Below are 55,697 nucleotides of genomic sequence, written 5' to 3' on the forward strand. Positions count from 1 at the left end.
CGCGCCGCGCACGGAGGTGATCGTGGTCATCGGCAGGTCGAGGCCGAAATTCACCTCGCAGAATTCCTTGACCTCGGCGTCGCTGGAAAGCTCCTGGCGGAAATCGTCGGAAGGCACGGCCAGCACCACGAGCCCCTGCTCGCGGTAGCGGTCATAGAGCGCCTGCAGCGCATCGTATTGGTCGGTGAAGGCGCAGCGCGAGGCGGTGTTCACCACCAGGACGGGCCGGCCTTCCCAATCGGCCATCTCGAGCGTGCCGCCGTCGATGGAGGGAAAGCTGAAATCGAGCGCGGCGGCGGGCAGGGCCCAGAACAGGAACGCTGCGAGCGCTGTGAACGTGCGGATCATGGAAATGCCTCCTCGTGTCGCCTATGTTCTAGGGCGTCGGCGCCGCGGTCAAATCACAGCTGCGGGCGCGGGCGTTCCGCAACCTCAGGGAGGTCCGGGCATGGCAGGCGGTTGGAGCCGCGATGGCGCTGTGAACGAACAGATCGAAGCCTCGATCAACGACGAGCTGGCGCGGCTGAAGGCGCGGCGCGGCCCCTCGGGCGAGAGCCGGACCCATTGCGCGGAATGCGACGAGCCGATCCCCGAGGCGCGGCGCGCGGCGATCCCGGGCGTCAAGCTCTGCATCGACTGCCAGAGCGAACGAGACGGCCGTGCGGCGCCGCGCGGCGGCATCAATCGGCGCGGATCGAAGGACAGCCAGCTGAAATAGCGCGGCCCCCGGACCGAATCCTTATTGCAACAATGGCCCGGAGAAGCGCCCGTATCGCCCCGGCACGGGACCGCCATGGTTGCGCGCAGGCCCGCGACCGTCGCAAGCTGAAAAGAAAACGGGCAGGCAGCGACATGAACACGGGCAAGGCAACGTTCCTGTTGTCGACGGGACGCGTCTCGACGCAGAACATCTACAACACCATCCTCAAATCCGGGTTCAAGGGATTGGTGGAGCATGAGCCGCTGCGCGCCCGCTACAACCCGCGCCAGACCTTCCGCAAGCCGAAGATGTGCGCCGAGATCAGGCAGCGCGATCCGGCCATCGCCGCCAAGCTCGACGAGATCGAGGCCTTGCTGGACAGCGGCGGGCGCTATTGCTCCATCGGGTGGACGACCTTCACATGGGCCACGTTCCTCAAATGGCGTTTCGGCGACCGGGTGTCCTTCGTGGGCCTCGTGCGCAATCCCTACAAGGTCGCGGCGAGTTTCCTGACCCATGATCTCTTCACCGGCGCGCGCCAGGACGCGATGCAGCGCTGCGGTTTCATCCGGGGCAGCGATCCACGCGTGATCCATCGCGACCTCGGGCAGGACTGGACGGATTTTTCGCCGTTTGAGAAGCTGCTGTTTCACTGGCTCGAGGCGAACACGCTGATCCACGAGAGCTGCCAGGCCCATGACGCGCCGCTCTACCGGTTCGAGGACCTCTACGGCGAGAAATCGACCGCGCTGCCGATGATGTATCACGACCTCGCGGGCATCCACATTCCCGAACCGGACGAGGAGCGCGACGCCTACAATTTCGCGCTCGACGGGGATTACGACTTCACCGTGCGGCCGGAGCTGCGCGCGGCCTGCGCGGCGCTGTGCCTGAAGCTCGGTTACTCGAAGGCGTTCGTCAAAAGCGCGGAAGCGGGGCTGGAACGGCTGCCCGAGGCCTATTCGAAGGTCCGCGTCGCCTGACATGCTCGCGCCGCCCCTGCGGATCGCGGGGCGGCTGCGGGTTTATGCGTTTATCCGGAAAGGTGAAGGGGCGGGACGGCGCCGCACTCCGTCCGGCGGGCTCTTGGGCTCTTCCCGGAGCCGAGGGCGGCAAAACGGCGCGCGAGAAGCCGCGCGCGCCGGTCTGGCGAAACCCTCAGTCCTCCATCGCCTCGAGCTCGTCGATCAGCCCCGAGATCATCGACAGGCCCTTGTCCCAGAAGGCGGGGTCGGTCGCATCGAGGCCGAAGGGCGCAAGAAGGTCGGTGTGGTGCTTCGACCCGCCCGCCTTGAGCATGTCGAAATACTTCTGCTGGAAACCCTCTGGGGCCTCTTCGTAATTGGCGTAAAGCGCGTTCACCAGCCCGTCGCCGAAGGCATAGGCATAGACGTAGAAGGGCGAATGCACGAAATGCGGGATATAGGCCCAGAAGGTCTCGTATCCTTCCATGAATTCGAAGGCGGGCCCGAGGCTTTCGGCCTGCACCGACATCCAGAGCGCGTTGATGTCGTCGGGAGTGAGTTCGCCGCCGCGCCGCGCCTCGTGCAGCTTGCACTCGAAATCGTAGAAGGTGATCTGGCGGACGACGGTGTTGATCATGTCCTCCACCTTGCCCGCGAGCAGGACCTTCTTCTCGGCGTCGTCCTTGGCGTTCCGCAGCATGCGCCGGAAGGTCAGCATCTCGCCGAAGACCGACGCGGTCTCGGCAAGCGTCAGCGGCGTTGAGGCCAGCATCTCGCCCTGACCCGCGGCCAGGACCTGGTGCACGCCGTGCCCGAGCTCATGGGCGAGCGTCATCACGTCGCGCGGTTTGCCCAGGTAGTTCAGCATCACGTAGGGGTGCACGTCGGTGACGGTCGGGTGCGCGAAAGCGCCGGGCGCCTTGCCGGGCTTCACCGCGGCGTCGATCCAGCCATCGGTGAAGAAGGGCTGGGCGATCTCGGCCATCTTCGGGTCGAACTCGGAATAGGCGTTCATCACCGTCTCGCGCGCCTCGTCCCAGCCGACCACGCGCGTCGTCTCCATCGGCAGGGGCGCGTTGCGGTCCCAGACCTGCATGACGTCGAGGCCAAGCCATTTGCGCTTGAGCTCGTAATAGCGGTGCGAGAGCTTGGGATAGGCCGCGACGACCGCGTTGCGCAGCGCCTCGACCACCTCGGGCTCGACGTCGTTCGACAGGTGCCGCCCGGTCTGGGGCGTGGGCATGCCGCGCCAGCGGTCGAGGATTTCCTTCTCCTTGGACTGGGTGTTGTGCACGCGGGAGAAGGTGCGGATATTGGCGCCGAAGACGCGGGCGAGCTCGCGCGCGGCGGCCTCGCGCTTGTCGCGGTCCTGTTCGGTGAGGTTGTTGAGGGTGGCCTCGATGCCCATCACCTCGCCGTCGATCTCGAATTCGAGCCCGGCGATCGTCTCGTCGAAGAGCCGCTCCCAGGCATCGCCCACGACACCCATGTCGTGCAGGAACTTCTCCATCTCGTCGGACAGCTGGTAGGGCTTCAGCGCGCGGATGCGATCAAAGGCGGGCTTGTAGCGCGCGAGCTGCGCATCGGCGAAGAGCGCCGCATAAACATCGTCCTCGACGCGGTTGAGTTCCAACGAGAAAAACACCAGCGGCGTGGTATAGACCGTCACCTTTTCCTGGCAGTCCGAAAGGAACTTCGCGCGGCCGGAATCGGTGGTGTTCTGGTAATAGCGCAGGCCCGCGAAGGACATGATGCGGCCCGCGATGTTCTCGATCTTCTCGTGGCGCTGGACCATCTCGAGGAAGGCGGTCGCATCGAGCCCGGCGATCTTGCCCTCGTAATCGGCGGCGAAGCTCTGGCACGCCTGTTCCAGCCAGTCGAGATCGCGCTTCAGCTCGGGCGCGTCGGGCGCGGCATAGAGATCGGACAGGTCCCATTCCGGCAGATCGCCCAGGTCGCGGCCCCCGGCAGAGGCGTTGGCGTCGAATAGCGGGCGTGCGGTCATGGGGTGCTCCTGTTCATCTGGCTTGTCGATAGGTGGCCCGAAGTCCCGCCGGGTTCAAGGGTCGCGCCGCCGATGGGGGGCCGGGCGCCCGTGTTTTGCCGCCCTCGGCTCCCGCCCTGACCGTCGGCGCGGCGCCTCCGCCCCGGGCGCACCGCCTCTTGCCCTTCACCTTTCCGAAAAAACGCGCACACAGCGGCGCCGCCCGGCGCGGCGTCAGCCATAGGCGGCGAGGATCGCCTTCAGATCGTCGAGCGTATTGGCCTCGGACAAGGGTTTGTCCTGCCGCCAGCGCGCCATCCGCGGAAAGCGCAGCGCCACGCCGGATTTGTGCCGCGGGCTTTCGTGGATGCCCTCGAAGGCGATCTCGAAGACGTGGTGCGGCGTGACCTGCCGCACCGGGCCGAAGCGCTGTTCGGTGTTCTTGCGCACCCATTGGGTGATCTTGCGGAACTCCGCGTCGGTCAGCCCCGAATAGGCCTTGGTGAAGGGCACGAGCGCGTCGCCGTCCCAGACCGCGAAGGTGAAATCGGTGAAGAGGTTGGCGCGCCGGCCATGGCCCTGCTGGGCATAGATCATCACCGCGTCGATGGTCAGAGGATCGAGCTTCCATTTCCACCAATCGCCCTTCTTGCGGCCCGAGAGATAGGGGCTGTCGCGCCGCTTCAGCATCACCCCCTCGGCGCGCATCTCGCGCGCCGTCGCGCGGGTCTCGGCGAGCGCGTTCCATGTGGGAAAATCGATGAGGCGAGAGGGGCGGACCGGCGCCTCGGCGGGCAATTGGCCGAGCATCCGGTCGAGCCGGGCGCGCCGGTCGGCCATGGGGTCGGCGCGCAGATCTCGCCCTTCGGCCTCGAGGAGGTCATAGGCCAGAAGGATGACGGGCGCGTCCTTCAGAAGCTTCTTCGGCACGGTCTTGCGTCCGATCCGCGCCTGCAACGTGTTGAAGGGCAACGGCATTTCAGTCTCCGCATCCCAGGCGACGATCTCGCCGTCAAGGACGGTGCCGTCCGGCAGGAAATCCCGCGCACGAGCCAGCTCGGGAAAGCGGTCGGTCATCAGCTCCTCGCCGCGGGACCAGACGTGGTGCTCGGTCCCGCGGATGAGCAATTGCCCGCGGATGCCGTCCCATTTCCATTCGGCCTGCCAGTCTTCGGGCGGGCCGATCTCCGTGGGGCCATCGTCGAGCTGGTAGGCGAGGTAGAAAGGATAGGGGCGCGAGGCGTCGGCGGCGGGATCCTCGGCCTCGATCAGCGCATGAAAGCTCGTGGTTTCGGGTGTCCATTTGCCCATGAGCTTGTGCGCCAGCACCGCTTCCTCCTGGCCGGTGGCCAGGGCCAGCGCACGGGTCATCAGCTTCTGGCTGACCCCGATCCGGAAACCGCCGGTGATGAGCTTGTTGAAGAGAAAGCGCTCCGTCGTCTCGAGCCTGTCCCAGGCGGCGAGAATGCGCGCGCGCCGCTCCGGCACCTCGAGGGCGGCGAGCGATTTCAGCTCGGTGATCCAGTGGGTTAGGGGCCTGTCTTCATGTTCGTCTGCGGGTGGCAGGATGAGCGCGATGGTCTCGGCGAGATCTCCGACGATAGGGTAGCTTTCCTCCAGCAGCCAAAGCGGGATGCCCGCGCGCTCGGCGGCCCATTCGCGCAGCTGGGTGGTGTTGACAGCGCGCTTCGGGCGGCGGCCGGAGAAGAGCGCGATGGTCCAGAGTTTGTCGTCATCGGAAGCGGTGGTGAAGTATTCCGCGAGCGCCTTGGTCTTGAGCGTGGTCTTGGTGGTCTGGTCCACGGCGGTGAAAAGATCGGCGAAGGCTTTCACGACGGCACCTGCTCGGCCTCTTGCGACACCTCGTCGGCGTCTTCGCTGCCGAACTCGGTTTCGAGCACATGCGCGTCATAGCCTTCTTTCTTCAACCATCGCGTGAAGATGTCGGTGTAACCATGTGTGCAGAATACCTTTTCCGCGCCGGTCTCGGCGATCGCCCAGAGCAGTCCGTCCCAATCGGCGTGATCGGAAATGACGAAGCCGCGATCCATCGCGCGGCGCCGGCGCACGCCCCGGAGCGCCATCCAGCCCGAGGCAAAGGACTGGCTCGCGGGACCGAAGCGGCGCATCCACGGCGTGCCGAGCGCCGAAGGTGGCGCGATGATTAGGGGATTCTTCACGTTTTTGGCGTCTAAGTCCTGTGTGACCTGCGTGGTCGCGGGCAGGGGCAGGCCCTGATCGCGCAGGATCGCGTTGGTGGCCTCGACCGCGCCGTGGGTCAGGATCGGGCCGATCCCGGGATCGACCAGCGACAGGACGCGCTGGGCCTTGCCGAGGGAATAGGCCCCGAGCACCGAGGCACGGCCCTCGGCGGCGTTCGTGGCCCACCAGGCGTTGATCTCGGCGGCGATATCGGCCTCGGGACGCCATTTGAAGACCGGAAGCCCGAAGGTGCATTCGGTGATGAAGGCGTGGCAGCGCACGGGCTCGAAGGGTTCGGACAGGCGGTCGGCCTCGGTCTTGTAATCGCCCGAGACGACCCAGACCTCGCCCGCGACCTCGACGCGGATCTGGGCCGAGCCGGGGATGTGACCGGCGGGATGAAAGGAGACCTTCGCGCCGCCGATCGTTCGGGACGCGCCCATCGGGATCGTGTCGAGGGACACGTCGCCCAGCCGGTAGCGCATCACCGGTGCCGCGGATTCGGTCGCAAGGTAGTGGCGGTGGCCCCAGCGGGCATGGTCGGCATGGCCATGCGTGATAAGCGCGCGGTCCACGGGCCGCCACGGATCGATGAAGAAATCTCCGGCGGGACAATAGATGCCGCGGTCGGTGAAGGTCAGGACGGGCTCGGACATGCGCGAAAGGATAGGGCGAAGGGGCGGAGCGCCAATATGGAAGGGTGTGGAGCGCGAATCTGGGAGCCGTCCCGCGATGGCAGAAGCAGGGGGCTGCCGGGAGAAATGCGGCGTGCTTCTCTCTGACCAACTCGCTGAAGGGCGCTCGTCGGAGCGTCGCTCCGCCTGTGACGGGCCGCGCGCGCGGCGCCCGTCTCAGGCGAGGTCAGGCGAGGTCAGGCGGGATCAGGCCCGTTCGGCCCGGCTCGCCACACCGCCCGCGGCATCGAAATGGGCGAGGATCTCGCGCAGGATGCGGCCGCGCACCTCGGGGCCTTCCATCAGCACCTCGTGCTCGCCGCCGGGGATGCGTTCCAGCCGTGCGCCGGGCCAGCCGGCGATGCGCGCCTCGATCCGGGCGACGTCGACGATGCGTTCATTGGTGCCGACGAAGGCGAGGCAGGGATAATCGGGTGCGGGCATGCGCGAGAGCGCGCGGCATTCCTTCAGCGCCTCGTTGAGCCAGCGCAGCGAGGGGCCGCCCAGCTGCAGCTTCGGCTCCTCCAGCACCTGCGCGCGCATGTAGTCGAACATGTCGCGGTCGCGGGTCAGCATGTTGCCGTCGAAGCCCTCCGAGGCGATGTAGCTTTCGGGCTTGGTGCCGGGCGCGATCTGGTGGCCCATGCCGACCTGGCTCGAGCCCCAGCTGATCGCCCAGGCGGCGGGCCGCATGACGGGCGATATGCGGATGCCCCACATCGGCCCGGTAAAGGCCGCCGAGGCCACGTCGAGATTGTTCATCAGCGCGCGCAGGCCGATGCAGCCGCCCATGGAATGGCCGATGAGGTGCCAGGGGCGGGGCAGGTCGGCCGCCTCGGCCCAGGCCACGAGCGCTTCGGCGTCGCGCTGGTAATCGTCGAAGACATGGACGTGCCCGGTGCGCGCGTCGTCCAGAAGCCGGTCCGACAGGCCCTGGCCGCGCCAGTCGATGGTCACGGTATGATAGCCGCCCGCCGCCAGATCGGCGGCGGTCCGGCCGTATTTCTCGATATATTCGGTCCGCCCGGGAAAGAGCAGGACGGTACCGTGCACCGCCCCGCCATTGGCCGCCGGGTAATGCCCGATCCGCAGCCGCTTGCCGTCGACCGTCGCGATCCAGAGCGCACGGGCCCCTTCGGGCCCATGCGCCGCTTCGGTCAGGAAGGGCGCGGCTTCCGGCATCAGGCCAGCACGCCCGCGAGCTTCATCGCCATGCCCATATCGCCGTCGATCGACAGCTTGCCGGACATGAAGGCGGCGGTGGGGTTCATCTCGCCTTCGAGGATCTGACGGAAGGTGTCGGCATCGGCGGTCATGGTCACGTCGGCGGGCTCATCGGCGGCGCGGGCGCCCGAATCGTCCATCATGACGGCGCCTTCGCCCTCGATCTCGAACTTGGCAGTGCCGCCGATTTCCTGGCCTGCCAGCTTGTCGTTCAGGGCCGAAACGGCCTCGTTGATGATATCGCTCATGCGCGGTGTCCTCCATGTGATCCGGTCCGGCTAGCAATTCCCGGACAGGGCGCTAATCTTGTCGGCACCATGAGTAGGAAGCCTTCCGAATTCAATTCTACCGTTGCGGCATTTGCCGCGCTGGTCGCGTTTTCCCTGCCCGCGCCGGTCTTCGCCGAAGCGGGCGGCGCGCGGGCCGACACGCTGACGCGCGAGCTGGCCGAGGCCGTCGATCCCGCCGAGGCACAGCGGCTGGAGCGCGAATTGCGGCTGGAATGGTCGAAATCGGGCTCTGCCGCGATGGACCTCCTGCTCAAGCGCGGGCGCGACGCACTCGAGATCAACGAGACCGAGCGCGCGGTGGATCATCTGCTGGCGCTCACCGATCACGCGCCGGATTTCGCCGAGGGCTGGTACACGCTGGGCCAGGCCTATTACGCGCAGGAGCGCCTCGGCCTTGCCGCCGACGCGCTGGAGCGCACGCTGACGCTCAATCCGAATCATTTCGGGGCGCTGCAGGGCATGGGGGCGCTGCTGGAACAGCTCGGCCGCCGCGCGCTGGCCTATCGCGCCTATGCCGAGGCGGAAGCATTGCGTCCCTTCGACGAGAATGTGACAGAGGCGCTGAAGCGGTTGGACATCGCGGCAAACGGCACCCGGCTCTGACCGCCGCGACGGCAAAAGGCGCAACTCCATGGAAATGAGATCCCGCGTGGCCGCGGTGCTCGGTCCCACGAATACGGGCAAGACGCATTACGCGATCGACCGGATGCTGGGCTACCGGACCGGCATCATCGGCCTGCCGCTGCGGCTGCTGGCGCGCGAGGTCTACGACAAGATCGTCGCGGCGCGCGGCCCGGGCGTGGTGGCGCTGGTCACCGGCGAGGAGCGTATCGTGCCGCCCCGCGCGGCCTATTGGGTCTGCACCGTGGAGGCCATGCCCGAGGGCATGGGCACCGATTTCGCCGCCATCGACGAGATCCAGCTTTGCGCCGATCCCGAGCGCGGCCATGTCTTCACCGACCGGCTGCTGCGCATGCGCGGCACGCATGAGACCCTGTTCATGGGCTCGGACACGATGCGCGGGCCCATCGCGGCGCTGGTGCCCGGATGCGAATTCATGGCCCGCGAACGGATGAGCCAGCTGTCCTATCTCGGCTCCAAGAAGATCAGCCGGCTGCGCCCGCGCTCTGCCATCGTCGGGTTCTCGGTCGAAAACGTCTATGCCATCGCCGAGCTTCTTCGCCGCCAGAAGGGCGGTGCGGCGGTGGTGATGGGCGCGCTCAGCCCGCGCACGCGCAACGCGCAGGTGGAGCTTTATCAGAACGGCGAGGTCGATTACCTCGTGGCGACCGATGCGATCGGGATGGGGCTCAACCTCGATATCGATCACGTGGCGTTCTCGTCGCTGACGAAGTTCGACGGGCGGCGCATGCGGCCCTTGGCGCCGAACGAGCTGGCGCAGATCGCGGGCCGGGCGGGGCGCGGCATGAGCCATGGCACCTTCGGTGTGACGGGCGAGGCGCCGCCCTTGCAGGAGGACGTGGCGGAGGCCATCTGCAACCACCGCTTCACCCCGATCAAGAAGCTGAACTGGCGCAACGCCAAGCTGCGTTTCGGCTCCATAGACGCGCTGATCGCCTCGCTCGAGGAGGGCACCGACGATCCGATCCTCGTCAAGGCGCGCGAGGCCGACGACCTGCAGGCGCTGAAGGAGCTGGCGACGCGGGCCGAGGTGCAGGCGCGGGCCTCGGATGCGCGGTCGGTGCAGCTTTTGTGGGATGTCTGCCGCATCCCCGATTTCCGCGGCATCAGCCATGCGGAACATGCGGGCCTGCTCGACGTTATCTTCGGTTACCTGCACGAAAAGGGTGGCGTGCCCGATGACTTCCTGGCCCGGCAGGTCCACCGGATCGACCGGACCGACGGCGACATCGACACATTGTCGAAACGATTGGCGTATATCCGCACATGGACGTACGTGGCGCAGCGGAAAGGCTGGGTCGGGGATGAAGAGCATTGGCGCGACCGCACCCGGGCGGTAGAAGACAGGGTATCGGATGCGCTGCATGAGCGCCTGACGCAAAGATTCGTTGACCGGCGGACGAGTGTCCTCCTTCGCCGGTTGAAGCAAAAGGAGGCCCTTTTGGCCGAAGTGAACGACAAAGGTGAAGTGACTGTCGAAGGCGAATTCGTCGGCAGGCTCGAAGGGTTCCGGTTCCGGCAGGACAAGGACGCGCAGGGTCAGGAGGCCAAGACGCTGAAGACCGCGTCGATGCAGGCGCTCGCGCCGCATTTCCATCTGCGCGCCGACCGGTTCTACAACGCACACGACACGGAGATCGATTTCACCGAGCAGGGCGGCCTCATGTGGGGCGACCAGGCGGTGGGCAAGCTCGAGAAGGGCGACGATGCCCTGAAGCCGCGCGTGGTGGCCTTCGTCGACGAGGAAGCGGGCCCCGACGTGCGCCAGAAGGTGGAACGCCGCCTACAGCACTTCATCGACCGCAAGATCGCCGCGCTCTTCGAGCCGCTGATCAACATCCAGCGCGACGAGACGCTCACCGGCCTCGCCAAGGGCTTCGCCTTCCGAATGGTCGAGGCGATGGGCGTGCTGCCGCGCGGCCTTGTGGCCAACGACGTGAAAGAGCTCGACCAGGACGCGCGCGGCGCGCTGCGCAAGCACGGCCTGCGCTTCGGGCAGTTCACCGTCTTCATGCCGCTTCTGCTGAAGCCCGCGCCGACGCGTCTGCGCCTCGTGCTGTGGAGCCTCGCGCAGGGCCACGACACCTTCCCCGAAGCGCCGCCGCCGGGCCTCGTGACGGTTCCGGCCGAGGCGGGCACGTCGAACGACGCCTTCACCGTGATGGGCTATCGCCGCGCGGGCAGCCGGGCCATCCGCATCGACATGCTGGAACGGCTGGCCGACATGGTGCGGGTCGAGGACAGCCGCGGCGGCTTCGAGGCCAAGGCCGACATGCTGTCGATCACCGGGCTCACGCTCGAGCAATTCGCGGATCTCATGCAGGGTCTCGGCTACCGCGCCGAAAAGGGCGAGCGTGCCAAGGAAAAGCCGGTCGACCAGGTCGTGCCGACCGATGAGGGCGTGGCACATGAAGGGCAGGTGCCCGCGGGCGAGGCCCCGGAAGGCGCCCCCGCGCCCGACGCGCCGGTCTTCGATGCGGGCCAGCCCGACGCGGTCGAGGCCGGGGCGCTGACCGGCGAGGACAGCGAAAGCCCGGCCAGCGACGCGGCCGAGGCGATCACCGATCACGGCGAGGCGCCCATCGCGGCCGAGCCGGCGCAGCCGCAGGACGAGGCCCCGGTCGACAAGGTCTCGGGCGAGGAGACGCCGCTTGGCACCGCGCCCGACGCCGAGATCGCGGGCCCCGAGATGGAGACCTTCTACACCTTCACCTGGGTCGGCACCCGCACCCGGGGCGGCGGCAAGCCGCAGGGGCAGGGCCATGGCCAGGGTCGCGGCCGGGGCGGCCCGCCCAAGGGCAAGGGCAAGCCAAAGGGCAAGGGCCCGCGCGAGGGCGGTCCGAAGAAGGCCCAGAGCTTCGAGGCGCGTCCGCAGAAGAAGGACAAGATCGACCCCGACAACCCCTTCGCCGCGGCGCTTCAGGGGTTCAAGGGCAAGTCGTGACGCCGCGCCACCGCGTTTTTCGCAAAAACGCCGCCTGTTTCTTCGAAGAAACAGGACCCGGGCGCCGTGGCTGACCGCATCCGCATCGACAAGTGGCTCTGGCATGCGCGGTTCTTCAAGACGCGCAGCCTGGCCACCAAGCTGGTGGCGTCGGGACGGGTGCGGCTCAACAGCCAGCCGGTGGCGAAACCCGCCGTGCAGGTGGCGCCGGGCGACGTGCTGACCTTTCCCAAGGACGATCACGTTCGTGTCATCCGTGTCCTTGCTCCCGGCACGCGGCGCGGCCCCGCACCCGAGGCGCAGACGCTCTACGAGGACCTCGATCCGCCGCAGCCGCGCCCGCGCGAGGTTCAGCCGCATGTGCCGCGCTACGACGAGGGCGGACGGCCCTCGAAACGCGACCGCAGGCTGCTCGATCAAACCCGCCGTGAGGCGCTTGAATGATGGCCGGGCATGGTCTAGCTCTGCCGCAGACACGGACACGGACGCTTTGATATGACCTACATCGTCAACGACGCCTGCATCGGCTGCAAATACACCGATTGCGTGGAAGTCTGCCCGGTGGATTGCTTCTACGAGGGCGAGAACATGCTCGTCATCCATCCCGACGAGTGCATCGATTGCGGCGTCTGCGAACCCGAATGTCCCGCCGATGCGATCCGCCCCGACACCGAGCCGGAGGCCGAGAAGTGGGTCGAGTTCAACCGCAAGTATTCCGAGATGTGGCCGGTCATCATCACCAAGAAGGACCCGCTGCCCGAGGCCGAGGAACGCGACGGCGAAGAGGGCAAGCTGGAGAAATACTTCTCCGAAAAGCCCGGCGAGGGCGGCTGACGGCGATTCGCCGATACCCCGTCACGCGCGCGTGAAACGCACGGTTTTTGGCGCGCAAGGCCTTGAAAAGACGGATGTTCACCGGGCTCTTTCAGCACGCTGGGAAGGGCCCGTTTTTTGTGATATGATCATTATTCAATGATAGCGCTGTATCCATATCACATTCGGGGCGTTTGTACCCATCTGTAAAGCTGGCGAATTGAAGAAGTGACCGGAAAGTTGGTTTTCCGCTCGCTTCTTTTGTGCCGGTGGAAGGGTCCGAGATGTGGCGAAGGCGCGCTGCCTGAGGAAGCAAAATGTCGAAGTCGAACAAGTCCGAATTCCGTCCGAACGATTACGTGGTGTACCCTGCGCATGGCGTGGGCCAGATCATGTCGATCGAGGAGCAGGAGATTGCGGGCATCACGCTCGAGCTTTTCGTGATTTCCTTTGAAAAGGACAAGATGACGCTGCGGGTTCCCACGCACAAGGCGACCGAGGTGGGCATGCGCTCGCTGTCCTCGCCGGACGTGGTCAGCCAAGCGATGAAGACGCTGAAGGGCAAGGCCAAGGTCAAGAAGGCCATGTGGTCGCGCCGGGCGCAGGAATACGAGCAGAAGATCAATTCCGGCGATCTGATCTCCATCGCCGAGGTGGTGCGCGACCTGCACCGCGCCGACGATCAGCGCGAGCAGAGCTATTCCGAGCGCCAGCTCTACGAGGCCGCACTCGAGCGTCTGACGCGCGAGGTCGCGGCGGTTTCGGGCGGCGACGAGGTCGCGGCGGCCAAGCAGGTCGACGAGGTCCTGATCTCCCGCGCGGCCTGATCGCCACGCAGACCGACGGTAAAGCCGCGTCCCTCCGGGGGCGCGGTTTTTTCTTGCGTCAGCCGGTGCCCGTGTCTTGGTCGCGGCGGTTGTCGAGCGCCGACAAAAGCGCGGTCTCGAGGTCTTTCTCCAGCTCCTTGGCGCGGGCGATATAGGCGTCGTTCTCATGCGCCGGTACCCCGGGCCGCCAATGCTGGGCCAGTTCCCGCACGGTCATGCGGTCATGCTGGAAGAAGGTCTTCTCGGCCTCCGCCGCCTCGAATTCGGTCAGCCCCATATTCTCGAGCACGTAGCGCCCGGCCCGGAGCGAGGCGTCGAACAATTCGCGCACGATGTCGTCGGCGCCGGCCTGGTAGAGCTCGTAGACATGGGTGCGATCGCGGGCCCGGGCGACGATGTGCAACTCGTCCCCGCGCAGGCGCCGGGCATAGGCGACGATGGTCTTGGCGGCCTCGGGATCGTCCACCGCCACGCAGAGCACGCGCGCCTTGTCGATCCCCGCCGCATGAAGCAGGTCGGGACGGGTGGGATCGCCGAAGAACCCCTTGAAGCCGAAGCGGCGCATGGTCTGGATGGTCTGCATGTCGTGATCGACGACCACCGTCTCGAAGCCGGTGGATTGCAGCATCCGGTTCACGATCTGGCCGAAACGCCCGATCCCCGCGATGATCACGGGCGCGGTGGTGTCGATCTCGTCCTCGGCGAGGGTCTGGTCCTCGCCGGTCATCCGGGACGAGAGAAACTCGTAGATGATGAAGGCCAGCGGCGTGAACAGCATCGACAGCGCGATGACCAGCAGGATCCGCTCGCCGAGCGCATCGGCGAGGACGTTCTGCTGAAGCGAGAAGGACACCAGCACGAAGCCGAATTCCCCCGCCTGCGCGAGGCCCAGCGTGAACAGCCAGCGATCCTTGCCCTTGAGGCCGAAAAGCACGCCGAGCCCGTAGAGGATCACGCCCTTCAGCGCCATCATCCCGAGCGTCAGCCCCAGAAGCAGGAAGGGTGCCGCGAAGAAGGTGGCAAAGGAGATGCCCGCGCCGACGGTGATGAAGAAGAGGCCCAGAAGCAGGCCCTTGAAGGGCTCGATATCCGCCTCGAGCTCGTGCCGGAACTCCGAATTGGCCAGCACTACGCCCGCAAGGAACGTGCCGAGCGCGGGCGAGAGGCCTACCAGCATCATCAGGAAGGCGATGCCGAGAACGATGAGCAGCGAGACCGCGGTATACATCTCGCGCAGGCGGGCCTGGTGGATGAAGCGGAAAAGCGGCCCGATCAGGTAGACCCCCGCAAGGATGATCGCAGCGATGGCGCCCAGCGTGACTAGCGTCACCCCCCATCCGGGCAGCCCCTCGACGAGGCTCATGGAATGGTGCGCGTCCTCGCCGTGATCGAGCCCGATGGAGCCGTCGGGATTGAGCCGCGCAGGCGCCGCCACCGCGAGAAGCGGGATCACGACCAGCATCGGGATCACCGCGATGTCCTGCGTCAGCAGCACCGAGAAAGTGGAGCGCCCGCCGCCGGTCTGGATGAGACGCTTTTCCGACAGGGTCTGCAGCACGATCGCCGTCGAGGAGAGCGCGAAGATCAGGCCGATGGCCAGCGCGGTCTGCCAGTCATAGCCGATACTCATCATGAGGCCGGTCACCGCCAGCGTCGTCACGCCGACCTGTAGCCCGCCGAGGCCCAGAAGCTTGTGGCGCATGTCCCAGAGCGCACGCGGCTCAAGCTCGAGCCCGATGAGAAAGAGCATCATCACGACGCCGAACTCTGCGAAGTGCTGAAGGTCCTCCGTCGCGGTCACGAGCCCCAGCACCGGCCCGATGACGAGCCCCGCGGCGAGGTATCCCAGCACCGATCCGAGGCCCAGCCGGGCGGCGATGGGCACGGCGATCACCGCGGCGGCAAGGTAGATCGAGGCCTGGAACAGGAATGTGTCCATCGGGAAGGGCTCCTTTGGGCTGGCCCCATTGTGCGCGTGCAGAAAGGAGTTGCAAGCGGCGCGGGCCGGGGGCGTTCAGATCGGCAGGGGCGCGTCGCGCTTGAGCTGGTCCATCACGATCTGGCTTTGCACCCGGGCCACGGCGGGATGGCTCAAGAGCACGTCGTGGATCAGCCGGTGCAGCCCGCGCAAATCGGGCGCATAGACCCGCAGAAGGTAATCCGCCTCGCCGGTCAGCGTCCAGGTCGAGACGATCTCGGCCCGGGTGGCGACGAGACGCGCGAAGCTTTTCGACTGGTCGGTGCCGTGGCTGCCGAGACTGACCTGGATGAAGGCCTGCACCGCGAGCCCCAGCCGTTCGGGATCAAGATCGGCGCGGTAGCCGCGGATCGCGCCGATGCGTTCCAGCCGCTGGCGGCGGCGGCCGGCCTGGCTTGCCGAGAGGTTCAGCCGCTGGCCGAGCGTCTCCGCCGTCAGATGCGCATCCTGCTGAAGCGCGGCGAGGAGGCGGATATCGGTCTCGTCGAGGTCGATGCGGGTTTCCTGCATCTCTGCATGGTATCGCGCGGAGCTTGCGCAATCAAGGCAGGTTGCCTGCATCATTTCGCGCAACCCGCGCATCGCATCGGAGGTATCATCGGCCTCGTTCAAACAAGAGGAATGACCGATGGGACCCTTCCCCCACGACGCGCCGCAAGCCCGGATCACCCCCGAAAATCCCGCCGGAACGGATGGCTTCGAATTCGTCGAATTCGCCCATCCCGATCCGCAGGCGCTGCGCGATGTCTTCCTGAAGATGGGCTACACCCATGTTGCCAACCACAAGACCCGCGCGGTCGAGTTATGGCAGCAGGGCGACATCACCTACGTGCTGAACGCCGATCCCGACAGCTTCGCCGCGCGGTTCGTGGAGGAACACGGGCCCTGCGCGCCGTCGATGGCCTGGCGGGTGCGGGACGCGCAGCACGCCTTCGAACACGCGGTGGCGCAGGGGGCCGAGCCCTATGAAGGCGCGGACAAGACCGTCGACTGGCCCGCGATCAAGGGCATCGGCGGATCGCTTCTCTATTTCACCGACCAGTATTACGCGAGCTCGCCCTACAATGCCGAGTTCGACTGGATCGCGACCTCGAAGCCCGAGGGCGTGGGCTTCTGGTATCTCGACCACCTCACGCACAACGTCTTCAAGGGGAACATGGACAAGTGGTTCAACTTCTACGGAAAGTTGTTCAATTTCCGCGAGATCCGCTTCTTCGATATCGAGGGCAAGTTCACCGGGCTCTTCTCGCGCGCGCTGACCTCGCCCTGCGGGCGCATCCGCATCCCGATCAACGAGGATCGGGGCGAGACTGGGCAGATCGTGTCTTACCTGAAGAAATACAACGGCGAGGGCATCCAGCACATCGCGGTGGGTGCGAAGAACATCTACGACGCGACCGATGCCATCGCCGAGAACGGGCTCAAGTTCATGCCCGGGCCGCCGGATGCCTATTACGAGCTGAGCAAGACGCGCGTTGCGGGCCATGAAGAGCCCATCGACCGGATGAAGAAACACGGCATCCTGATCGACGGCGAAGGCGTGGTGGATGGCGGCGAGACGCGGATCCTGCTGCAGATCTTCTCGAAGACGGTGATCGGGCCGATCTTCTTCGAATTCATCCAGCGCAAGGGCGATGACGGCTTCGGCGAGGGCAATTTCAAGGCGCTGTTCGAATCGATCGAGGCCGAGCAGATCGCGAGCGGCGAGCTGGACGGCACCGGGACGGAGCTGAAGAAGGCGGTCTGAGAGCGGTCCGTCAGGGCGCGCGGATGGGCGCGGCGGCTCAGCCGCGCGGCATCTGCAGCGTCACGTTCCGCCCGCCCTTGACGTAGCGCAGCTGGTCGTCGCCGATGGCCGAGACGCGCCCGCCATCGAGCCGGTCGCCCACCGACACCTTCACGTAGCGCCCGTTCGACAGCCGCACCAGCGCGCTGCGGCTCGAGGGCTGGCCGTAGACGCCGATCAGGTTGATGCTGCGCAGGTTGATCGCGTTCTCTTCCGTCGCGGCCCGGCTGACCGAGGTGTTGGAGGGGATGCTGGGTGCGACGGTGCGCGGTGCGGCGGCGGTGGCGGCCGCGGCGACCTGCCGGGTCGGGGCCGGCTCGGGTGCGGCCTGCTGGCGGGCCTGCGCCTCGGCTATGATCCGGGCCATGTTCACGGGCCGCGGGCTGGGGCGTTCGGAGACGGCGACGGCCTGCGCGGTCGCGGTCACGTCCGCCTCCTCGGCGGCCTTTTCCACATCGGGACGCAGGGCCGGGCGGAACGCGGCCAGTTCGCTGCGCGAAAAGCCCGTGAGGTTGGCGCGGTCGTTCTGTTCCTGCAGATCGCCGGGCCGGGCATTCGGGCGGAAATCGTCGATCTCCTGCAGGCGCTGGAAGATCTCGGTGGGCGCGGGGCGCGTGCCGTCCTCGCGTTCCGGGATGGCGTCGAGAACCGGAGCCAGCGCGTCGCCGCGCAAGGGCGGCACGGCGGGGGGCAGACCGGCGAAGATGCGCACCCGGTCGGGGTTCACCGCGCCCTCGGGCGTGGCGCGCACGAGGCCGCGCGCATCGAGATCGAAGACGGTGCCCGCGGGCGCCGGGATCGGCGGCGCGGCATAGGCGGGATCGCGCGCGATCTCGGCCATGGGCAGCGCGTTGGCGTCGAATTGCGGCACGTCCGGATCGATCGAGGCGACGTAGAGATCGCCCGCATCGCTTTCGCGGATATCGACCGGCGGCTCCGGCGCAAGCTGCCAGATGCCCGTGGCGGCATAGGTCGCCTCGGCCTCTTCGGTGCTGAGCACCGAGGGCTCGGCCGGGGCCGCGGGCGGGGTCGGGGCGGCCAGGGCCGGGGCGGCGGCGGGCGCATCGGGCTCGGCGGGGGCGGTGACAGGCGGTTCGGGCGCGAGGCGCGCCTCCTGCACGGGTTCGGGGGCGGCCGGCGCGGGCGCCGCGACCTCGGGCAGCGGATCGTCCGGCACGCGGGCGATCTCGGTCGGCGGCGCGCTGCGGAAGAACCGCGCGATCCCGTCCTCGAGGAAGACCGAGGCCCAGGCGGCCACACCCAGCAGGAAGATCAGCAGCGCCGAGGTCAGCATCAGCCCGAGGAACCGCGGCTTGCCGCCGACGTAATTGTCCTTCCGGCGGGCGCCGAAGACGGTCATCCGCTCCGCCTCGGTCGCGGCTCCGGTGGCGGATGCAGCGCCGGGCGCGATCTTCGCGGGCGATGCCGGCGTCGCGTTCCGGCGCAGGCCAAGCCGCTGCGCGAAGCCGCCGCGCGTATCGGCGCCGTCGTCATCCGGATCCGCCGCCGCGCCGGGACGCAGGCCCGCCGCACCGAGCCCCGTGGTCATCGCCGCAAGGCCGGGGCTGTCGATCGCGGGGCCCGCGGGAGCGGTGACCGAGGGTCCGGGCGCGCCACCCGCCGAGGGGATCTGCGAGGCAGAGAAGGCGGCCTTGCCGATGCCGCGCTCGGGCTCCGCCTCGGCCGCGGTCTTCGGGTCGGGCCGGGCGAAGGGGCCGGGCGTCGCGGTTTCCCGGTCGGAAAGACGGGGCGGCACGCGGGGCGTGGGCGATGTCCGGCTCTCCGGCGTCTCGGGCGGCTCGGGCGGGCGCGTCAGGCTGCCGATCAGGCCGGGATCGGGGAGAACCGGGTTGTCGATCCGGTCGGCGGCGGCGGGCTTGACCGAGAGGCGCGGGGCCGGCGAGGCGCTGCGGTCGGGTGCGCGCAACGCGGCGGCGGGCTTTTTCGGTGCGGGCGGTGCGTCCCGTCGCGCGCGCATCGAGACGAAGGCGGGCGCGTCCTCGCCAACCTCGTCGCTTCCCGCGTTCTGGCGGGGGCGCTCGGCGGTGATCGTGGGGGCCGCGGCGGCGAGCGGGTCGGGCGCGCGGGCGCGGACCGGGTAAGGCGGCGGCGTCTGCGGCGGAGCGGGCGTCTCCGGGACCGCGGGCGCGGCATTCTCCGTCTCCGTCTCGGCCTCGGCGCGCGGTTCGGTATGTTCGATGTTGATGTCGATGTCTGTGTCGGTGTGGGTGGACGGGGCGGGTTCTGGCGTTTCCGCTGCATCGCCTGCCGTCTCGCCTTCCTCAGCCTCCGAAGCGCCTTCCGCCGGGGGGGCGTCCGGTTCCGCCTCCGCGTCGGGCGCGGTTTGGGCATCGGGCGCGGATGTCGGCGCGGCCTCGGGTTCCGGCAGGGGCACGATGCGGATCGGGGCGGCCTCGGGCTTCAGCGGCTTTCCGCTCCAGCTGTCTGCGGCCCCGAAACAGACCTCGCGGCCGAAGCCGTTGCCCCGGGCCGCGACGAATCCCATCGGCGCAAAGCCGTGTTCAAGCGCGAAGGCCTCGGCCTCTTCCAGCGTCTCGCGCGCCACCGCGGCGACGTGCAGGCGGCCGTCGCGCTCCATCGCGTCGATGCGCAATTCGTCCACCGCGTAGGGCGTCTGGCCCTCGAGCGCGTCGCGCGCCGCCGCGTCGAGCGCCACGCCCGGCGGCATGTCCCGTTCGAGCAGTTTGATCTGGTCCTCGGGCAGGATGAGCTTGACCGCGCCATCCGCTTGCCCGGCCTCGGCCGCGCGGGCGCGCAGCGCGGCCATTTCGGCCTCGAGATCACCGTCGAGCGCGGCCTGGCCAAGCTCCGCCCAGCCGCCCTTGACCCGCTGCAGGAGGGTTATTCCGTCGAGAGAGAGATTGAGGGCAAAATCCGGTCGCATGGCCATGGTTTAACACCGCTATCCGCGACGTGGGAGTCCGCATCGCGTCTTGGTCCAGTATAGGGCAGAGAGGCGCCGACGCAAAGCCAAGCGGCTTGCGCGCGGGCCGGGGCTGGGAAAGAGTGAAGGCGGATCACAAGGCCTCGGGGAGGAATGCCATGCGCCGTCTCATCACCGGAATTCTCGCGCCTCTCGCGCTGGTCGCGACGCTGGCGGCGCCGGTCGCGGCCCCCGCCCAATCCGCCGATGGCGACGCCGACATCGTCGCGCGCCTGTCGGTTACGGGCCGCGGCGAGGCGGTGGCGGTGCCCGACATGGCCACCATCCGGCTCGGCGTGGTGGCGCAGGAAGACACCGCCGCGGCGGCGCTCGATGCGACCTCGGAGGTGGCGGCGCGGATCATCGCGCGGCTCGAGAGCTTCGAGATCGCGGCGCGGGACGTGCAGACCTCGGGCCTGTCGCTGCAGCCGGTCTATACCCGCTACGACCGCGACAACGGCAAACCGCCCGAGATCACCGGCTTCCGCGCCTCGAACCAGGTCACCGTGCGGGTGCGCGACCTCGACGTTCTGGGCGACGTGCTGGGGGCGGTGACGGGGGACGGGGCCAATTCACTCGACGGGCTGAGCTTCGGGGTGAGCGACGAGGCGCCGCTTCTGGACGCGGCGCGGCGCGCGGCGGTCGCCGATGCGCGCGCCAAGGCGGAGCTATACGCCGAGGCGGCGGGGGTCTCGCTGGGCCGGGTCCTGTCGATCGGCGAGCAGGGCGGGGGCGTGCCGATGCCGATGCCCATGGCCGAGATGCGCATGGCCGCGGATTCGGTACCGATCGCCCAGGGCGAGACCGGCTATTCCGCGCAGGTGTCGGTGGTCTACGAGATCATCCAGTGACGCGCGCCTTGAGGTCCGCGAGCACGTAGAGCCGGATCGCCGAGGCGAGCCCCACATCGAGGCCGCGGCCCGCGTCGATCTCGGTCGCGAGCACGTTGATCGGCTTGTCCTGCCGCGCGGCGATGGCGCGGAATTCCTGCCAGAACGGGTCTTCGAGCGAGACCGAGGTGCGATGTCCGCGCAGCGTGAGCGAACGCTTGACGGGCCGCGCGGTCATTCCCGTTCATGCCCGTCGAGATCGCGGCGGGCTTTCTCGGCGCGGGCGTCCTCGAGCCCTTTGCGGGCTTTCGTCCGCCCGAACTTCACCGCGTTCTCGTCGGCGGTCTTGCGCTTCTCGGCGCGGGCGCGCTCCTTGCGGACGCGGGTGAGATTGGTGATCTTGGCCATGGGCGCAGTCTATCCCAAGCGGCGCGGCGATCCAGAGGGTCTGTCTGCGTATTTGTGCAAGAGGCAAGACAGGCAGGGCGCGCGCTGCAGGTCTTGCCTCTTTCCAAATACGCAAAATATCAGTCCTTGGGGCCGATCATGTCCTCGGGGCGGACCACCGCGTCGAAAGTCGCCTCGTCGACGAAACCGAGCGCGATGGCCTCTTCCTTCAGGGTCGTGCCGTTCTTGTGGGCGGTCTTGGCGACCTTGGTGGCGTTGTCGTAGCCGATCGTGGGCGCGAGCGCGGTCACCAGCATGAGCGAATTGCGCATCAGCTCGCCGATGCGGGCCTCGTTGGCTGCGATGCCCACGACCATGTTGTCGGTGAAGGCCGCGGCGCTGTCGCCCAGAAGCTGCATGCTCTGCAGCACGTTGTAGCTCATCATCGGGTTGTAGACATTGAGCTCGAAATGCCCCTGCGAGCCCGCGAAGCCCACCGCGGCGTCGTTGCCCATGACATGGGCGCAGACCATGGTCAGCGCCTCGGCCTGGGTCGGGTTGACCTTGCCGGGCATGATCGAGGAGCCGGGCTCGTTTTCGGGCAGGATCAGTTCGCCGAGGCCCGAGCGGGGGCCCGAGCCCAGAAGCCGGATGTCGTTGGCGATCTTGAAGAGCGAGGCCGCCACGGTCTTCAGCGCGCCCGAGAACATCACCATGGCGTCATGGGCGGCCAGCGCCTCGAACTTGTTCGGCGCGGTCACGAAGGGCAGACCGGTGATCTCGGCGATGCGCGCCGCGACCTTCTCGTCCCAGCCCTTTTGCGTGTTGAGCCCGGTGCCCACGGCGGTGCCGCCCTGGGCCAGCTCGTAAATGTCGGGAAGGCAGGCCTCGACGCGGGCGATGCCCTTGGCGACCTGGTGGGCGTAGCCCGAGAATTCCTGGCCCAGCGTCAGGGGGGTGGCATCCTGCGTATGGGTGCGGCCGATCTTGATGATATGCGCGAAGTCCCGCGCCTTGGCGTCGAGCGCGGCGTGCAGCTTGCGCAGCCCCGGCAGAAGCACGTCGCGGGCCTGGAGCGCGATTCCCACATGCATGGCGGTGGGGAAGGTGTCGTTCGAGGACTGGCCCATATTGCAATGGTCGTTCGGGTGGACGGGCGATTTCGAGCCCATCTGCCCGCCCAGCATCTCGATCGCGCGATTCGAGATCACCTCGTTGGCGTTCATGTTGGATTGGGTGCCCGAGCCCGTCTGCCACACCACGAGCGGGAAATTGTCGTCGAACTTGCCGTCGATCACTTCCTGCGCGGCGGCGGCGATGGCCTCGCCGATCTCGGCCTCCATGTTGCCCAGCTCGACATTGGTGAGCGCGCAGGCCTTCTTGATCGCGCCGAGGCCCCGGATGATCGGGACGGGCTGGCGTTCCCAGCCGATGGGGAAGTTGAGGATCGAGCGCTGGGTCTGCGCCCCCCAATACTTGTCGGCGGGAACCTCGAGGGGGCCGAAGCTGTCGGTCTCGGTGCGGGTCGCGGTCATGCGGCGTCCTTTCTCGGGATGGCTGTGACGTCGCCCCGGTCCTACGACGCGGCGGCGCGGAGGCCAAGCCGTGCCGCGTCTGCGGACGCGGATGCGGGGCGGCGGTTGCACGGGAATGCGACGCGCGACGCATTCAGACGGGTGGTGCACGCCATGGGCAAGGGCAGGGCCGAAGCTCTTTGCGCGCCGGGGGGCACCGGGCCGACCGTTTCGGCCGGTCCACCGCACTCGGCCCGCCGGGTCGGGCCCGCTATTTGCGGAACGAATCGAGGCTGACGATCTCGGCGTCGGACTTGTCGTCCTTGCGGTCGGTCTCGCCGTTGTCCTTGCCGGAGGCGGGCACGGATTTCGGCGAAGACGGCGCATCGTCCTCCCCGTCGTCGTCCTCCTGCGTCTCGAAGCGCAGGCCGAACTCGACCGAAGGGTCCACGAAGGTCTTGATCGCATCGTAGGGAATGTAGAGCCGTTCCGGCGCGTCGCCGAAATTGAGCGTCACCGAGAAGCCGTCATCGGTCACGTCGAGCGCGTCGAACCAATGCTGCATCACCACCGTCATCTCGCCCGGGTAGCGGTCGGACAGCCAATCCGCGAGTTCGACATCCGGATGACCGGTATCGAAGGTGATGAAGAAGTGGTGCTCTCCGGGCAAACCGGACATGGCCACGTCGGTCAGAACCTGCTGGATCAGGCCGCGCATGGCTTTGTGCATCAGGTTGCCGTAGTCGATTCCGCCGGACATCTGCTTTCCCTTGGGTGACCTGCGACCACCTTATTGCTTTTGCAGCGGAGTGAAAGGCCCCGGAGACGGCATTTTTTGTCCGGGCGGCGGAATGCCTGCCGGATTGGCAGAAGAGGGCGGGTGTTCGGGGCGCGCTGATGTGGCCGCCGCAGGATGGCGTGGGCCCGCGTCGCGCGGCTCGGCAAATGGGGAGGTCAGGAAAATGCAGGCTTCTGTTGCCAGGTGCCTGCGGACCCCGCCTGACCTGGCTAGAGGTCAGGGCTTAAGTTTCGGTCTTGTTACCGCTTACGCGGCAACTGCAACCGGAGCATGATTGTTGTTGGCAACTATGCTTTACGGACCGATAACGGTGGTACCTCACCGGGACAAAGCAAACCCCTTTAGACGTTCGTCGATCCTCTTTCGACCCCGTGAACCCCCAACAAGGATTTATGGTGGAGTCGCCGGGTACCGCCCCCGGGTCCGATCCGCTTATTACGAGCGCGTTTATGTCCATAGTCCCTTGCGAGACACCTCCAATATGGACATGGCGCGGCCGCGTTTCAAGCGGTTTCGCCGCCGCTTGGGCGGTGCCGGGGGCGAAGCGGTCAAGGCTTGATATAGGTGAAGCCCATCTGTTGCAGCTTCGACAGCTCGGCCACGCCGGAGGGCACGATATCCTCTTCCCAGACGTCGTAGAGATCGTCGGAATAGCTGATCTTGCGGCCCTTGAGCGTGTTGTTGCAGACGTTGAACGAGACGTTCTGGCCCTTCAGCCCGCCCACCTGCGTCTGCAGCTTTTCGTCGGCCTTGGCGCTCATCAGAAGGCCGAGCCCGTTGCCGTGCAGCACGACCCGCACCTCGAGATTGTCCGCGCCCACGGCGTTGATGTGGTTCTGGATATTGCGCATCGCGCCGCGATAGGCGCGGTCGTCCTCACCGCCATCGTAATTGATGTGGTAGACGACCTTCTGCTTGCCGTAGCCGGTGTCGTCCTGGGCCAGAAGCGGTCCGGCCGCCACGAAGAAGAGCGCGCTCAGCGCTGCGAAGAGTTTGGTCATCATGTGGTCCTCCCTTAAAGACTGGAGGCAGCCTAGCATGGAACGGATCGTGCCGGTCGGGGAAATCGGGCAGCCATGGCGGCGAAATCTTGCGAAGATTTCGCGGGCGATTTCCGACGCGGAAATCGGGAGCGCGTGGGCCGAGTGAGGGCATTCCGGGGGCGATCCGGTGACGTTTGCGGGGGCGAAATCCGCGTCGGATTTCGGCCGGTTTCCGCGTCGGAAACCGCGCTAGACCAAGCGGCGGATCGGCGCGCGGTTGCAGAAGATCACGACCTGGCCCGAATTTTCCACGGCGCAGAAGCCGCGGCGTTCCACCTCGGCGATGAAGCGGTCCATGGCGGCATAGCGCTCCACGTCGCGGGTCGCGCGGCGGATCACCTGGCCGCGCGCCACCGCGCGGGAGGCGAAGAGATCGGCGAGCCAATGCTCGGGGGCGAGGGGGCCTTGCAGGTCGGACATCGACCAAGCCTCGCACCGGGTGGTTAACAAAGCCTTGCGCGCGGCACGGCGCTCAGAGGAGGTTGGCGCCGATCAACCAGGCGGCGCAGACCGCCTCGACGGCGAAGAACACCCAGCCCTTGGGCTGCGGCAGATCGTCGAGCAGGTTGGCCGCCAGGCGCCCCACGCCCGCGCCGAGATAGGCGAGGCCGATCATCCCGTAGGCCAGCGGCGCGCCGATCACGATCGCGCCGGCCCCCAGCGCCACGAAGAGCCCGCCCGCCGAGGCGCGCAGCTCGCTCTTGCCCATCTCGGAGGCGCCGAATTCGAGATCGAGCACCTGCGCGGTGTAGCGCGGCGCAAAGAGCCCGATCGCGCCGAAGGCAATGGTCGCGAGCGCCACCGCGATGTTGATGAGATCGATCATGGGATGTCCTGTTCCGTGCCGCGTTCCGCCGCAGATAGGCCGTCGCGGCGACGGGGCCAGCCCGGGCCCCGTGCCGCGGGACTTGGCGCCGGGGCGGAAGGCCGTTACGTGTTCCGGGGACGAGACATTGCACAGCACCAGGCAGGGAGGCCCTCATGTTCAAGGCACTTGTGGTCGAAAAGGACGAAGACAGCGGCAAGACCAGCGCCGCGGTGAAGGATATCGCGCTCGAGGATCTGCCGGAGGGCGAGGTCACCGTCGCGGTCGAATATTCCACGCTGAACTACAAGGACGGGCTCTGCATCGGGCCGGGCGGCGGGCTGGTGCGCAAGTATCCGCATGTGCCGGGCATCGATTTCGCGGGCACCGTCGAGGCCTCCGAGGACGACCGCTACAAGCCCGGCGACCGGGTGGTGCTGACCGGCTGGCGCGTCGGCGAGGCGCATTGGGGCGGCTATGCGGAGAAGGCGCGGGTGAAGGCCGACTGGCTGGTGCCGCTGCCCGAGGGGCTGTCGACCAAGCAGGCCATGGCGGTGGGCACGGCGGGTTTCACCGCGATGCTCGCGGTCATGGCGCTCGAGGATCACGGGCTGGCACCGGGGCAGGGGCTGGTCCTCGTCACCGGCGCCTCGGGCGGGGTGGGCTCGGTCGCGACCGCGATCCTGGCCAATCTGGGCTACGAGGTCGCGGGTGTGACCGGGCGGCCCGACAGCGCGGACTACCTCAAGAGCCTCGGCGCGACCGAGATCGTCGCCCGCGAGGAAATCGCCGAGACCGTGAAGCGCCCGCTCGAGAGCGAGCGCTGGGCGGGCTGCGTCGACGCGGTGGGCGGCGCGATGCTGGCCCGGGTGCTGGGGCAGATGAAATACGGCGCCTCGGTCGCCGCGGTGGGCCTTGCGGGCGGCGCCGGGCTGCCCGCGACGGTGGTGCCGTTCCTGCTGCGCGGCGTGAACCTTCTGGGCATCGATTCGGTCATGCAGCCCTACGAGAACCGCCTGCGCGCCTGGAAGCGAATCGCGAAGGACCTGCCGATGGACAAGCTCGAGGCGATGATCCAGCCCGCGACGCTGGCCGATCTGCCGCAGCTCGGCGCGGACATCCTCAAGGGCCAGGTGCGCGGCCGCGTCGTGGTCGATATCGCGGGATAAGCCGGGCGCCGCGGGCCAAGCCTGCACCACGCTGGACGGCCCCGGCGCGCGCCGCGATGGCGCGCCTCAGACCAAGGCCCCGGATCGCCTCCGGGGCCTTTTTTCGTGCCGCAGCGCGCGGCCCGGAGCCTCTTTTGCGGCCCAGCCACCGGGATGCCGCGTCCGCCGCCGGACGGGATGGCATTTGAAACGCATGCCCAAACATGAGAGCAATGGGGATCGACGGCAAATTCTCGCTGACGCGACCGGGGCCCCTCAGGACGGGGCGGTGGCGCAAAAAAGAACAAGGGAGACATGCTATGTCTGACGAAAATGCTTCCATAGACGGTATACCGGACCCCGAGGGACATACGAATCTGATCGAGACCGATTACGATATCGGTCAGGACAATATCGACGGATCGCTGGGGCCGGTGCCCTTCGACATCCACAACCCGGTCTTCCTGATCTCCGGTCTGGGCACGGTCCTTTTCACCTTCTACGCGCTGATCTTCGACGAACAGGCCGCGGCGCTGTTCGGGGCCCTGCGGCCCTGGCTGACGGCGACCTTCGACTGGCTGTTCCTGAGTGCCGCGAACATCTTCGTGCTGTTCTGTCTCGCGCTGATCGTGCTGCCGGTGGGCAAGGTGCGCCTCGGCGGCAGCGAGGCCACGCCGGATTACACCTATCCGGGCTGGTTCGCGATGCTTTTCGCTGCGGGCATGGGCATCGGCCTGATGTTCTACGGCGTCTCCGAACCGCTGTCGCATTTCGCCTCGTCGAATGCCGGCACCTCGGTGGGCGAGAACGGCCTGCGCACGGATTGGGCGCCGCTGGGCGCGGCCGCCGATCCCGAGGCCGCGGCGCGGCTGGGCATGGCGGCGACGATCTTCCACTGGGGTCTGCACCCCTGGGCGATCTACGCCATCGTGGCGCTGGCGCTGGCGCTCTTTTCCTACAACAAGGGCCTGCCGCTTTCGATCCGCTCGGCGTTCCACCCGCTTCTCGGCGACCGCGTCTGGGGCTGGCCGGGCCATATCATCGACACGATCGCGGTGCTGGCCACGCTGTTCGGCCTCGCCACCTCGCTCGGCATCGGCGCGCAGCAGGCGGCCTCGGGCCTGACGCTGCTCTTCGGGTCGGGCGATGCGGCGGAAGGCACCCGGAGCCTCTGGGGCATCGCCTACGGCAATACCGAGGAAAGCGGCGCGACCAATTCCAAGGCGCTGCTGGTCGTGCTGATCACCGCGATCACGGCGGTGGCGCTCATCTCGGTGCTGCGGGGCCTCGATGGCGGCGTGAAGGTGCTGTCGGAGATCAACATGGGGCTGGCGGCCTTGCTGCTTCTCTTCGTGCTCTTCGTGGGACCGACCGTCGAGATTGTCACCGGCTTCTTCGCCGGGCTCTGGGCCTATCTGAGCAACCTCGTGGCGCTGTCGAACCCGTTCGGGCGCACGGATACCAACTTCATGCAGGGCTGGACCTCGTTCTACTGGGCCTGGTGGATTTCCTGGTCCCCCTTCGTGGGCATGTTCATCGCCCGGGTGAGCCGGGGCCGGACCGTGCGCGAATTCGTGATCTGCGTGCTGCTGATCCCGAGCCTCGTCTGCGTGCTCTGGATGACGACCTTCGGCGGCACGGCGATCAGCCAGGTGGTCAATGACGGCTATACCGGCGCGCGCGACGCGGCCCTCGAGCTGCAGCTGTTCCGGATGCTGGCCGAATTGCCGCTGGCGCAGATCACGAGCTTCATCGGCATCATTCTGGTCATCGTCTTCTTCGTGACCTCGTCGGATTCGGGCAGCCTCGTGATCGACACGATCACCGCGGGCGGCAAGGTCGACGCGCCGGTGCCGCAGCGGGTGTTCTGGTGCATCGTCGAGGGGGCCGTGGCCATCGCGCTTCTGCTGGGCGGCGGATTGTCGTCGCTGCAGGCCATGGTGATCTCGACGGGTCTGCCCTTCACCATCGTGCTTCTGGTGATGTGTTTCGCGATCTATGCGGGCCTGAGAAGCGAGCGCCGCTGAGCGCGGACCGCCCGGCCGGCGTTTCTGCCGGTATCCGATCCAGTGGAATGCGGGGGCCTTCGGGCCCCCGCATGCATGTCTGGCCCGCGGCGGTCCGGGGCGGATCGCCGCGGGCGGTCCGGGGGCTGCCTGCCCCCTCTGGGCCGCGATGCGCGGCCCATTCACCCCCGGGGCGACATTCGGGAAAGGTGAAGCCGTGCGGGGCTGCGCGCGGTCCGGCGCCTCGGCGCGGTTGGCAGGCTGCGGGACCCGCCTTCTGGGGACCTCCGGCGCCTCGGGCTTCGGGCGTCGCGGCGGCCCTAGGCGTCGGTGTCTGCGGGCGGCTGCGGGGCCCGGTTGCACGGCGCGGCATTTGACCTTTGCGCCCCGCATCCCAGCTTGCCCCCGAAGACCCAGTCGAGAGGATCGCCCGTGCCGGACGCATCGCCCATCATCCTTTGGTTCCGCCGCGATCTGCGGCTGTCGGATCACGCCGCGCTGCGCGCCGCCGTGGAGGCGGGCGGTCCGGTCATCCCGGTCTTCATCCGCGACGATCTGGTGGACCGGCTGGGCACCGCGCCGCAATGGCGGCTGGGGCTCGGGGTGGGCGCGCTGGCGGAAAGCCTCGCGGCCAAGGGCAGCCGGCTGATCCTGCGCTCGGGGCCGCCTCTCGAGGTCTTGCGCGCGCTGGCCGAGGAGACCGGCGCCAAGGCCGTCTACTGGTCGCGCGCCTATGATCCGGACGCGGTGGAGCGCGACACGCGCGTCAAGGAGGGGCTGAAGGATGCGGGGCTCGACGCGCAGAGCTTCACCGGGCACCTGATGTTCGAGCCCTGGACGGTGGAGACCAAGCAGGGCGAATTCTACAAGGTCTACACGCCGTTCTGGCGCTCGGTGAAGGATCGCGACGTGGCGGCCCCCGAGAGCACGCCCGGCGAGATCCCGGCGCCCGATGCCTGGCCCGACAGCGAGGCGCTGGAAGACTGGCGGCTCGGTGCCGGCATGCAGCGGGGCGCGGCGGTGGTCCGGCCGCATGTGCAGCTTGGCGAAGAGGCGGCGCAGGCGCGGCTCGGCGCCTTCATGGCCTCCAAGGTCGCCGATTACGATGCCGGGCGCGACCGGCCCTGGCAGGACGGCACCTCGAACCTGTCGGAGAACCTCGCACTGGGCGAGATCAGCCCGGCGCAATGCTGGCATGCGGGGCTGCGCGCGCTGGACGACGGCAAGGAAGGTGCGGAGACCTTCCTCAAGGAGCTGGTCTGGCGCGAGTTCGCCTATCACCTCTTGTGGCACACGCCGCGCATCCAGGACGCCAACTGGCGCGAGGACTGGGATGCCTTCCCGTGGAACGAGGACGAGCGGCTGGCCGAGGTCAAGGCGTGGAAGCAGGGGCGCACCGGCATGGCCTTCGTCGATGCGGCCATGCGCGAGATGTACGTGACCGGCCGGATGCACAATCGCGGCCGGATGATCGTCGCCTCCTATCTCTGCAAGCACCTGATGTGCCACTGGAAGATCGGCAAGGCCTGGTTTGAGGAGCATCTGATCGACTGGGATCCGGCCTCGAACGCGATGGGCTGGCAATGGTCGGCGGGATCCGGCCCCGATGCCACGCCCTATTTCCGGGTCTTCAACCCCGAGACCCAGCTCGACCGGTTCGACAAGAAGCGCGCCTATGTGCAGCGCTGGATCGCCGAGGGGCAGGACACCCCGTCCGAGGACGCGCTGGCCTATTTCGAGGCGATCCCGAAATCGTGGAACATGGCGCCGGACGATCCCTATCCCGATCCCATCGTGGGCGCCAAGGAAGGCCGCGAGCGCGCGCTCGAAGCCTACGAGAACCGCGATTTCTGAGCCGCGGCCCGAATCCCCCCGGCTTGCCGCCAAGGCCTTGCCCGCTATAGAACAATTCTGAAACCAGATGCACGCGGCGCCCGTGTCTTGGGTGCAAGCGACCGGAGAGACCTGAATGATCCTGACCGACACGACCGGCCAAGCCGACCTGCCGCGCTATTTCCCGCAGGTCTTCGGCATGGCCAAGGAGATGAATAACGGGCGTATCGACTTCGTCATGCCCGACGGGCGGGTCTTCCGCGCCGAGGGCCGCAATCCGGGGCCCGTCTCGGAACTGCGCATCCACAATCCCGACCTGTTCGCGCGGCTCATCCGCGAGGGCGACATGGGCTTCTGCGAGGCCTATCTCGACGGCTGGTGGTCGACGCCGGACCTGATGGCCTTCATGGAACTCGTCCATGCGGACAACGAAGACATCTATGACGGCTTTCCGGGCATGAAGCTCGTGAAGCTTTACGAGAACCTGCGCTTCTGGTGGCTGTCCAACTCGAAGCGGCAGGCGCGCAAGAACATCTCGCACCATTACGACCTCGGCAACGATTTCTACGGGCTCTGGCTTGACGACACGATGACATATTCCTCGGCCAAGTTCGAAACCGGCCAGGAGAGCCTCGAGCGCGCGCAGGAGCAGAAATACGCCTCCATGATCGACGAGATGGGCGCCAAGCCCGGCGATCACGTGCTGGAGATCGGCTGCGGCTGGGGCGGGTTCGCCGAATACGCCGCGAAGGAGCGGGGGCTCAGGGTCACCGGGCTGACCATCTCGCAGGCGCAGTTCGACTACGCGCAGGAGCGCATCCGCCGTGCGGGGCTCGAGGACCGGGTCGAGTTCAAGCTGCAGGATTACCGCGACGAGCGCGGCACCTATGACGGCATCGCCTCCATCGAGATGTTCGAGGCGGTGGGCGAGAAATACTGGCCGGTCTATTTCGACACCGTGAAGGCGCGGCTGAAGCCCGGCGCGCAGGCCACGCTGCAGATCATCACCGTCCAGCACCGGCGCTGGCACGTCTACAAGCGCAGCCCCGACTTCATCCAGAAATACATCTTCCCCGGCGGCATGCTGCCCTCGCCGGTGGTGCTGCGCGAACAGGTCGCGCGCGCCGGGCTCGACGTCGTGCGCTCCATCGAATTCGGCGAAAGCTACAGCCAGACCCTGCGTCGCTGGCATGACACGTTCAACGAAAAATGGGACGAGGTGGCGCGGTTAGGATTTGACGAACGCTTCCGGCGTATGTGGAACTTCTACCTGACGTCCTGTGCCGCGACCTTCTCGTCGGGAAATTGCGACGTCACGCAGATCACATTGTCGCGTCCGGGGTAAGAGTTACATGCCGACAGCACCGAAACTGGTCGCAGGGCTGCTGCTCGCGGCGCTGGCCTATGTCGCGTCGGAAATGGTCAAACCGCTGATGCCGTCCTCGACCGTGTTCGGCTGGTTCTCGGAGGTCAACCTGCTGATCGGCTTCGTGGTGGGCTGGCGGCAGGTCGGCTCGGGCGCGGGGCGGGGCACCGCGGCGGCGATTTCCAACGGCGTGACCGGCACCTTCACCATGGTCGTGAGCTGCCTTGCTGTGCATGCGATCAACACCATGGTCGAGGATTCCTTCGACCGGAAATTCCGCACCGTCTTCGAGGCCATCAACGCGGCCATCGGCAATTTCCTCGAATACGGCGCGGTGCTGCTGAGCCCGGGCTTCCTCGGCCTCTTCGTTCTGGGCGCGGTCATCATCGGCATGGCCACGGAGATTTCCGGCCATTACTGGCGCTGACGTGACACGCTATTTCCTTTACGGCACCCTGCGGCACGCGCCGCTGTTCGAGGTTGTGGCCGGCGCGCCATTGTCTGGGCGCGCGGCGACGCTTGCGGGGCATGGCGTCGATTGGGTCGCAGACGCGGCCTATCCGGTGATCCATGAGGCGGAGGGGCGCACGGCCCCGGGCCTCGTGATCGGGGCGGGGCCCGAGATGGCCGCGCGGCTCGATTTCTACGAGGCGGGCTTCGGCTATCGTGCCGAGACGCGGAAGGTCGAGACCGAGACCGGCACGACCGAGGCGCTGGTCTATTTCCCCGATCACGCGGCAGAGCCGGGCGCGCCCTTCGATCTTGCGGACTGGGCCGGGCGCTGGGGCGCCATCGCGACCGGTGCCGCCGAGGAGATCATGGCGCGGTTCGGGCGGGAAGCGGCGGAGGAGGCTTTTGCCCTCTGGCCGGTCTTCGCGGCGCGCGCCTGGGGCCGGCAGATGGCGCAGGACACCGCGCCGACGACGCTGCGCACGGCCATGACGCAGGGCGATGTCCCGCATTTCGCGCCCGCGCCGGGCGGCTGGGACGGGTTCTTCCGGCTGCGGCGCTTCTCAGTCCAGTACGGCCATTTCCGCGGCGGCGTGTCCGAGCGGGTCACCCGCGAGGCCTTCTGCGCCTTCGATGCCGCACTCGTGCTGCCCTATGATCCGGCGACCGATCAGGTCCTGCTGATCGAGCAGTTCCGCTACGGCCCCCTGATGCGCGACGACCCGCAGCCCTGGGTGCTGGAGCCCATCGCGGGGCTCGTGGATGCGGGCGAGGACCCCGCCGAGACCGCCCGCCGCGAGGCCGTGGAAGAGGCACATCTGGAGCTGTCCGAGGTGCGCCCGATGTTGAAGGTCTATGCCTCGCCCGGCTATTCGACGGAATATTTCCATTGTTTCCTCGGGCTTGCCGATCTGTCGGGGCGCGACGTGCACCATGCCGGGCTCGATGACGAGAACGAGGATATCCGCAGCCACGTCATCCCCTTCGACCGCGCCATGGCGCTGGTCGAAAGCGGCGAGGTCAATGCGGGCCCGCTTGCCATGATGCTGCTCTGGCTGGCGCGGGAACGCGACAGGTTGCGCGCCGGGGGCTGAGGGCCCCCCAAGGGTTGCGCGCAGGCGGGCGCGGGCGCGCATCGCCTTGAGTTCGCCTGCCGCCCGCCCTACACCCATGGGCGACACAGCGGACATCGCAAAGGAGCCGTCATGCGCATCGCCAAGGACCTCGCCGACGCGGTCGGCCGCACCCCTCTGATCCGCCTGAGGCAGGCGAGCGAGGCAACCGGTTGCCATATCTACGGCAAGGCGGAATTCATGAATCCCGGCCAGTCCGTGAAGGACCGCGCCGCGCTCTACATCATCCGCGACGCGGTGAAGCGGGGCCAGCTGGAGCCCGGCGGCACCATCGTCGAGGGCACCGCGGGCAATACCGGGATCGGTCTTGCGCTGGTCGGTGCCTCGCTCGGCTTCAAGACGGTGATCGTCATCCCCGAGACGCAGAGCCAGGAAAAGAAGGACATGCTGCGGTTGTCGGGCGCAGAGCTCGTGGAGGTGCCCGCGGCGCCCTACAAGAACCCCAACAATTACGTGCGCTATTCCGGCCGTCTCGCCGAGGAGCTCGCGAAGACCGAGCCGCATGGCGCGATCTGGGCAAACCAGTTCGACAACGTCGCCAACCGCCAGGCCCATATCGAGACGACGGGGCCGGAGATCTGGGAACAGACGAGCGGCAAGGTCGACGGGTTCATCTGCGCGGCGGGGTCGGGCGGCACCGTGGCGGGCGTGGCCGCGGCCTTGCAGCCCAAGGGCGTCAAGGTGGGCCTCGCCGATCCCGAGGGCGCGGGCCTTCTGAAGCTCTTCACCGGGCAGGACAATCCCGGCGATTCGATCACCGAGGGCATCGGGCAGGGGCGCATCACCGCCAATCTCGAGGGCTTCACCCCCGATTTCGCCTGCCGCGTCGAGGATCGCGAGGCGCTGCCCATCGTCTTCGATCTGCTGCAGCACGAGGGCCTGGTGATGGGCGGCTCCACCGGTGTGAACGTCGCGGGCGCGATGGCCATGGCGCGCGAGATGGGACCGGGGCACACCATCGTCACCATCCTGTGCGACTTCGGCAACCGCTACCAGTCGAAGCTCTTCAACCCCGACTTCCTGACCGCCAAGGGCCTGCCCGTGCCGCCCTGGATGGACCGGGCGCCGGCCTCCATTCCGGGCGTCTTCGAGGATACATGAGGCCGCTTGCCGACTGGCTGATCCGGGTCGCGCTCGTCCTGTGTCTGGGCGCGGGCGCAGCCCTTGCGCAGGGCGCGGACGGGGCAGGCGGGCCCGGCACCGGCCCCGGCGCGGCCAGTGACGCCACCGGTGGCGGGGCCGGCGGCGCCACGCAGAACAGCCTGACGGACGCGCAGCCATCGGGCCCGCGGCCCGAGATCGATTTCGACCTCTGGGACCAGTTGGCGAGCCGGGTCGAGGGCATCCTCGACGAAGGTTCGGCGGAAATCCCGCGTCTCGAGGCCCTGCGCGCCGAGGTCGCGGCCTTTCGCGACCGTCTGAACAGCCAGCAGAACGAGCAATCCGCGCGCACCGCGACGCTGCAATCGCAGATCGACGCGCTGGGCCCTGCGCCGGCCGAGGGCGAGACCGAGGCGCCGGAGATCGCCCAGAGACGGGCGCAGCTGACCGCGCAGCTCGAGGAGGCCCGCGCGCCCATCGTCGCCGCCGAGGAAGCCTTCACCCGCGCCGACGGCATCATCCGCGAGATCGACGCCACGATCCGCGCCCGCGCCACCGAAGCGCTGTTCAACCGCGGGCCGACGCCGCTCAACCCCGCGCTCTGGCCCGAAGCGGTGGAGGCGGTGATCGGCTCGGCGGTGGGGTTCGTCACCGAGACCGACCGCGAGATCGCCCGCGGGCTCTTGTCGGACAACCGCATCAACGTGCCGCTCGCGTCCTTCCTGCTGCTCGTCGGCCTGATCCTGCTGCTGCGCGGCCGCTCCTGGGCCGAGCGGGGCGCGGGCTGGCTGCGCAACGCCACCCGGCGCCGGGGCACCGGCGTCTGGCGCACGCTGGCCTCCTTCGGGATGGTGGTGCTGCCGGTGGGGGGCATCGTGCTGATCTCCGTCGGCGCGCAGATGACCGGCTATGCCGGACCGCGCGGCGAGCTTCTGCTCGAACGCCTGCCGATCTGGGTCGGCGTCTTCGCCTATATCCGCTGGCTCGCGCAGCAGACCTTTTCGCCCGACGAGGAGGAGGCGACGCTGCCCCTCGAGGGGTCGCGGCGCACCGAGGCGCGCTATTATTTCGGCGCGCTGGCGCTCTTGATGATCCTCAGCGGCGTCACGGTGACCTTCTCGCGCGCCGATGGCTACAGCGACGGCGTGAACGCGGTGCTGAGCTTTGCCATCGTGACCTTCGCCTCGCTCCTGCTGTTCCGGCTGGGCACGATCTTCCGCCGCGCGCGGCTCGAGGGCGACAGCGAGGACGGCGCGGAGGAGGAACGCCACGATCCGATGCATTTCCGGCTGCGTCTGGCGCGGGTCTTCGGGCGGCTTCTGACGCTGAGCGCGCTGGCCGCGCCGATCTTCTCGGCGACGGGGCTGCAGCAGGTCGCGCAGACGCTGACCTTCCCGATGATCGCGACCATGGTGCTGGCGGGCACGATCCTGCTGCTGCTGCGCTTCATCGGCGATCTCTACAAGCTGATCGTCGGCCATTCTCCGCAGGAGACGAACTCGCTGATCCCGGTCTTCGCTGGCTTCAGCCTGATCCTCGCGTCGATCCCGGCGCTGGCGCTGATCTGGGGCGCCCGCGTCGCCGATCTGACCGAGCTGTGGAACACGTTCCTGGCCGGCTTCGAGATCGGCGAAAGCGTCATATCGCCCGCGGATTTCCTGTCCTTCCTGCTGGTCTTCATGCTGGGCTACGCGGTCACGCGCGGCACCCAGACCGGGCTGCGCGCGACCGTGCTGCCGAAGACGCGGATCGATATCGGCGGGCAGAACGCGATCGTCGCGGGCGTGGGGTATCTCGGCATCTTCCTGGCCGCGCTGGTGGCTTTCACCACCGCGGGCATCGATCTGTCGTCGCTGGCCATCGTCGCGGGCGCGCTGTCCGTGGGCATCGGCTTCGGCCTGCAGAACATCGTGTCGAACTTCGTCTCGGGCATCATCCTGCTGATCGAGCGGCCCATCGGCGAGGGCGACTGGATCGCGGTCGGCGACAATATGGGCTTCGTCAAGGATATCTCGGTCCGCTCCACCCGGATCGAGACCTTCGACCGCTTCGACGTGATCGTGCCCAATTCGGATTTGGTCACTGGCACGGTCACGAACTATACGCGCGGCAACACGCTGGGGCGGCTCATCGTGCCGGTGAAGGTCGCATACGGGTCGGATACGCGCGCCGTGCACCGCATCCTGCTGTCCATCGCCCGGGCCCATCCCATCGTGATGATGAACCCCGAGCCCTATGTCTATTTCAAGGGATTCGGCGAGAACGGCATCGAGTTCGAGATCCGCGTGATCCTGAGCGACATCCTCGAGATCTTCGAGGTGCAGACCGAGATGAACCACCAGATCGCGGAGCGTTTCGCCGCCGAGGGCATCCGCATCCCGATCCCGCAGCGCGACCTGTGGCTGCGCAACCCCGAGACCCTGCAGGGCGGCGCTGCGGAGAGCGGCAAGCCGCCCGAGGGCCGGGGCTTTGCCAGCCCGGACCAGTCGCCGCAAAGCATGACCGACAAGGGCCCGCTGCCCGACAATGTCGCCCGCTCCACCGGCGGCGGCGATCCCGACGGCGAATGACGCCCAGTCCGATATGAGGATGATCCGATGACGACGCTCCTGTTCCGCGAAGACCCCTATCTGCGCGAGGCCGAGGCGCGCGTGACCGCGCTGACCGGGGAGGGCGGCATCGTCTGCGACGCGGCGCTGTTCTATCCCACCGGCGGCGGCCAGCCCGGCGACAGCGGCACGCTGGCCTGGGAGGGCGGCGAGATCGCCATCGCCACGGCCGTGAAGGGCGAAGGCGACAGCGTCGTGCTGGTGCCCGCCGAGCCGCGCGGCCTGCCGCCCGAGGGCGCCCGCATCACCCAGCGGATCGACTGGCCGCGCCGCCACGCGCATATGCGCATCCACACCGCGCTGCATCTTCTGTCGGTAGTGATCCCGCTGCCGGTGACGGGCGGCCAGATCGGCGCGGGAAAAGGGCGGCTCGATTTCCTGATGCCGGAACCGCCCGAGGACAAGCAGGCCGTCGAGGATGCGCTGAACGCGCTGGCGGCCCGCGATTTGCCGGTGTCGGAGAGCTGGATCGACGAGGCCGAGCTCGACGCCAATCCGGGCCTCGTGAAGACGCTGTCCGTGCAGCCGCCGCGCGGCGCGGGACGCATCCGGCTGGTGCGGATCGGCGAGGGCGATGCCCAGGTCGATCTGCAGCCCTGCGGTGGCACCCATGTGGCGCGCACCGGCGAGATCGGCGCGCTGCGCCTCGGCAAGGTGGAGAACAAGGGCAAGCAGAACCGCCGCGTGCACATATCGCTGCTCGAGGCGGGCTGAGGCCGGTCTCGGGAGGGCGCGGTGGTGCGTCCGGCGTTTCAGGCGCGGGGCAGGGCACTGGTTTGCATTGACGCGCGTCGCGCGAGCGGTTCCCGCGCCGCCGTCAGGTGATCCCCGGCGCGCCGGGTTCCGCAGCGCCCGACACCGGATCGGCTGCGGGCACCGCGCCGAGGGCCGCGATTTTCAGTCGATTTTCTGACGTCCCGCCCCTTGCACCCCGCCCGCCCTTTCCGCTAAACGCGTCGGCGGACAGGTGGCCGAGTGGTCGAAGGCGCGCGCCTGGAAAGTGCGTAGGCGGGAGACCGTCTCGAGGGTTCGAATCCCTTCCTGTCCGCCACATTCTCCATTCAAAGCGTTGATGATAAAGGTCAAAATGCCCTGCATTGTCACTTTGGATACATACTGTTGCGCCCTCGCCTTTGGTTTTTCGACCAGCAGGCAGAGTGAGTTTTCAGCCGAGTTTTCGGAACGGCATTGAGTTGCGTTCACGTGTTCCACGCAACCGGCGGCGTTCTCGACTTCTTTTGACACGCAAGTTTCCAGGCTTCTCGATCAGTCGTTTCGACGATGAGAAAGAGTCATGTTCCGCTCTTGGCGTGTACGAATGTTCCAGTAATTCGTCGCCGTCCACGCCTCAGTGACGAAGCACTTCAGTCGGGAACGCAGCCTCTCTTCAAAGCCAACGGTACCGCTGCTCTCGGCGCGTGGCGCGGTCTCTGCGTGGCAATAGGCAGCGCTGCGTACTTTGCAGAGTCGCGTTCGAATTCGTCTGACATTACGCCTCGATCGGTTCGGATCGCGTCCCTCACAGGTCCACATGGGGCTGGACCTGGGCGACAATCGCGGCCATCTCGGTGCGGCTGGTGCAGCCGAGCTTGGGGAACATGCGTTTGAGGTAAGAGGCCACGGTATAGGGGCTGATGCGGAGCCGGCGGGCGATCTGCTTGTTGCAGGCCCCTTGCCGGACGAGGCAGGCGATCTGCAATTCACGGTTGGTGAGCTTCAGCAATCCTTCGGTCTCGTCCGCGCTGCTGCTACGGTCTTCGGCCAAGACCGCGAAGCGGATTCCGTCCACTATGATCGTGCCGACGATGCGGCCATTCTGGTTGGATTTGCGCAAGTCGTCTTCGCGTCTGATCTTGAGGCAGACCTCGCGCAGCGCCTCGTCCGCCTCAACCAGGGCGAGCACCTGTCCGGTGCCGTCTGATGGGGGTGCGAGATCGACCGACACGGGATCTATCCTGCTCGGGGCCAGACGCGCATGAGGCTGTAATCGCCCAAATTGCGCTCGCCCCGGATGGCGGCCATGACCCTTGGCGAGAGGCGCACGGCGCGGTTGTATCCTCCTTCTGGCGAGCCCGCGGTGCCCGGGGTGCAGCCGTAGCTGCGGCCGGTCCTCGGATCGCGGACGCCGGCGACGTGGATGCCGATCACGCGGAGCTTGCCGTTCACAAAGGCGAGGACGGCGCTGCCAGAATGGCCGGGGCAGGTGTCGACGACATGGATCAGGCGGCGACGGTCAAAGCGGTGCAGGCGCTCGGAATGTGTCCACATGGTGGCCCGCGGTTTGTCGGAGGGATAGCCGACCACGCGAATCCGACCCCGCCGGCTCAACGCGCGGAGCATGGCGTTCGAGGGCTGATGCGGCGGGATCACAGCCCGCGGATTGCGCACGGGACGGGTGAGCTTGATCAGCCCGTAATCGAACAGCGGCTGGTGCTTTTGAGCAAATCCGCGCGCGACCCAGGCGCGTTCTGCGGGGATCGTCTCGAGCCGGTCGTCGCCGTTACGGCCGGGCTGGATGTTCATGGTTACCGGCACGCGCCCGTCGCGCTTGATCAGGCAGTGACCCGCGGTGAGCACGAGATTTGGCGCGATCAGCGTGCCGGAGCAGCCGAATTTTCGTCCGCCGAAGGAGCGTTCGATATAGCAGATGGCAGCATAGGGCATGACGCGGGTGTTGCGGACGAGTGTGCGATCATCGGCACCGATTATCGCCGGGTCGAACCGATCGGGCCCACTGAAAAACGGATCGGCGTCTTTGAAAATATCAAATAAATCAAGCATCCGTCGGCTCCGCGTTCTGAGGATGCGATCCTAGACCCGAAATAGCCGTCTGCAGATTGCGAAGAAAAAGCTGCGGATCGGGATGAGCCGCGAGATAGGCAACAATATATTGAATTAGCGCCGCGTCGCTCCGCCGCGCCGAAATGTGAACCACCCTCTTTTTCTTTGCGATATCTGCCCAGACATCGTCGATGTTTTCGCGCAGATAATCCTCTGCGACATCGTCGAGGTCTGACATCGAATCACACTCTCCAGTTGAATTGTACAACTGTGACTTGGAGTCGCGTCGTTCTTTTTCCGGCCGCGGCACCCCTTCCGGGGCCTGCAAGGGTAGAATACTTTGTTCCCGCGGGTTTTCAGGCTTTTCAGTCATTACAGACGTCCCCATAAAAGTGTCGCCTTGAGCGGCCATCCGCTCATGCGGAGAGCATTGCCGTCATCGACGTCGAAGAATTCGGTGTCCAGAAACAGCAGATCCGGAGCGATCAGCCGGGCGTAGACGAGCGGTGTCTGAGCCGTGACTGCCCATTCGTAGAGTCCAGTCCGCATAAGGAGCGGGCCGAACCAGGTGTCGCGCGCCTCGGTCGCGAACGCCGTGTCGATCTCGATCACGTTCAGCCCATAGCGCCCAGCCTCGCGCACGATGTCGGGCGTGCCGTGCTTGCCGCATCGGGCCAAGATCGCGGCGGGCCGCTCCTGGAAGGCGGCGGCCATCACGATGGCGTCGAGCGCTGCGTCGTCGCCGGTATTCGGCGCAGCCGAATACAGCGCCTTGTGCAGAATTTCGAACCGGCTGTGGCTTTCGGCGGCGGCCCATTCAGGCAGATGTGCATCCTCGCGGCAATCCGCGAGCCAGTAGAGCCTGCGCCCCGCAGTCAGAACGCGGGCACGTTGCCAGACCATGACAGCACGCTCGTCCTCGGGTCCGGTCAGGGGCGCGATGTTCGCCTCGGGAGAGGCAAGCAGCGGCGACATGCAGACCAGACTGTCGTCGAGCTGACGAAAGACCGAGGAGGCCAGCCAGGTGTCGCATTCGGCGGCCAGGCGCAGCGTCACCAGCGGCCCGTGCAGATCGAGCGCGAGCGAGCGGTCGATGATGATCTGCGGGCCGCCGGTATCGATCGCGGCCATGCTGATGGGCGGTGTCCATTGCATTCACCTTGCTCCTGCCGCGGTGGCCCGAGGGGCGATCAGTAATACGCGGTTTCCTGTTCGCCATATGGCAGACTGCGCGACCATTTGAGGTTGGCATTGGCTCCGGGGAAGTGACGGCCTTCCTTGGTCAGTCGGTAAGCGGCGATCCAGGCTTCGGCATGGGAGCCGGCGGTGCGGGCCTGCACGCGGAAGCTGTCGGCATCCACATCGCTGTCGAAGGTCGACCCGGCCACCCATTGCAGGATGCGGCGGCCCGCCTCGGCCATCTTGGCCCGCTGCGACAGATCGCTGATCGAACCGCGATTGCGTTTGAGAATGCCCTCGAGCGCCTGCCATCGATTGGTGGCATCATAGGCGCGCTTGATATCCGGTGAATCGAGTATGCCGAGCGCCTCGCTGAGATACATCCCGCTTTCATGGGTGAGGCTGACGATATTGCCATAGCTCGACCGGTCGAGCGCATAACGCAGGTCGATCGCGATCCGCTGTACCGTGGCGATGGCTCCGTAGGGCCGGCTGTCGAGCGCCGGGCCGCCGCGCACCACCTCGCTGACCGTCAGGTCGCGGTAATATTTCGCGAGGCTCGAGATCAGCGCCACGAATTGGTGCTGGAAGTTGCGGTTTATGACCGCGCCCGCGGGTTTCGGGCCGCGCCCGTGGTTGAAGACACGCCCATAGGCAATCGAGCGGTCCCGCGGCCCGTAGCGGAGAGGGCGCCATTTCTCGAGCAGGTAGAGTTTTTGCGCGCCCGGTCCGCGCTGGATGCGGATGGTCCCGTCGCGGAACTGGCGGCGCAGGATGTCCATGGATTTGAAAACGCCCATGATATCGTGCTGCAGAATGAAGTAGAGTTCGGCTGAGGCCTGGAGCTGGCTCGGCGTGACGCCCTCGTCGAAATCGGCCTCGATATAGGCGGGCGGGATCTCGTCGAAGGACGTAACTCCCTCGGACCCGAACCCCACGAGATCGGGAAAGGAGCTTTCCTTGCCGCCGGCAGCATCCCTGATGAGCTGACCGAAACGCGCCTCGAACGCCCGGCTCAGGGATTGCCGTTCGGCCTGCGGGAGATTGTTAAGCTCGTCCTGCATGAACTGCTGAAAGAGGCTCTGAATATATTCGCTATCGGTGAGGCTCATTGTTTTGCTCCATTGGCGGGCGAGTGCTGGCGGCGGGACGTCGGACGGCTCAGGTCTCGTCGTCTTCGGTCACGATTTTCGCCGCCTCGCAGATTTCCTTGAATTCTTCCGGGGTGAGCTGCCTGGCCTGTTCGTCGGGCCAGTGTTCCGACTTGTTCATCTTGGCCAGGGCACTGCGCCGCTCATTGCCCTTGAGCTGCGCGAGGTCGCGGATCGAGTGGATCTCGGCCACCCGGAAGAGCGTCCAGTGCTCGTTATAGACGTCCATGAGCCTGCGGATGGCCTGCCGATTGGCGGCGACGTAGCGGCGCAGGGCGACGATCTCCTGCTGCATCCGGCCGACCTCGTCGGCGAGGGCCTCGACCGCCTCCGCCCATTCTTTTGGCGGCTCGAATTTGGTGACAACGGTCAATTTGCCGAAATTCTCGTCTTCGGTGAAAGCTGGAATGCGCATGGCGTGTCCTCACCTGTTTCTGGTGGCAAAGTTCGGATCGACCTGCCCTTGCCGGTCCAGATAGCGGAAGGCAAAGCTGTCGAGGCTGGTTTCGTAATGGGCCGGGATCGTGGCGTCCTCGGTTTCGCAGGCGACGCGAACCGGTCTTCCCTGCACATCGTCCTGGCCGGAGCCTGTCAGGTACATCGCGGCACCCAATAGTCCGATGATCGCGTCGTGCAGCCTGCGCAGATCGATGCAGCCGGGGCTCATCGCGGCGGCGAATTCGAACCAGTGTTCCTCATCGCGGCGCTGGTTGCAGAGCTCCGACCGCATCAGCTGCCAGAACGGGTCATCCTGATCTTCAGCCGGCGGACGCTCCGCCCAGTCGAGATCGCCGTAAGGCGTCAGCAGGACCTCGGCGGACCTATGCAGCACACCCGCTAGCGTATCGTGCCCCTCGGTGCAGACATCGAGCCGACCGATCAGCTGCACGATCTGCCGCCAGCGACCGCGGGAATCCATCACCTGGGCATCGCCGTCGAAGACGCCGATATCGGTCACCAGCCGCATCATCACCCCGAAGGCGGCGGCGCGCTGCGTGGCGTCGTCCACATCGGCGATATAGCGGTCGATGGCGCGGTCGAGATCGTAGAGCATCTTGTCGAGGACGAACTGGCAGGTGACCGCGTCGCCTTCACAGCCGCAGCCGAGATAGCAATCGAGCAGGGCAGCGAGGCGGGCCCGCGTGGTCATCAGGGTGACGAAGCCTGCATCCTCCTCGGAATGGGCCAGCCCGTAGAAGCCGTTCGCCATGAGCGGCGGGCGCGCGGCCAGGATCAGACGGCGGCCCCGGTCGGGACGGAAGCTCTGGACGAACAGCTTCAGTGCCTGGCGGAATCGCGCCAGGGGCGGCGAGGTGGGATTGATCGCCTGGCCCAGGAGCGACAGCAGCCGCTCGAGCTGGGTGACGGTGACCGCGGAGGTCGCGCTCAGGCCGCGCAGGACGCTGGCCTCGCTCTGGCCCACCGTCTCGACCAGCTTGTCGAGAACGGAGGCGAGGTAGCTTTCGTCGAGGAGCGCGCGCAGATGGCCCTGTCCGCTGCTGTCGAGCCATTCGTTCATCGAGGTCAGAGCGTGGAGGGCACGCGGCCAGTCCTCACCCATCAGGGCTGCCGGGTCGGGGTTCTGAAGCCCATGCAGCGCCGAGATAACTGCGTCGCGGCGGGTGGTCAGATCGGCCACCGGCACAGGCAGTGCAGCGATGCCGCCGAAACCGCGGCCGGCAATTGTCTCGCCAGCCATTACCAGGATCAGCGCGGCTGCCTGGTCGATGCTCTTGGCGAGCGAGCGATAGGCCCCGTTGAATTCCGGCGTACTGGCACCGAGCATACGCGCCAGCCGGGAGTAATCCCCAAGCTCCTGCCGCGCGGCCATGGCGATCGCCCGGTAGCGCTCGTTCACCGATGTGCGCGCGGCGCTGACGCCGCGATCGACGATCTGCGGAAGTGCCCGCTGCCAGCCTTTCAATTCGGGCTGGATATCCTTGAGTTGGGGATGCGCAACCAGCGCGCCGAGATCGCGGTCGAGATCGTCCTTGGCCTGAACCAGCTCGGCCTCGCTGGGGCCGGAGGTGCCGGTCGTTGATGAAATCGGAAGCGCCGTGGAATTGAGAAATCCGGTACGGTCGATCTCGATCCGCTCGGCCCCCTCGCGATAGCGTTTCGCCAGGGCGCGGGCAACCTCCTTGGGATCGTTCGGGTCCGACAGCATCAGCGTTTGGCGCATGATCGCATCAAGCCGGGTCTCTGTTTGAGATCTGCGTGCAGTTTCGGCCATCTTATTCACCTATGCAGCCCAGTTGAGAGAGGGGGCCCGACGCCGGGCGGGCTTCGTCCGGCCTGGGGCAGCCACCATTTTGTCGGCGGCGGTTTGTGTATGTTTCAGGATGACGTCGCGGTCCCGGGCGGCGTTCAAAGCCAGTGCGCGCACCAGCGCCGTACCGATCTTTGCGGCGTCGCCGCCGCGCGCCATGGCGAGACGGGCAGCCCCGATCATCCAGCGCGGCGGCAGGTCGGGCACGCGACCGGAGAGGAAGTCGCCCGCCCCGTCGACAATCCGGGCCTGATCGGCTCTGGAAAAGCGGATGATGTCGGCAAGCCCCCGCTGGGCGAGCATCCGCCGCGGCTGGTAAGCGATCTCGTCGACAATGACAGGCACGATCTTCCGGGTGGAGGCGTGCAGATCGTCGGGCAGGCGGCTGGCCGCTTTGGCGCTGTAGAGTTTGCGCCAGATCTTATCGAGCCGGGCCGCGTCACCGAGAAACCCCATGCGTCGCAGCATCTCGGCGAGGATCAGCACACGGATATATCCTACCGGATGCACCGCACCGTCCTTGAAGATCGTCACCTTGGCCGGCGGGTGCGCCAGAAACTCCGCCAGCCCGTAGGCCGCTGTCGGCCCACCGAGCAGGATCGCGACGAGATCGGCGAAAATCTCCTTGTGCCAGCGCGCCCATATGGTCTGGAGCCGCGGGCTGAGCCCGGTCCCGCCGAGCCGTCGGATCACGGCCTGCTTTGTTTCGTCCCAGACGCCGAGATCGGCCTGCAAGTTGTGCGCGACCTCGTGCAGAAAGGTCGCCTGCCAGGGGCGGTCGCGGTCCCATGGGACCCGAATCAGGGGAAAAGGGTTCTTTTCGCCCAACAGCCGTTTGAGCGTCACGCCGCGGCGCATGGTGGCCGGGGAATAGCCATGTTCCATATAGGTGATCGGCATCAGGATCGGGAGCTGCAGGATGCCGGCCTCGTCGTGCAGGACGGCGCGGTAGCAATCGCGCGCAATGGCATCATGGGCGGCCAGCGAGGGGGCAAAGGCGGTGCCGCGCTGGGCGAAGACCTCGAAGAAGAGACCGAATGCGCGGCGGGCGCGGTCCACTTCCCGCTCGACGAGTGCGAGCTGCAGGAGACGGCAGCGCAGGTCGGACTTGGACCCTGCTTGAAGCGCCTTGATGCGGCGCGCCACGGCCTTGTCGATTGCGGCGAGACGTCTGTTGGCGGCGTGGAAGTAGGCGGCTGCGGGGCTGAAGGGTTTGTCGACGCGGCGCAATCCGGCGCGAGCGGGGCTGAGGGAGGACAGGCGCGCAGAGCGGTTGAGCAGAGCATCGGATTTCACATCGAGGAACCGATGTGCCGCCCGGTCGGCCCGCCGGGCCATGGCCGCGCCGGAGGGGCGTGAGCGGCCGGTCTGGGGCATTATGCGGAGCGGGCGGGCCATGGCGAAATCACCTAGCGAATAAGGTTGCAAATCGATGGGAGGCAGCCCGGGGCGACAGGGAGACGCCCCGGGCGTGGCGCGGACTAGGCAGCGCGGCCCACGGAAGCCTTTGGCAGGACGATCCGGCGTGCCTTGGCTTTTGCGCTGGGGCGCGCCTTGCGGGCAATCGCCTTGACCATTCCAGGCTTGCGCGCGGCCTTCTGCGCGACCTTCTTCACCATGGCGGCCTTGGCGACGGGAGAAGCGCCCTTGGCCTGTCTCGCAACCCGCTTGGCGATCTGCGCTACGGCCTGCGGTCCGGAGCTCGACTTCTTGCTCGCCACCTTGACGGCCTGGCGGATCAGCTTGGCGACCTGCTTGCGCTTTGTCTTGGACATCATCTTGCCCTTGCGACCGGTGACGCGCTTGGCGGCGAGCGCCGTGGTGACGAGGGCTGCGGCGGGCACTGTCTTGGCCGCTTCGGCGGCCATTTCCATGGCCTCGATCTCGTCTTCGGCTTCGAACCGCAGACGCGAGGCGATGCGGGCGGCTGCCCCGATGGCCTGGGCGGCGGGGTGCGGGATGAACGAGGCGACCTTGGCCACGACAGGTGCCACCTTGCGCACCACCTTCTTGATCCCGCGGCCTACCTTCTTCATCCCGCGCCAGAGCTTCTTGAAGAACTCGTCCTCGTCCTCTGCGGTCAGGGCATAAGCGACGGCGTCGTCGAAGGCGTCTTCTTCGTAGCTTTCGTCTTCGAAGTCGTCTTCGAAGTCGTCTTCGTCTTCGAAGTCATCATCGTACATCATGTCATCTTCGAAATCGTCGTCGTAGAAGTCGTCCTCGTAATCGTCATCTTCGAAGGCGAGGTAATCGTCCTCGTCGTCTTCGAACATGTCCTCGTAATCGTCGCCGAACGCATCCATCACGCTGTCGCCTTCGGGCAGTTCATAATCAAGATCGTCTTCCATTTTCCTCTCCATTCGAGAAGCCGGCACCGAACTGCGGCGCATGGCGGGCGGTGGTCCATGAGGAAGACAAACATGCCGGCCGTGGGTGCCGATAGCCGCCCGGATGCTGTAGCCCGAGCGCGGTAGCCCATCTGAGGGACACCCCGTCCGGTGGCCCTCATTCGGGGGGCTTGAGCGAAACGGTCAGACCCCGAACATTCATGATGACCCGGGTTCGCATACGCCCCGGAGCGCCGATCGGGCGGACATCCTCCCGTGGGAACTGTCACTAGACAAGGAACCGAATGATGCTGGACACCTTTTATGATGACGACTTCGAGGATGATTTCGGCTTCGAGGACGATGACTTCGAAGACGGTGACGACCTCTTTGACCCCGAGGATATCGAGGCGATGGAAGCCCTCGCGGACGATTTCGCGGAAGGCTTCGAGGATGACGATCTCGACGAAGATGCCTTCCTCGGCGCGCTGGCCGGTCTCGCGGCCAGGGCCTTACCGATGGTGAAGAGAGCGGCCCCCATGCTGTTGAAGGCGGGCCGTTCAATTCTCGGCAGGCTATCGCGGTCGACCACCGTGAGGAACGCGGCGCGGGCGGTTCCGACCATCCTGCGCAAGACCGCCGCCGACCAGGCGCGCCGCGTTGCCAGTGGGCAAAGATTGACGCGGCAATCCGTCTTGAAATCGGCTGCAAGGCACACTGCGCAAGCGCTCGACCCGCGCCGCCGCCGGCGGATCATTCGCAAGCACCGCCAGATCGTGCGCCGCCGCCCGGTGCGTCCCCCGACGCGCAGCGGTGCTGCGCGATATCGCCGCGTATGTCGGTGCCGCATGGTCCGATACTGATCGCGCGCCTCGAGCCCACGAGGGTCCTGCCGCGGTGGCGCATGGACCCTCGCGAACCGTTGGCAGAGTGCCGCTACCCTGAAACGGTCAGAGGTTTCGTGTCTCCAGCGAAGCGGGGGTGATTGCGTAGGGTTTTGCGATGATCAAGCGCAGTCCGTTCCGCTGTTTCAGGATCAGTCCGGAGATCATCCGCCTGGCAGTTATGCGATACGTCCTATTTCCGCCGTCGCTGCGGAACGTCGAGGACCTGCTGCATCAGCTCGGCAGCGAAGTTGGCCACGACATCGGGCGCTACTGGTGAAGTCGCTTTGGCCCGATGTTTGCCGCTGGGTTCCGAAAGCGCCCGGTCGAGGGGCTGCGTTCGAACCGAAGGCTCCGGCCCCTCGACGAGGTATCCGTGAAGAGCAACGGCAAGACCCATACCGGTGGCGTGTCGTTAACCATGAGGGCGACGTGCTCGAACGGGTGTTTTCGAAGCAGCGAGACCGCAAGACGGCGCAGAATACCCAAGGAAACCGATGAAACGTCACGGGTCCGTCGAGACATCGGGCACGGACAAGCTTCGAGCCTACCGCGCGGCCTTCCGCGAGCTCGGGCACGGCAATCATGAGACCGAGGTCAGCTGGATCGACGCCCGCGCGGAGAATTCGCGCCCGTTACTGCGACGACGCGCGGGCGATGCTGCGGTTTCGGCGCATGCGAAGCCTGCAGCAGGTTGCCGCCATCCACTCTTCCGTGCGCAACCATTTCAACGTGGAGCGAAGCTTTTCCAGCCGAGACAGTTTCAAGCGGTACCGCGCTAGCGCTCTGGCCGAGTGGGGCGGTCTCTGCCCGCCATAAGGTCGGCAAGCTCGGCCTAACCGCACTGGTTCGAATTTGTATGACCGCACTGTCGCTTGGGCTCTCCGCTGCGCCGTTCTGCTGGCGCGTTACATGCGGTTGCCCGACCGGGCGCGACCGGGCTGTCGCTGGCGCGCTGCGCGGTCGGGTCCAGTCAGGGATCGGCCTCTCCGGCCCGCGCGAGGATGCGGCGGGCGGCTTCTTCCACGGGTTTGTCGATCATCTTGCCGTCGATGGTGCTGGCCCCGGCCGCGCCCTCTGCCACGGCGGCCAGAACGCGCCGGGCCCAGTCGATCTGGTCGGCATCGGGAAGGAAGGCCTCGCGCACGGGGGCGACCTGCGCGGGATGGATCAGAAGCTTGGCGCCGAAGCCCAGCCGGCGCGCGGCATCGGCATCGGCGCGCACCTTGCCCGCATCGCGGATCTCGGCCGTGATGCTCTCCACCGGCGGCTCCGCGCCGGCCAGCCGCGACAGCGCCACGAGGCGGGAGCGGGCATAGAGCAGCGGTTCCCAGTCTGGCGCGGCGCCGAGATCGAGCGAGAAATCCAGATGGCCGAAGACGGCGCGGCGGGCCATGGGATGCGCAAGGATCGCGCCCACCGCTTCGAGGCCCGGCACCGTCTCGATCTGCGGCAGCAGCTCGGCCTTGCGCCCGAGCGCCCCGGCCACGCGGGCCAGCACCTCGACGCCCTGCGCCTTGGGGATCATCACCGCGCCCGCCGCACAGCCCGCGAGAAAGGCCAGATCGTCGGCGAAGAATGGCGTCGCGGCATCGTTGATGCGCACCGCCACCCGCGACCAGTCGAGATCGGCGGCGCGGATCGCGGCGCGGGCGGCCTCTTTGGCCTCGGGGCGCACCGCATCCTCGAGATCGAGGATCACCCGGTCGGCGCCCGAGGCCAGTGCCTTTTCGAAGCGCTCGGGTCGGTCGCCCGGAACGAAGAGATAGGTGATCGCTGACCGCATCGCGGGCTCCTTTCGCGGGGCGCTCAGATGGTGCGCCCGCCATCCACTTCGAGGATCGTGCCGGTGATGAACTCCGCCTCGTCGGAGGCGAGGTAGAGACAGGCATTGGCGATGTCGCGCGGCTCGGACATACGGCCGAGCGGAATGGTGGAGACGAATTTCGCGCGGTTCTCGGGCGTGTCGGGCACCCCCATGAAGCTTTCGAGCAACCCCGTCGCCCCGATCACCGGGGCCACGCAATTGACGCGGATCCGGTCCGGGGCCAGCTCCACCGCCATGGATTTCGACAGCAGGTTCACCGCGCCCTTGGTGGAATTGTACCAGGTCAGGCCGGGGCGGGGCCGGATGCCCGCGGTCGAGCCGATATTGATTATGGTGCCGCCGCCCTGCGCGCGCATCACCGGCAGGCAGGCCCGCGTCATGTGAAAGATCGAGCGGACATTGACGTCGTAGAGGCGGTCGAACTCCTCTTCGGTCACGTCCATGATCGGCTTGTTGCGGTGGGTCCAGCCGGCATTGTTCACCACGATATCGAGGCGGCCATCGGGCCCTTGCGCGGCCTTTACCGCGGCCTCGATATCGGCGGCTTTGGTCACGTCGCCCTGAACGGCCTTGCCACCGATCCGTGCGGCCACGGCTTCTGCGCCATCGCCGTTGAGGTCCATGATGGTCACCGCGGCCCCTTCGCGCGCGAAGGTCTCCGCGATGGCCGCGCCGAAGCCCGACGCGCCGCCCGTGACCAATGCCGTCTTGTCTTTCAATCGCATGCCGCCTCCCTTTCGCGTGATCTTCAGCCCCGCCGGGCGATCTTGCCCCGCAGGTGGGGCGGCAAGTCAAGGGCGCTGGCGCGGCGTCGCTAGCCGCCTTGCGCGCCGAACTCCGCGCGCAGGGCCTCGTCATGGGCACCGAGCGCCGGGACCGCGCCGTAGCGCGGGGCGGTGCCGCGCACCACCGCGCCGGGCGCCAGCATCTCGATCTCGCCCGCGCCGGTCTGCACGGTGATGAGCCGGTTCTGCGGATGCGCGAGAAGATCGTCGAGGTCCGAAAGCCGCCCGTAGGCGATCCTGGCGGCCTGCAGCCGTTCGATCATCGCCTCGCGCGGAAGGGCGGCGAAGACGGCGGAGACACGCGGCTCGAGATCGCCCCGGTGCGCCACCCGCTGCGCATTCGAGACGAAGCGCGGATCGGTGGCGAGATCCGCATCCTCCAGCACTTCGGCGCAAAGCCGCGCCCATTCGCGTTCGTTCTGGATCGAGATCAGCACCGCCTTGCCGTCGGCGCAATCATAGGCGCCGTAGGGCGCGATGGTCGGGTGTTTCAGCCCGACGCGCGCGGGCGGTTTGCCGCCATAGCGTGTCTGCAGGTAAGGCACATTCATCCAATCGGCCATGGCGTGAAACAGCGACACCTCGATGGCGCGGCCCTTGCCGGTGCGCTCACGCGCGAAGAGCGCCTGCAGGATCGCCTGGAACGCGGTCATCCCGGCGGCGATATCGCAGACCGACACGCCCACGCGGGCCGAACCGTCTTCGGTGCCGTTGATCGCGCAGAGCCCGCTTTCGGCCTGGATCAGCAGGTCATAGGCCTTCTGGTCCCGGTAGGGGCCGTCCTCGCCATAGCCCGAAATCGAGCAGCAGATGAGCCGGGGATATTGCGCGCAGAGCGCCTCCGCTCCGAAGCCCAGCCGGGCTGCCGCGCCGGGGGCGAGGTTCTGGATGAAGACATCCGCCTCGGCCAGCATCCGCGCCATCAGCGCGTGATCGGCGGCGTCCTTCACGTCGAGCCGGATCGATTCCTTGCCCCGGTTGAGCCAGACGAAATAGGCGCTTTCGCCGTCGACGAGCGCGTCATAGCCGCGGGCGAAATCGCCCTCGTGGCGTTCGACCTTGATGACCCGCGCGCCGGCATCGGCAAGCCTGCCGGACGCGTAGGGTGCCGCGACCGCCTGTTCCAGTGCCACCACGGTGATGCCGTCGAGATCGTGCATGTTCGGTTATCCTCCCGCCTGTCGGTATCGGGTATCGCACGTGAGGCCGGGCGGGGGAAAGGTGTGCGGTTTCCTGCGGCCTCGGGGAAAGCCGGGGGCGGCGGGGCGGCCCCCCGTCGTGTGATCCACTCCCGATCCTGCGGCCCGGGCCGATACGGCACGGGGCAGGAGCCGTCAGTCGCGCGCCGCGGGCCGCAACGGTGCAAGATGCGAGCCGCGCAGCATGACCGGCCCTTCGAGGCGCATCTTCTCGGGCCCGACGGGCCCGTCGTCGAGAAGCCGCCGCGCGCACCATTGGCCCATCTCGCGATGCGGCAGCAGCACCGTGGTCAGGGCGGGCGACAGGTGCTGCGCGACTTCCTGGTCGTCATAGCCCATGACCGCGATGGTCTCGCCGATGCGGTGGCCGCGCTCCTTCAGGGCCTCGTAGCAGCCGATGGCCATGAGGTCGTTGGCGCAGAAGATGGCGTCGAGATCCGGGGCCGCCTCCAGAAGTGCTACCGTCGCCGCATGGCCGCCGCTGGGCAGGAAGTTGCCCTCGACGATCAGGGCGGGGTCGACCGGCAGCCCGGCATCGCGCAGCGCGCGCAGATAGCCCTCCTGCCGCTGGATCGAGGCGTCCATCCAGGGCTCGCCGGTGATGAAGGCGATCCGCTTGTGCCCGGCCTCGATCAGCGTCCGCGTGGCCAGTTCGCCGCCGCGCCGCTCGGCGGGGACGATGGAGGGATAGCGCCCGGTCGCGTCGAGGCAGTTGAGAAGCACCGCGTTGTGCCGCGCCAGCGCGTCGGGCGGCGTGATCTCGCGGGTCAGGATCGAGGCATAGGCCACGCCATGCACCCCGTCGGCGGCCCATTTGTTCAGCACCGCCGTCTCGTGCCCGGGATGCCCGCCGGTCATCACCACCTCGACGATCACGCCCTCTTTCCACGCCTCTTCCTGCAGCCCCTCGATCGAGATGGAGGCGAAGGGGCTGGTGGCGATCTCGTCGAACATGAGGCCGATCACGCGGTAGGCGGTGCTGCCCGCGGGGCGGCCCGCACTGCAGATGGCGGGCCTTCTGGCCGTCGCCGCCGCGGTGGCGCTGAACCGCGCGCGCCGCCTCAGCGGAGCGAGCGCCGTCGCCCTCGGGCTGGCGGGGGCCGCGCTTTTCGGCATCGCGGGCGTGCATGCCGGGGAGGAGGGGCGCTGGTTCGACCGCCGTTTCTGGCCGACCGTGGGCAACACCGTCCTCTTCGTGTCGCTGACCGTGCCGGGTGTGACCCTCTCGGCGCTTCTGATCGCCGCCGCGCTCAACCGCGAGACCCGGGCGATGGGGCTGCTGCGCACGCTCTTCTTTCTCAGCCAGGTACTGTCGGTCACCGTCGTCACGCTGATCTGGCAGATCATGTTCTCGCCCCGGCAGGGCCTGATCGCGAACATCATCGAGCTTTTCGGCGGCTCGCCGATCACCTGGCTCACCGACGAGCGTTTCGCCATGGCGGCCATCGTGATCGCAACGATCTGGTGGTCGCTCGGCATCGCGATGATCCTGTTTCTCGCGGGGCTGCAGGACATCTCGAAGGATCTCTTCGAGGCGGGCGCGCTCGACCATTGCACGGGCGCGCGGGCCTTTTGGTACATCACGCTTCCGAACCTCAAGCGTACGATCACGCTGGTCGTTGTCCTGCAGATTATCCTGCATTTCCAGGTCTTCGGACAGTCGCACCTGATGACCCAAGGCGGCCCCAACGACGAGACGCAGGTGCTGGTGCGCTACATCTACCAGACCGCCTTCCGCGACAGCGAGCTCGGCCGCGCCTCGGCGATGGCGGTGTTCCTGTTCCTCATCATGGGCGCCTTCTCGGTGGTGCAGTTCCTCGTCGGTCGGGAGGAGAAGGGGTGATGCTGAACCGCAGCTATTACTGGCTCGTCACCGCACTGGCGATCCCGGCCTTCCTGTGGCTGGTGCCGACGCTCTGGATGGTGTCGCTGTCCTTCCAGCCCAACGAGGTGCTGGCGCGGACCACGTCCTCGACCTTTCTCGGGCTGGTGCCGATCCCCTTCACGGCGGAGAATTACGCGGCCCTCTTCGCATTCGGGCAGACGCCGATGTGGTTCGTGAACTCGATCGTCGTGGCGGTCGGCATGACGCTGGGCGTGCCCGCGGTCTCGACCACGGCGGGCTACGCGCTGGCGCGGCTCGATTTTCCGTTCAAGACGCCCATCGCGGTGCTGTGCCTGATCGGGCTGATGGTGCCGGAGCAGGCGGTCTTCATCCCGCTTTACACGATGTTCTCGGATCTCGGCTGGCGCCGCACAGCCTCGCGCTGATGCGGGCGGCCTTCGACTGGGCGCGCGCCGCGGGGCCCGACCAGCCGCTGAGTGTGGGCGCCTGGATGACCCCGCAGGTCGGCAGCGACGAGGTGCCGTTCCAGTCCGAGATCGACCGCGAGGCGGTGGCGCTGTCGGATATCGTGACCTTCCACGCCTATTGCAACGCGGCCTCGGCGGCGCGGTTCATCGACCATCTCGAGACCCATGGCCGGCCGGTCTTTTGCACCGAATGGATGGCGCGCCCGGTCGGCTCGCGCATCGAGGACCAGTTGCCGCTGTTCCGGGACCGGGGCGTGGGCTGTTTCCAGTGGGGCTTCGTGCAGGGCCGGACCCAGACGCATCTGCCCTGGCCCGAAGCGCTGGTCGCGCAGCATGGCGGCCATGCCGACCGGCGGGTCTGGTTCCACGACATCCTGCATCCCGACGGCGCGCCCTACGATCCGACCGAGACCGCGCTGATCCGCAAGCTGACCGGGGCCGCGCATCCCGCAACCACACAATGAGAAAGGGCAGGATATGTCCCGCGTAGAATTGTCCGGAGCCATCAAGCGCTACGGCGCGACCCAGGTGATCCACGGGATCGACCTCGGGATCGAGGAGGGGGAATTCTGCGTCTTCGTGGGGCCCTCGGGCTGCGGCAAGTCCACGCTTCTGCGGATGATCGCGGGGCTCGAGGAGACCTCGGAGGGCACGATCCGCATCGGCGCGCGCGACGTCACCCGCGTCGATGCCGCCGACCGGGGCGTGGCGATGGTCTTCCAGACCTACGCGCTTTATCCCCACATGACCGTCGAGGAGAACATGGGTTTCGGCCTCAAGATGACCGGCCATCCCAAGACCGAGATCAAGGCGAAGGTCGACGAGGCCGCGCGCATCCTCAAGCTCGAAGAGTACCTTTCGCGCAAGCCCAAGGCGCTGTCGGGCGGGCAGCGGCAGCGGGTCGCCATCGGGCGGGCCATCGTGCGTGGGCCGGAGGTGTTTCTCTTCGACGAGCCGCTGTCGAACCTCGATGCGGAGCTGCGTGTCGACATGCGGGTCGAGATCGCGCGCCTGCATAAGGAGATCGGCGCGACGATGATCTACGTCACCCATGACCAGGTCGAGGCGATGACCTTGGCCGACAAGATCGTCGTGCTGCGCGCGGGTCATATCGAGCAGGTCGGCGCGCCGATGGCGCTTTATAACGATCCGGACAACAAGTTCGTCGCGGGCTTCATCGGCTCGCCCGCGATGAATTTCCTGCGCGGCACGGTCGAGGCGGACGGGGTCGCGGTGCCGGGGCTGGGGCGCAATCTGCGCCCGCAGGTCAGCCTGCCGCAGGCGGGCACCGAGGTGCATGTCGGCATCCGCCCCGAACACCTGACGCTGGTCGAGGGCGACGCGCTCGAGGCCGATCTCACCGAGGCGCTGGGCGGCGTGTCCTACGCCTATCTCGTGGCCGAGACCGGCGAGCGGATGATCGTGGAGGACCGCGGCCGCGAGCGCATAGACCGGCAGGCGCGGGCGGATGTGAGCTGCGCGCCGGGCGACATCTTCGTCTTCGATCTGGAGACCGGAGACCGTATCCGCTGAGGCGCGGCGCGGCGGGGCTCCGAGCGCTGCGCCTTGCCGGGCTCCGATGGGGCCGGAGGGCCGGTCCGTCCGGCCTCGGGTTTCCGCGTCGCCCGCTGCATTCGAGACTTGCCATCCGGGGCCTCCGGGATAGGCTGGCCGCATCGCGACGCGGCCGGCATCCCCGGCGCTCCGTCGCGGGACAAGAGCGGCGCCGCAAAGGCGCAATGGGAGGATTACATGAAAACACTTACGCTCGGCATTCTTGCCGCGGGAACAACTGCGCTGACGCCGATCGCGGCCAGCGCACAGACCGAAATCCAATTCTGGCACGCATTCACCGGCCGTCTGGGCGAGCTTGTCGCCGCGCAGGTCGAGGATTTCAACGCATCGCAATCCGACTACACGGTCGTGGCGAGCCACAAGGGCAATTATTCCGAGACTCTTAACGCGGGCATTGCCGCCTTCCGTG

General features: G+C 67.2%; 53 protein-coding genes, 1 tRNA gene, 1 other RNA gene and 1 pseudogene (2 of these 56 only partly in view). 26 read left to right on the plus strand and 30 right to left on the minus strand.

Going from position 1 to position 55,697, the window contains the following annotated elements; all coding sequences use genetic code 11:
- Window positions 1-348, minus strand: partial view of a glutathione peroxidase gene (locus BW990_RS14215; protein WP_076448850.1) — the 5' portion only. The gene continues 183 nt to the left of window position 1, outside the view; 348 of the gene's 531 nt are visible here — the first part of the coding sequence; it begins with the start codon at window positions 346-348; its stop codon lies off the left edge, out of view.
- A gap of 100 nt (window positions 349-448) precedes the next feature.
- Here BW990_RS14215 and BW990_RS14220 point away from each other — a divergent pair, with 100 nt between their 5' ends.
- Both BW990_RS14220 and BW990_RS14225 read left to right on the plus strand, forming a co-directional pair.
- On the plus strand, window positions 449-718 hold the full coding sequence (locus BW990_RS14220) for a DksA/TraR family C4-type zinc finger protein (protein WP_076448852.1): 270 nt from the start codon (window positions 449-451) through the stop codon (window positions 716-718).
- A 134-nt stretch (window positions 719-852) separates the two neighbouring features.
- A complete protein-coding gene (locus BW990_RS14225; protein ID WP_076448854.1) occupies window positions 853-1,683 on the plus strand; it encodes a hypothetical protein in 831 nt (276 codons plus the stop codon).
- Window positions 1,684-1,858: 175 nt separating this feature from the next.
- On the opposite strand, the gene BW990_RS14230 is transcribed toward BW990_RS14225, so the two are convergent.
- From BW990_RS14230 to BW990_RS14250, 5 genes are all read right to left on the minus strand, one after another.
- Window positions 1,859-3,670, minus strand: a complete 1,812-nt coding sequence (locus BW990_RS14230) for a M3 family oligoendopeptidase (protein ID WP_076448856.1) — start codon at window positions 3,668-3,670, stop codon at window positions 1,859-1,861.
- Window positions 3,671-3,883: 213 nt separating this feature from the next.
- Complete coding sequence (locus BW990_RS14235) at window positions 3,884-5,482, minus strand: ATP-dependent DNA ligase (RefSeq protein WP_076448858.1); 1,599 nt, start codon at window positions 5,480-5,482, stop codon at window positions 3,884-3,886.
- The gene (locus tag BW990_RS14240; protein WP_076448861.1) at window positions 5,479-6,507 is read right to left on the minus strand and encodes a ligase-associated DNA damage response exonuclease; all 1,029 of its coding nucleotides are present in this window, start codon (window positions 6,505-6,507) and stop codon (window positions 5,479-5,481) included. The genes BW990_RS14235 and BW990_RS14240 overlap by 4 nt, the downstream gene beginning before the upstream one ends.
- Before the next feature lie 225 nt (window positions 6,508-6,732).
- A complete protein-coding gene (locus BW990_RS14245; protein WP_076448863.1) occupies window positions 6,733-7,707 on the minus strand; it encodes an alpha/beta fold hydrolase in 975 nt (324 codons plus the stop codon).
- On the minus strand, window positions 7,707-7,997 hold the full coding sequence (locus tag BW990_RS14250) for an SCP2 sterol-binding domain-containing protein (RefSeq protein WP_076448865.1): 291 nt from the start codon (window positions 7,995-7,997) through the stop codon (window positions 7,707-7,709). Before BW990_RS14250 ends, BW990_RS14245 begins: the two co-directional genes overlap by 1 nt.
- A gap of 69 nt (window positions 7,998-8,066) precedes the next feature.
- On the opposite strand from BW990_RS14250, the gene BW990_RS14255 reads away from it, so the two are divergent.
- The 5 genes from BW990_RS14255 (at window position 8,067) to BW990_RS14275 (ending at window position 13,265) form a co-directional block, all read left to right on the plus strand.
- Window positions 8,067-8,642, plus strand: coding sequence for a tetratricopeptide repeat protein (locus BW990_RS14255; RefSeq protein WP_076448877.1), 576 nt, complete (start codon window positions 8,067-8,069; stop codon window positions 8,640-8,642).
- Window positions 8,643-8,670: 28 nt separating this feature from the next.
- Window positions 8,671-11,625 (plus strand): helicase-related protein, encoded by a 2,955-nt coding sequence (locus tag BW990_RS14260; protein WP_076448880.1) that lies wholly within the window; start codon window positions 8,671-8,673, stop codon window positions 11,623-11,625.
- 66 nt (window positions 11,626-11,691) lie between these two features.
- A complete protein-coding gene (locus BW990_RS14265; RefSeq protein WP_076448883.1) occupies window positions 11,692-12,069 on the plus strand; it encodes an RNA-binding S4 domain-containing protein in 378 nt (125 codons plus the stop codon).
- Between the two features lie 51 nt (window positions 12,070-12,120).
- Window positions 12,121-12,459, plus strand: a complete 339-nt coding sequence (fdxA, locus tag BW990_RS14270; RefSeq protein WP_076448886.1) for a ferredoxin FdxA — start codon at window positions 12,121-12,123, stop codon at window positions 12,457-12,459.
- A 296-nt stretch (window positions 12,460-12,755) separates the two neighbouring features.
- Window positions 12,756-13,265, plus strand: coding sequence for a CarD family transcriptional regulator (locus BW990_RS14275; RefSeq protein WP_076448888.1), 510 nt, complete (start codon window positions 12,756-12,758; stop codon window positions 13,263-13,265).
- Window positions 13,266-13,323: 58 nt separating this feature from the next.
- Here BW990_RS14275 and BW990_RS14280 read toward each other — a convergent pair whose 3' ends face one another.
- The gene (locus tag BW990_RS14280) at window positions 13,324-15,204 is read right to left on the minus strand and encodes a monovalent cation:proton antiporter-2 (CPA2) family protein (protein WP_076448890.1); all 1,881 of its coding nucleotides are present in this window, start codon (window positions 15,202-15,204) and stop codon (window positions 13,324-13,326) included.
- 75 nt (window positions 15,205-15,279) lie between these two features.
- The gene (locus tag BW990_RS14285; protein ID WP_076448998.1) at window positions 15,280-15,753 is read right to left on the minus strand and encodes an Lrp/AsnC family transcriptional regulator; all 474 of its coding nucleotides are present in this window, start codon (window positions 15,751-15,753) and stop codon (window positions 15,280-15,282) included.
- A gap of 118 nt (window positions 15,754-15,871) precedes the next feature.
- On the opposite strand from BW990_RS14285, the gene hppD reads away from it, so the two are divergent.
- Window positions 15,872-16,990 carry a 4-hydroxyphenylpyruvate dioxygenase gene (hppD, locus tag BW990_RS14290; protein WP_076448892.1) on the plus strand — a complete coding sequence of 373 codons (1,119 nt, stop codon included), beginning with the start codon at window positions 15,872-15,874 and terminating at the stop codon, window positions 16,988-16,990.
- Between the two features lie 37 nt (window positions 16,991-17,027).
- Here hppD and BW990_RS14295 read toward each other — a convergent pair whose 3' ends face one another.
- A complete protein-coding gene (locus BW990_RS14295; protein ID WP_076448894.1) occupies window positions 17,028-19,940 on the minus strand; it encodes a hypothetical protein in 2,913 nt (970 codons plus the stop codon).
- Between the two features lie 152 nt (window positions 19,941-20,092).
- Between BW990_RS14295 and BW990_RS14300 the strand changes: the two genes are divergently transcribed.
- Entirely contained in the window at window positions 20,093-20,824 is a 732-nt protein-coding gene (locus BW990_RS14300; RefSeq protein WP_076448896.1) for an SIMPL domain-containing protein, read from the plus strand.
- Here the strand turns inward: BW990_RS14300 and BW990_RS14305 are convergent.
- The 8 genes from BW990_RS14305 to BW990_RS14340 all read right to left on the minus strand — a co-directional run bounded on the left by BW990_RS14305 (window position 20,814) and on the right by BW990_RS14340 (window position 25,372).
- Window positions 20,814-21,041, minus strand: coding sequence for a ribbon-helix-helix domain-containing protein (locus BW990_RS14305; protein ID WP_076448898.1), 228 nt, complete (start codon window positions 21,039-21,041; stop codon window positions 20,814-20,816). The two genes, BW990_RS14300 and BW990_RS14305, sit on opposite strands and share 11 nt — an antisense overlap.
- Window positions 21,038-21,211, minus strand: coding sequence for a DUF4169 family protein (locus BW990_RS14310; protein WP_076448900.1), 174 nt, complete (start codon window positions 21,209-21,211; stop codon window positions 21,038-21,040). The genes BW990_RS14305 and BW990_RS14310 overlap by 4 nt, the downstream gene beginning before the upstream one ends.
- 119 nt (window positions 21,212-21,330) lie before the next feature.
- Window positions 21,331-22,725, minus strand: a complete 1,395-nt coding sequence (gene fumC, locus BW990_RS14315) for a class II fumarate hydratase (RefSeq protein WP_076448902.1) — start codon at window positions 22,723-22,725, stop codon at window positions 21,331-21,333.
- 250 nt (window positions 22,726-22,975) lie between these two features.
- Window positions 22,976-23,464 carry an SspB family protein gene (locus BW990_RS14320; protein ID WP_076448903.1) on the minus strand — a complete coding sequence of 163 codons (489 nt, stop codon included), beginning with the start codon at window positions 23,462-23,464 and terminating at the stop codon, window positions 22,976-22,978.
- Window positions 23,465-23,665: 201 nt separating this feature from the next.
- Window positions 23,666-24,014: a transfer-messenger RNA gene (gene ssrA / locus BW990_RS14325) on the minus strand.
- A 37-nt stretch (window positions 24,015-24,051) separates the two neighbouring features.
- On the minus strand, window positions 24,052-24,507 hold the full coding sequence (locus tag BW990_RS14330) for a DsrE family protein (protein ID WP_234990268.1): 456 nt from the start codon (window positions 24,505-24,507) through the stop codon (window positions 24,052-24,054).
- 228 nt (window positions 24,508-24,735) lie between these two features.
- On the minus strand, window positions 24,736-24,966 hold the full coding sequence (locus BW990_RS14335; protein ID WP_076448904.1) for an N-(5'-phosphoribosyl)anthranilate isomerase: 231 nt from the start codon (window positions 24,964-24,966) through the stop codon (window positions 24,736-24,738).
- A 52-nt stretch (window positions 24,967-25,018) separates the two neighbouring features.
- Window positions 25,019-25,372 (minus strand): DUF4345 family protein, encoded by a 354-nt coding sequence (locus BW990_RS14340; RefSeq protein WP_076448906.1) that lies wholly within the window; start codon window positions 25,370-25,372, stop codon window positions 25,019-25,021.
- 155 nt (window positions 25,373-25,527) lie between these two features.
- Between BW990_RS14340 and acuI the strand changes: the two genes are divergently transcribed.
- The 10 genes from acuI to BW990_RS14390 all read left to right on the plus strand — a co-directional run bounded on the left by acuI (window position 25,528) and on the right by BW990_RS14390 (window position 38,048).
- Window positions 25,528-26,520 (plus strand): acrylyl-CoA reductase (NADPH), encoded by a 993-nt coding sequence (gene acuI / locus BW990_RS14345; RefSeq protein WP_076448908.1) that lies wholly within the window; start codon window positions 25,528-25,530, stop codon window positions 26,518-26,520.
- A gap of 299 nt (window positions 26,521-26,819) precedes the next feature.
- Entirely contained in the window at window positions 26,820-28,526 is a 1,707-nt protein-coding gene (locus tag BW990_RS14350) for a BCCT family transporter (RefSeq protein ID WP_076448910.1), read from the plus strand.
- Between the two features lie 411 nt (window positions 28,527-28,937).
- Window positions 28,938-30,359 (plus strand): cryptochrome/photolyase family protein, encoded by a 1,422-nt coding sequence (locus BW990_RS14355; protein ID WP_076448912.1) that lies wholly within the window; start codon window positions 28,938-28,940, stop codon window positions 30,357-30,359.
- Between the two features lie 115 nt (window positions 30,360-30,474).
- A complete protein-coding gene (locus tag BW990_RS14360; RefSeq protein WP_076448914.1) occupies window positions 30,475-31,683 on the plus strand; it encodes an SAM-dependent methyltransferase in 1,209 nt (402 codons plus the stop codon).
- Between the two features lie 7 nt (window positions 31,684-31,690).
- Window positions 31,691-32,131, plus strand: coding sequence for a TrgA family protein (locus BW990_RS14365; protein ID WP_076448916.1), 441 nt, complete (start codon window positions 31,691-31,693; stop codon window positions 32,129-32,131).
- Window position 32,132: 1 nt separating this feature from the next.
- The gene (locus tag BW990_RS14370; protein ID WP_076448918.1) at window positions 32,133-33,248 is read left to right on the plus strand and encodes a gamma-glutamylcyclotransferase; all 1,116 of its coding nucleotides are present in this window, start codon (window positions 32,133-32,135) and stop codon (window positions 33,246-33,248) included.
- Window positions 33,249-33,359: 111 nt separating this feature from the next.
- The gene (locus BW990_RS14375; RefSeq protein WP_076448921.1) at window positions 33,360-34,388 is read left to right on the plus strand and encodes a cysteine synthase A; all 1,029 of its coding nucleotides are present in this window, start codon (window positions 33,360-33,362) and stop codon (window positions 34,386-34,388) included.
- A complete protein-coding gene (locus tag BW990_RS14380) occupies window positions 34,385-36,958 on the plus strand; it encodes a DUF3772 domain-containing protein (protein ID WP_076448923.1) in 2,574 nt (857 codons plus the stop codon). Before BW990_RS14375 ends, BW990_RS14380 begins: the two co-directional genes overlap by 4 nt.
- A 27-nt stretch (window positions 36,959-36,985) precedes the next feature.
- Window positions 36,986-37,711 (plus strand): alanyl-tRNA editing protein, encoded by a 726-nt coding sequence (locus tag BW990_RS14385; RefSeq protein WP_076448926.1) that lies wholly within the window; start codon window positions 36,986-36,988, stop codon window positions 37,709-37,711.
- 247 nt (window positions 37,712-37,958) lie between these two features.
- Window positions 37,959-38,048: transfer RNA gene (locus BW990_RS14390), tRNA-Ser, on the plus strand.
- A 468-nt stretch (window positions 38,049-38,516) separates the two neighbouring features.
- Here BW990_RS14390 and BW990_RS21485 read toward each other — a convergent pair.
- The 9 genes from BW990_RS21485 to BW990_RS14435 form a co-directional block, all read right to left on the minus strand.
- Window positions 38,517-38,942: a response regulator transcription factor gene (locus BW990_RS21485; RefSeq protein WP_076448928.1), complete on the minus strand. Its 426-nt coding sequence runs from the start codon at window positions 38,940-38,942 to the stop codon at window positions 38,517-38,519.
- A 5-nt stretch (window positions 38,943-38,947) separates the two neighbouring features.
- Complete coding sequence (locus tag BW990_RS14400; protein WP_076448930.1) at window positions 38,948-39,778, minus strand: trypsin-like serine peptidase; 831 nt, start codon at window positions 39,776-39,778, stop codon at window positions 38,948-38,950.
- Window positions 39,771-40,151: a hypothetical protein gene (locus BW990_RS21490; protein WP_143526208.1), complete on the minus strand. Its 381-nt coding sequence runs from the start codon at window positions 40,149-40,151 to the stop codon at window positions 39,771-39,773. Before BW990_RS21490 ends, BW990_RS14400 begins: the two co-directional genes overlap by 8 nt.
- Window positions 40,151-40,909, minus strand: a complete 759-nt coding sequence (locus BW990_RS14410; protein WP_143526209.1) for a hypothetical protein — start codon at window positions 40,907-40,909, stop codon at window positions 40,151-40,153. Before BW990_RS14410 ends, BW990_RS21490 begins: the two co-directional genes overlap by 1 nt.
- 59 nt (window positions 40,910-40,968) lie before the next feature.
- Window positions 40,969-42,069, minus strand: coding sequence for a hypothetical protein (locus tag BW990_RS14415; protein ID WP_076448934.1), 1,101 nt, complete (start codon window positions 42,067-42,069; stop codon window positions 40,969-40,971).
- A 49-nt stretch (window positions 42,070-42,118) separates the two neighbouring features.
- The gene (locus BW990_RS14420; protein WP_076448935.1) at window positions 42,119-42,523 is read right to left on the minus strand and encodes a hypothetical protein; all 405 of its coding nucleotides are present in this window, start codon (window positions 42,521-42,523) and stop codon (window positions 42,119-42,121) included.
- 9 nt (window positions 42,524-42,532) lie between these two features.
- Complete coding sequence (locus BW990_RS14425) at window positions 42,533-44,290, minus strand: hypothetical protein (protein ID WP_076448936.1); 1,758 nt, start codon at window positions 44,288-44,290, stop codon at window positions 42,533-42,535.
- Between the two features lie 60 nt (window positions 44,291-44,350).
- On the minus strand, window positions 44,351-45,754 hold the full coding sequence (locus BW990_RS14430; protein ID WP_143526210.1) for a hypothetical protein: 1,404 nt from the start codon (window positions 45,752-45,754) through the stop codon (window positions 44,351-44,353).
- A gap of 104 nt (window positions 45,755-45,858) precedes the next feature.
- Complete coding sequence (locus BW990_RS14435; RefSeq protein ID WP_076448938.1) at window positions 45,859-46,725, minus strand: hypothetical protein; 867 nt, start codon at window positions 46,723-46,725, stop codon at window positions 45,859-45,861.
- Window positions 46,726-47,012: 287 nt separating this feature from the next.
- Between BW990_RS14435 and BW990_RS14440 the strand changes: the two genes are divergently transcribed.
- Both BW990_RS14440 and BW990_RS14445 read left to right on the plus strand, forming a co-directional pair.
- Window positions 47,013-47,567, plus strand: coding sequence for a hypothetical protein (locus BW990_RS14440; protein WP_143526211.1), 555 nt, complete (start codon window positions 47,013-47,015; stop codon window positions 47,565-47,567).
- Window positions 47,568-47,706: 139 nt separating this feature from the next.
- A pseudogene (locus BW990_RS14445) lies at window positions 47,707-48,407 on the plus strand (DDE-type integrase/transposase/recombinase).
- 154 nt (window positions 48,408-48,561) lie between these two features.
- On the opposite strand, the gene BW990_RS14450 reads toward BW990_RS14445, so the two are convergent.
- From BW990_RS14450 to BW990_RS21065, 4 genes are all read right to left on the minus strand, one after another.
- Entirely contained in the window at window positions 48,562-49,374 is an 813-nt protein-coding gene (locus tag BW990_RS14450; RefSeq protein ID WP_076448940.1) for an HpcH/HpaI aldolase/citrate lyase family protein, read from the minus strand.
- Between the two features lie 23 nt (window positions 49,375-49,397).
- The gene (locus BW990_RS14455) at window positions 49,398-50,141 is read right to left on the minus strand and encodes a glucose 1-dehydrogenase (protein ID WP_076448942.1); all 744 of its coding nucleotides are present in this window, start codon (window positions 50,139-50,141) and stop codon (window positions 49,398-49,400) included.
- Window positions 50,142-50,230: 89 nt separating this feature from the next.
- Window positions 50,231-51,361 carry a CaiB/BaiF CoA transferase family protein gene (locus BW990_RS14460; protein ID WP_076448944.1) on the minus strand — a complete coding sequence of 377 codons (1,131 nt, stop codon included), beginning with the start codon at window positions 51,359-51,361 and terminating at the stop codon, window positions 50,231-50,233.
- 174 nt (window positions 51,362-51,535) lie between these two features.
- Entirely contained in the window at window positions 51,536-52,366 is an 831-nt protein-coding gene (locus tag BW990_RS21065) for a substrate-binding domain-containing protein (protein ID WP_076448946.1), read from the minus strand.
- 40 nt (window positions 52,367-52,406) lie between these two features.
- Here BW990_RS21065 and BW990_RS14470 point away from each other — a divergent pair, with 40 nt between their 5' ends.
- From BW990_RS14470 to ugpB, 5 genes are all read left to right on the plus strand, one after another.
- A complete protein-coding gene (locus BW990_RS14470; protein WP_083950622.1) occupies window positions 52,407-53,243 on the plus strand; it encodes a carbohydrate ABC transporter permease in 837 nt (278 codons plus the stop codon).
- Window positions 53,243-53,671, plus strand: a complete 429-nt coding sequence (locus tag BW990_RS14475) for an ABC transporter permease family protein (RefSeq protein ID WP_076448949.1) — start codon at window positions 53,243-53,245, stop codon at window positions 53,669-53,671. The genes BW990_RS14470 and BW990_RS14475 overlap by 1 nt, the downstream gene beginning before the upstream one ends.
- Window positions 53,671-54,177, plus strand: a complete 507-nt coding sequence (locus BW990_RS14480; protein WP_076448950.1) for a hypothetical protein — start codon at window positions 53,671-53,673, stop codon at window positions 54,175-54,177. The genes BW990_RS14475 and BW990_RS14480 overlap by 1 nt, the downstream gene beginning before the upstream one ends.
- A 13-nt stretch (window positions 54,178-54,190) precedes the next feature.
- Window positions 54,191-55,246, plus strand: a complete 1,056-nt coding sequence (locus tag BW990_RS14485; RefSeq protein WP_076448951.1) for an ABC transporter ATP-binding protein — start codon at window positions 54,191-54,193, stop codon at window positions 55,244-55,246.
- A gap of 219 nt (window positions 55,247-55,465) precedes the next feature.
- A protein-coding gene (gene ugpB, locus BW990_RS14490; protein WP_076448952.1) for a sn-glycerol-3-phosphate ABC transporter substrate-binding protein UgpB crosses the window boundary here: on the plus strand, window positions 55,466-55,697 show its 5' end (the start). Its footprint extends 1,082 nt past the window's final position; 232 of the gene's 1,314 nt are visible here — the first part of the coding sequence; the start codon lies at window positions 55,466-55,468; its stop codon lies off the right edge, out of view.

The sequence above is a fragment of the Roseivivax lentus genome (assembly GCF_900156805.1).
GTDB classification, from domain to species: domain Bacteria; phylum Pseudomonadota; class Alphaproteobacteria; order Rhodobacterales; family Rhodobacteraceae; genus Roseivivax; species Roseivivax lentus.

Excerpts from the sequence above, each read along its gene's own strand:
- BW990_RS14220 (WP_076448852.1), top strand. The coding sequence starts at position 449 with ATGGCAGGCGGTTGGAGCCGCGATGGCGCTGTGAACGAACAGATCGAA.
- BW990_RS14225 (WP_076448854.1), top strand. The coding sequence starts at position 853 with ATGAACACGGGCAAGGCAACGTTCCTGTTGTCGACGGGACGCGTCTCG.
- BW990_RS14230 (WP_076448856.1), bottom strand. The coding sequence starts at position 3,670 with ATGACCGCACGCCCGCTATTCGACGCCAACGCCTCTGCCGGGGGCCGC.
- BW990_RS14240 (WP_076448861.1), bottom strand. The coding sequence starts at position 6,507 with ATGTCCGAGCCCGTCCTGACCTTCACCGACCGCGGCATCTATTGTCCC.
- BW990_RS14245 (WP_076448863.1), bottom strand. The coding sequence starts at position 7,707 with ATGCCGGAAGCCGCGCCCTTCCTGACCGAAGCGGCGCATGGGCCCGAA.
- BW990_RS14250 (WP_076448865.1), bottom strand. The coding sequence starts at position 7,997 with ATGAGCGATATCATCAACGAGGCCGTTTCGGCCCTGAACGACAAGCTG.
- BW990_RS14255 (WP_076448877.1), top strand. The coding sequence starts at position 8,067 with ATGAGTAGGAAGCCTTCCGAATTCAATTCTACCGTTGCGGCATTTGCC.
- BW990_RS14260 (WP_076448880.1), top strand. The coding sequence starts at position 8,671 with ATGGAAATGAGATCCCGCGTGGCCGCGGTGCTCGGTCCCACGAATACG.
- fdxA (WP_076448886.1), top strand. The coding sequence starts at position 12,121 with ATGACCTACATCGTCAACGACGCCTGCATCGGCTGCAAATACACCGAT.
- BW990_RS14275 (WP_076448888.1), top strand. The coding sequence starts at position 12,756 with ATGTCGAAGTCGAACAAGTCCGAATTCCGTCCGAACGATTACGTGGTG.
- BW990_RS14280 (WP_076448890.1), bottom strand. The coding sequence starts at position 15,204 with ATGGACACATTCCTGTTCCAGGCCTCGATCTACCTTGCCGCCGCGGTG.
- BW990_RS14285 (WP_076448998.1), bottom strand. The coding sequence starts at position 15,753 with ATGCAGGAAACCCGCATCGACCTCGACGAGACCGATATCCGCCTCCTC.
- hppD (WP_076448892.1), top strand. The coding sequence starts at position 15,872 with ATGGGACCCTTCCCCCACGACGCGCCGCAAGCCCGGATCACCCCCGAA.
- BW990_RS14295 (WP_076448894.1), bottom strand. The coding sequence starts at position 19,940 with ATGGCCATGCGACCGGATTTTGCCCTCAATCTCTCTCTCGACGGAATA.
- BW990_RS14300 (WP_076448896.1), top strand. The coding sequence starts at position 20,093 with ATGCGCCGTCTCATCACCGGAATTCTCGCGCCTCTCGCGCTGGTCGCG.
- BW990_RS14305 (WP_076448898.1), bottom strand. The coding sequence starts at position 21,041 with ATGACCGCGCGGCCCGTCAAGCGTTCGCTCACGCTGCGCGGACATCGC.
- BW990_RS14310 (WP_076448900.1), bottom strand. The coding sequence starts at position 21,211 with ATGGCCAAGATCACCAATCTCACCCGCGTCCGCAAGGAGCGCGCCCGC.
- fumC (WP_076448902.1), bottom strand. The coding sequence starts at position 22,725 with ATGACCGCGACCCGCACCGAGACCGACAGCTTCGGCCCCCTCGAGGTT.
- BW990_RS14320 (WP_076448903.1), bottom strand. The coding sequence starts at position 23,464 with ATGTCCGGCGGAATCGACTACGGCAACCTGATGCACAAAGCCATGCGC.
- BW990_RS14330 (WP_234990268.1), bottom strand. The coding sequence starts at position 24,507 with ATGATGACCAAACTCTTCGCAGCGCTGAGCGCGCTCTTCTTCGTGGCG.
- BW990_RS14335 (WP_076448904.1), bottom strand. The coding sequence starts at position 24,966 with ATGTCCGACCTGCAAGGCCCCCTCGCCCCCGAGCATTGGCTCGCCGAT.
- BW990_RS14340 (WP_076448906.1), bottom strand. The coding sequence starts at position 25,372 with ATGATCGATCTCATCAACATCGCGGTGGCGCTCGCGACCATTGCCTTC.
- acuI (WP_076448908.1), top strand. The coding sequence starts at position 25,528 with ATGTTCAAGGCACTTGTGGTCGAAAAGGACGAAGACAGCGGCAAGACC.
- BW990_RS14350 (WP_076448910.1), top strand. The coding sequence starts at position 26,820 with ATGTCTGACGAAAATGCTTCCATAGACGGTATACCGGACCCCGAGGGA.
- BW990_RS14360 (WP_076448914.1), top strand. The coding sequence starts at position 30,475 with ATGATCCTGACCGACACGACCGGCCAAGCCGACCTGCCGCGCTATTTC.
- BW990_RS14365 (WP_076448916.1), top strand. The coding sequence starts at position 31,691 with ATGCCGACAGCACCGAAACTGGTCGCAGGGCTGCTGCTCGCGGCGCTG.
- BW990_RS14375 (WP_076448921.1), top strand. The coding sequence starts at position 33,360 with ATGCGCATCGCCAAGGACCTCGCCGACGCGGTCGGCCGCACCCCTCTG.
- BW990_RS14380 (WP_076448923.1), top strand. The coding sequence starts at position 34,385 with ATGAGGCCGCTTGCCGACTGGCTGATCCGGGTCGCGCTCGTCCTGTGT.
- BW990_RS14385 (WP_076448926.1), top strand. The coding sequence starts at position 36,986 with ATGACGACGCTCCTGTTCCGCGAAGACCCCTATCTGCGCGAGGCCGAG.
- BW990_RS14400 (WP_076448930.1), bottom strand. The coding sequence starts at position 39,778 with ATGCTTGATTTATTTGATATTTTCAAAGACGCCGATCCGTTTTTCAGT.
- BW990_RS21490 (WP_143526208.1), bottom strand. The coding sequence starts at position 40,151 with ATGACTGAAAAGCCTGAAAACCCGCGGGAACAAAGTATTCTACCCTTG.
- BW990_RS14410 (WP_143526209.1), bottom strand. The coding sequence starts at position 40,909 with ATGGCCGCGATCGATACCGGCGGCCCGCAGATCATCATCGACCGCTCG.
- BW990_RS14415 (WP_076448934.1), bottom strand. The coding sequence starts at position 42,069 with ATGAGCCTCACCGATAGCGAATATATTCAGAGCCTCTTTCAGCAGTTC.
- BW990_RS14420 (WP_076448935.1), bottom strand. The coding sequence starts at position 42,523 with ATGCGCATTCCAGCTTTCACCGAAGACGAGAATTTCGGCAAATTGACC.
- BW990_RS14425 (WP_076448936.1), bottom strand. The coding sequence starts at position 44,290 with ATGCGCCAAACGCTGATGCTGTCGGACCCGAACGATCCCAAGGAGGTT.
- BW990_RS14430 (WP_143526210.1), bottom strand. The coding sequence starts at position 45,754 with ATGCCCCAGACCGGCCGCTCACGCCCCTCCGGCGCGGCCATGGCCCGG.
- BW990_RS14435 (WP_076448938.1), bottom strand. The coding sequence starts at position 46,725 with ATGGAAGACGATCTTGATTATGAACTGCCCGAAGGCGACAGCGTGATG.
- BW990_RS14440 (WP_143526211.1), top strand. The coding sequence starts at position 47,013 with ATGCTGGACACCTTTTATGATGACGACTTCGAGGATGATTTCGGCTTC.
- BW990_RS14450 (WP_076448940.1), bottom strand. The coding sequence starts at position 49,374 with ATGCGGTCAGCGATCACCTATCTCTTCGTTCCGGGCGACCGACCCGAG.
- BW990_RS14455 (WP_076448942.1), bottom strand. The coding sequence starts at position 50,141 with ATGCGATTGAAAGACAAGACGGCATTGGTCACGGGCGGCGCGTCGGGC.
- BW990_RS14460 (WP_076448944.1), bottom strand. The coding sequence starts at position 51,361 with ATGCACGATCTCGACGGCATCACCGTGGTGGCACTGGAACAGGCGGTC.
- BW990_RS14470 (WP_083950622.1), top strand. The coding sequence starts at position 52,407 with ATGGCGGGCCTTCTGGCCGTCGCCGCCGCGGTGGCGCTGAACCGCGCG.
- BW990_RS14475 (WP_076448949.1), top strand. The coding sequence starts at position 53,243 with ATGCTGAACCGCAGCTATTACTGGCTCGTCACCGCACTGGCGATCCCG.
- BW990_RS14480 (WP_076448950.1), top strand. The coding sequence starts at position 53,671 with ATGCGGGCGGCCTTCGACTGGGCGCGCGCCGCGGGGCCCGACCAGCCG.
- BW990_RS14485 (WP_076448951.1), top strand. The coding sequence starts at position 54,191 with ATGTCCCGCGTAGAATTGTCCGGAGCCATCAAGCGCTACGGCGCGACC.